This is a genomic window from Nocardiopsis sp. iso_40, from assembly GCF_056173285.1.
Genome location: NZ_CM149666.1, coordinates 2,001,956 through 2,059,626 on the forward strand (window position 1 = coordinate 2,001,956; position 57,671 = coordinate 2,059,626).

The window sequence follows — 57,671 nt, forward strand, 5'->3', positions numbered from 1 at the left end:
CACCGCCAACATCCTGGCCAAGGCGGCCGCCGGTCTGGCCGACGACCTCCTGACCAACACCCTCCTCACCGCCCGCTGCCCGGTCGTGTTCGCCCCGGCGATGCACACCGAGATGTGGGAGCACCCGGCGACCCGGGCCAACGTGGCGACGCTGCGCTCGCGCGGAGCCCTGGTCCTGGATCCGGCCGTGGGCCGCCTCACCGGTGCCGACAGCGGGCGCGGGCGGCTGCCGGAGGCCGCGGCCCTGTTCGAGGCCGCCCGTCTCGTGCTCCGCCGCGGGTCCGTGGAACCCGACCTCACCGGTAAGCGCGTGCTGATCTCCGCCGGGGGCACCCGCGAGGCCATCGACCCGGTCCGCTTCATCGGCAACCACTCCTCGGGGCGGCAGGGGTACGCCCTGGCACGGACCGCCGCCGCCCGTGGCGCCGACGTGACCGTGGTCGCCGCCAACGTCAGCCTGCCCGACCCCGCAGGCGTACGCCTGGTGAGAGTGGGGTCGGCGGTGGAGTTGGCCGAGGCGGTGGAGGCCGAGCGGACCGGTGCCGACGCGGTGGTGATGACCGCCGCGGTCGCCGACTTCCGCCCGGTGAACAGCGTCGCCTCCAAGATCAAGAAGTCCGGTGCGGCGCCGGCCCCCATCGAACTGGCGGAGAACCCCGACATCCTGGCCGGGCTGGTCGCCTCCCGGGAGAGGGAGGGGCTCGCCCAGACCATCGTGGGCTTCGCCGCGGAGACCGACGACGTGATCTCCAACGGCCGGGCCAAACTGGCCCGGAAGGGCTGTGACCTGCTCGTGGTCAACCAGGTCGGTGGGGGGAGGGCCTTCGGTACCGACGACAACCAGGCGACCGTCCTGGGCGCCGACGGAACCGTCGTGGACGTCCCCACGGGCCCCAAGGAGGACCTCGCCGACCGGGTGTGGGACCTGGTGGCCGAACGGCTCCCGGACTGAGCACCGGCCGACGGCCCGCCCGGACCGGGCCAGTGCGGCGGGTACACGGCCCACGGTCGGCCTGAGGCGGAGGGGAGGTAAATCTCCTGCTCGCCACGCTGGATTCCTACCGCTGAGTACGACACACTTCCTTCGGGTGTCCGCGCACGGCTGACGAGGCCGAGCAGTGGGCGCCCACCCCCACCAGTCCGGTTACAGTGGACGAATAACCAACCGCGTCGGTCGGTATTGCCGCCCCGGCAGGAGCCGTGGAGGAGCGAAACCGCCCGACACATGTCAGCCAGCAGCCGCTGCAAGGAGTCACGCAACGTGTCCCGCCGCCTTTTCACCTCCGAGTCGGTCACCGAAGGCCATCCCGACAAGATGGCCGACCAGATCAGTGACGCGATCCTCGACGCGATGCTCACCAGCGACCCCAGCAGTCGGGTCGCGGTCGAGACGCTGATCACCACCGGTCAGGTCCACATCGCGGGTGAGGTCACCACTCAGACCTATGTCGACATCCCCGCCATCGTGCGCGAGAAGATCCTCGAGATCGGATACGACTCCTCCGCCAAGGGGTTCGACGGTGACTCCTGCGGGGTCAACGTCTCCATCGACGCACAGTCCCCGGACATCGCCCAGGGCGTCGACACCGCCTACGAGGCGCGTGTCGAGCACGAGGAGGACGTCCTCGACCGGCAGGGCGCTGGTGACCAGGGTCTGATGTTCGGCTACGCCAACCGTGAGACCCCCGAGCTCATGCCGCTGCCGATCAAGCTGGCGCACGCGCTCTCCGAGCGGCTCTCCGAGGTGCGCCGCAACGGCACGGTTCCCTACCTGCGGCCCGACGGCAAGACCCAGGTCACCGTCGAGTACGAGGGCCAGACCCCGGTCCGCCTGGACACCGTCGTGGTCTCCAGTCAGCACTCCGCGGACATCCACCTCGAGGAGATGCTGACCCCGGACATCCGGGAGCACGTCATCGAGCCGGTCGTGGCCGCCTACGGTCTGGAGTCGGACGACTACCGACTCCTGGTCAACCCGACCGGTCGCTTCGAGATCGGCGGTCCGATGGGCGACGCCGGTCTGACCGGCCGCAAGATCATCGTCGACACCTACGGCGGTTACGCCCGCCACGGCGGCGGCGCCTTCTCCGGCAAGGACCCGTCGAAGGTGGACCGCTCCGCGGCCTACGCCACCCGATGGGTCGCGAAGAACATCGTCGCCGCGGAGTTGGCCGAGCGTGCCGAGGTCCAGGTGGCCTACGCGATCGGCAAGGCGCACCCGGTGGGTGTGTTCATCGAGACCTTCGGCACCGAGAAGGTGGCTCCGGAGCTGATCGAGAAGGCGGTCAAGGAGGTCTTCGACCTGCGTCCCGCCGCCATCGTGCGCGACCTCGACCTGTTGCGCCCGATCTACTCCAAGACGGCCGCCTACGGCCACTTCGGCCGTGAGCTGCCGGAGTTCACCTGGGAGCGCACCGACCGCGCCGCTGCGCTGCGGTCGTTCGTGGGGCTCTGACCGGGGACGAATCCGTCCGGGGCGGGTGGCCGTGCGCGGCCGCCCGCCTTCGGTGTGTTCGGGGACTCCGCATGGCACGCGCCCAGTATGACTACTTTTTGTTATTAAATAAATACAGAAAGTCATTAGTTGTGCCGCCGTGCGGAGGGGGAGCACCATGGCCGTGTCAGCGGTGGTGTCGGCAGTTGGTTTGGCCGCGTTGATCGCGGCGCCCGGGCAGCCGGTGCAGGAGGACGAGGGGCCGGTTCCTGGAGCCGGAAACCTGTACGTCACCGTCCAGGAGCGGGCGGAGGAACCGCTCCGTGCCGGTGACCGGGTGGAGTACACGATCAGGGTGCGCAACGCCGGGTACGAGGCCGTGCCCGGGGCCCGGGTCGTGCAGTACCTGCCGCCCTCGATGCGCTACGTCTCGGGCGCCCCCGAGGGGGTCGAGGCGGGGCGGGCGGAGTGGGACCAGCCCCTGGAGCCGGGTGAGCGCGCCGTTCTCTCGGTGGCTGCCGAGATCACCGAGGCGCCCGAGCGGGGCCGACAGCCGGTCACCACCGTGTGTCTGCGTCCGGGGGCCGGGGCCGAACTCGCCTCCTGCGCCTCCTCCGTGCACCGGGTCCATCGCGTACTGCCGTTCGCCTGGGTTGCGGCTGTGCTGCTCCTCGTCCTCTCCGCCGCGGTCGCCGTCGGCGGTTTTCTGCGCTACCGGGGCACGAGAAAGCCGCGTCCGGTGGCGGAGGCGCCCGGTGGTCCCGGTCCGGATCCCGTGGTCGATGTCGGGGCTCTGTCGGAGCGGGCACCCGTCTATCATCTGGACGCGCACCGCTAGGCCGGGCCGATGGGCCGCATTCGAGAGGATGCGGCCCATCGGCGTGTATCGGCGGTTTACTACTTTTTTCCGGGACTTGCTGACGCTGCTTAGTCACTTTGAGTAGTGATCTGTGCACAATCCTCGTATGAACTATTGCTCCAAGTACACGCCCAAGGCACCCGAATCCACCGTCAGCGCCCGCAGCCTGATCCGCATGGCCGCTGTCTCCGCAAGCGCCGCGATCGTGGCCCCGTTCCTGTGGGGGATGGCCCCGGCACTCGCCGACGACACCCTCCGTGCCGAGCAGGCCGTCGAGTCGGTCACCCAGCCGGTCGTCCCGGCGGACACGGCCCCTGCTGGCCCGGTGCAGGTCGAGCTTCCCCAGGTCGTCGAGAACACGATGCCGGAGCAGCCGACGCGCCCGGTGGAGCCCGTTGAGGTTCCCCAGGAGCCCGCTCCGGCCCCTGCGGAGGATCTCGCCGAGAGCACCGGGGTCTCGGCTGAGAGCGAGCCCGGCAAGCTCGGCGGGGACAAGCCCGGCAAGTCCTATGGGTACGACGGCGACGACGGTCACGACGGCGACGACGGTCACGACGGTCACGACGGTCACGACGGTCACGATGGCCACGACGGCAAGGACGGGAAGGACGGGAAGGACGGGAAGGACGGGAAGGACGGGAAGGACGGGAAGGACGGGAAGGACGGCAAGGACGGCAAGGACGGCAAGGACGGCAAGGACGGCAAGGACGGCAAGGACGGCAAGGACGGCAAGGACGGCAAGGACGGCAAGGACGGCAAGGACGGCAAGGACGGCCACGATGGCCACGACGGTCACGACGGTCACGACGGCCACGACGGCCACGACGGCCACGACCATGACCGGCCCGAGCACCCCAAGCACGAGGCCCCCGAACACGATGCCGAGCCCGTCCTCGCGCAGACCGGTGCGTCCGCCGCGGTCCCGGCGGTGAGCGGCCTCCTGGCGGCCCTGACCGGTATCGGCGCCATGGTGATCGGTCGCCGCCGTCCCGCCACGGAGGAGGACGACAGCTAGCGCCCCCGGCCACGACCGGCCCGAGAGCGCGAAAGGGCCGCACCCCTGCTCGGGGGTGCGGCCCTCGGCCTTTCCTGCGGAGCGTCAGCTCATCTCGTCAAGAGCCTTCTCCGCCTCGGCCAACCAGGAGCGGCGGGCCTCCAGAGCGGCCTCATGCTCCTTGATCCGGCGGGCGTCGTCGGCGGCCCTGGCCTTCTCCAGCTTGGCCTCCAGCCCGGCGATCGCCGTCGACAGCTGGTCGACGGTGTCCTTGGCACGGGCACGTGCCTCGGGGCTGGTGCGCTCCCACTCCGCGTCCTCCGCCCGGCGCACACCGTCCTCGATCTGCCGGAACGCGCCCTCCAGCTGGTCCCGTACGTCCCGGGGCAGCTCACCGGCCTCCTCCCAGGCCTCCTGGAAGTCACGCAGGCGGGCGCGGGCACGGCGCGGGTCGGAGATACCCGGGATCTCGTCCCTGGCCTCCGCCAGGATGCGCTCCTTGGCCTCGGCGTTGACCCGCAGTTCGGCGTCGCGTTCGGCGAAGGTCGCGTTGCGCGCGTCGAAGAAGACGTCCTGGGCGGCCTTGAAACGGGCCCACAGCTTGTCCTCGCTGCTCCGGTCGGCGCGGCCGCTGGCCTTCCACCGCTGCATCAGGTCCCGGTAGGCCCGGGCGGTGGGCCCCCAGTCCGTGGAGTTCGAGAGGGCCTCGGCCTCGGAGACGATGCGCTCCTTCTCGGCGCGCACGCCCTCGCGCTGCTGGTCCAGATTGGCGAAGTAGGTCTTGCGCCGCTTGGAGAAGGAGTTGCGGGCCGCGGACATGCGCTTCCACAGGGCCTGCTCGGTGGGGCGGTCGGCCCGGGGGGCCTTCTTCCACTCCTCGATGAGCTGGAGCATGCGCTCGCCGCCGGACTTCCAGTGCGTGGTCTCCACCGCGACGCGTTCGGCCTCGGCGACGATCCGCTCCTTGATCTCACGGGCCTGGCTGCGGGCCTGCTCCTGGGCCTGCTTCTGCTCGACCTTGCGCTCCTCGGCGCGGTCGGCCAGCTTGTCCAGTCGCCGGGACAGTGAGTCCAGGTCACCCACCGCGTTCGCGTCCTTGACCGCCGTGCGCAGCTTGTCGATGTTGGCCATCGCCGCGGTGGCGGACAGGTCCGTGCTGCGGAGCCGTTTCTCCAGCAACTCCACCTCGGTGACCAGGGAGTCGTACTTGCGTCGGAAGAAGGCCAGGGCCTCCTCTGGTGCGCCCGCCTGCCAGGATCCGACGACCCGTTCGCCTTCGCCTGTGCGCACATAGACCGTGCCGTCTTCGTCTACGCGGCCCCAAGGGTCCGTGGTCACCGTGTCCTCCTGCTGTCATGAACCCGGCCGGTCGGGGTCGGGTTCGGGTCGTCGCGGCGGCATCCGTGCCTGTTCGTGATGGGAACCACCGTGCACCAGCACGATATCCATACGTTTCGGCGGACAACGACGCGCCGTGTCTCACATCAACGCAGATCGAGAGGTCTGCTCCCGCTGTCGTGCCGTCGGCCGGGTTCGGCACCCGCCCCGAAAAGGGAGGCACAGGTCGAAGACCTCGGTGTACACGACGACGGTGACCAATATGGCACTACCACGCGCTTTGGCAAAGAGCCCGGGCGCGCGCGGTGATCGAATGGTGATCAAACGCGTTCGCCGAGAAGCCACCGGTTCGCCCGTCCCGATCCGGCTCGGTAGGCTCTGCGGCCGGGGGCACGTGGCCCGGCCGTCTTCGGGCGCCCCCCGTGGCCAGTGAAAACCACCAGGACAGGATGACCTCCGCCGTGCTCATCGCCGCACTTCCCACCGGGCCCCTCTCCGCGAACTGCTACGTGCTCGCACCGGCCCCGGGCGGCGACTGCGTCATCGTGGACCCGGGCCAGGACGCCGCCCCCCAGGTGGCCGGGGCCCTGGCCGAACACGGGCTCACCCCGACCGCCGTCCTGCTGACCCACGGACACTTCGACCACGTCTGGTCGGCCGCCGAACTCGGTGACCGCCATGGCATCCCGGTGCACCTGCACGGTGCGGACCGCGGTCTGCTCACCGAGCCCGCCGCCGGAGTCGATGCGGGTTTCGCCGCCCAACTGCAGATGCTCCTGGGCCCCGGCCCCCACCCAGAGCCGACCCACCTGGTCGAGGTCGGGGACGGTGCGGTGCTCACCCTGGCGGGGATGGAGTTCACCGTCGAGCACACCCCGGGGCACACCCCGGGTTCGGTCGTCTACGTCACGTACACCGAGGACGGGGTGCCGGTGATGTTCGCCGGCGACCTGGTCTTCGCCGGGTCCGTCGGCCGCACGGACTTCCCGGGCGGTGACGGCGCCGCAATGACGGACAGCCTCGCCAGGGCGGTCCTGGCCCGCCGCGACGACACCCAGGTCCTGCCCGGGCACGGTCCCGCCACCACGGTGGGGCGTGAGCGCGCCACCAACCCGTACCTGCGCGGCGTCGCGGGCTGACCTCCCGGCCCGCCCCCGCCGTTTCGACCAGGAGGCCAGGTGGTGCCGTTGGCGGTAGGATTCCAGATGTTCAAGGGGCAATGCCATGCCTTCAGGCCATGCCTTCAGCCGGGCCCGGTCACGGGCTTCCCGGCATCCTCGCTCAGCCGTGTAGTTAGTGGACTTGGTAACTCATGCATCGTTACAGGACTCATTCGTGTGGTCAGCTCCGTAAGGAGCACGTCGGGCAGCAAGCGCGCCTCTCTGGCTGGGTGCACAACCGCCGCGACCTCGGCGGCCTGCTCTTCGTCGACCTGCGCGACCACTACGGCGTCACGCAGCTCATGGCCCGCCCCGAGTCCCCGGTGTTCGAGGAGCTCAGCCGGATCTCCAAGGAGTCGGTGATCCAGGTCACGGGGCTGGTCAGCGCACGCAGCGCCGAGAACGTCAACCCGAACCTGCCCACCGGTGAGATCGAGATCGAGGCGGCGCAGGTGGAGGTCCTCGGCACCACCGAGGAGCTCCCCCTGACGGTCTTCCCCGAGGACAACACCTCCGAGGAGCGCCGCCTCACCTACCGCTTCCTGGACCTGCGCCGGGAGCGGATGCACCGCAACGTCATGCTGCGCTCGCAGGTGGTGGCCTACATCCGCCAGAAGATGACGGAACTGGGCTTCAACGAGTTCCAGACCCCGATCCTGACCAGCTCCAGCCCCGAGGGCGCCCGCGACTTCCTCGTGCCCTCGCGCCTGCACCCGGGGGAGTTCTTCGCCCTGCCCCAGGCGCCGCAGCAGTTCAAGCAGCTCCTGATGATCGCCGGGTTCGACCGCTACTTCCAGATCGCCCCCTGCTTCCGTGACGAGGACAGCCGCGCCGACCGCTCACCCGGCGAGTTCTACCAGCTCGACGTGGAGATGAGCTTCGTCGAGCAGGAGGACGTCTTCGAGGTCATCGAGAAGGTCATGACCGAGGTCTTCCGGGAGTTCTCCACGGACTGGGAGATCACCTCCCCCTATCCGCGCATCGCCTACCGCGACGCCCTTGAGTGGTACGGCACCGACAAGCCCGACCTGCGTGCGCCGATGAAGATGCTCGACGTCACCGAGCTCTTCGGCAAGACCGACTTCCGCGCCTTCGAGGGCAAGAGGGTCCGTGCCCTGGCCGTGCCCCAGGTGGGCGACAAGCCCCGCAAGTTCTTCGACGGCATCGGCGACTTCGCGGTCGAGAACGGTGCCAAGGGCCTGGCCTGGCTGAAGGTCGGCGAGAACGGCGAGCTGACCGGCCCCATCGCCAAGTTCGTCACCGAGATCACCGACGAGCTGCTCCAGACCCTCGGTGCCGGCCCCGGGTACGGCCTGTTCTTCTGCGCCAGCGAGGACGACGCCGAGATCAACCGGATCATGGCCCCGGTCCGTGTGGAGGCGAGCAAGCGCGCCGGCCTCTTCGAGGAGAAGGTCTACCGTTTCTGCTGGATCGTGGACTTCCCGATGTTCGAGCGCTCCGACGAGGGCCACATCGAGTTCAGCCACAACCCGTTCTCCATGCCCCAGGGCGGAATGGACGCGCTCGAGAACAAGGACCCGCTGGACATCCTCGCCTGGCAGTACGACATCGTCTGCAACGGTGTGGAACTGTCCTCCGGGGCGATCCGGAACCACTCGCCCGAGATCATGTACCGGGCCTTCGACATCGCGGGTTACGACAAGGAGGCGGTCGAGGCCGAGTTCGGCGGCATGCTCAGGGCGCTGAAGTTCGGCGCCCCGCCGCACGGCGGCATCGCCCCCGGCATCGACCGGATCGTGATGCTCCTCGCCGACGAGCCCAACATCCGGGAGACCATCGCCTTCCCGCTCAACCAGAACGCGCAGGACCTGATGATGGGTGCCCCCGCGGCCGTCTCCGACCAGCAGTTGAAGGACGTGCACATCCGCCCGGTGGTTCCGCCGAAGGAGCAGAAGAAGTAGACGCGCGAGGGCGGGGCGTCGGGGTCCGGGTCCGCCCGGGAACCCGGCACCCCGCCCCCCTGCGCCGGGAGCGTTCTCCACGGGGCGGCACACGGCTCTGCCGGGTGCCGCCCCGCCGTCGTTCCGGGGCGGGGTTCAGCGCTTGGTCGCTCCGCACTGTTGGCAGCAGATGTCCTCGTCGTCGGGGTTGCTGTGGGTGCAGAGCCGACAGGTCCAGTTCCACGTGGTGCCGTGAAGGAGCCGTCCCGTCACGGAGCGGGCGCGTGCAGGGTGCATGGTGAGTCCTCGGGGGTGTCGGACGAGTTCTCGGCTGAACAGTTCGGTGCCCGTAATAACCGCACTTCGAACTTGCCACATTCGGTCAGAATGCGAAGAAAAGGTGATTAACAGGTCAAATAGTCCGCCCGTAAAGGGGAAGTCGATGGCACTCGGATGCGGTCGGGCCCGTCATCCCCTACCGTTGGGGGCGAATCACCCTCCCACGCCGCGAATCGCACGTGTTCTGGAGTGAACACGGTGCACCAGCGGGACCGCCCCCATTCGGGGCGATGTGGGAGCGGAGTGCATTTCTGCGCCGCCGAGTCACACGAGCGTAACGATTCACGCCTCGGGGTCGGTAGGGTGCGGCCACCGGAGCGGAAGCAGCCGTTACCCCGTCACGTTGATGGACCATGAGGGTCCGTGCCCGACGAGGCGGTGCAGCCGACGGGCGGGGCGCCGATGCGCCCGCCCCGGTTCCCACCCGGGCCGGGGCCGCCGCCGGACACTACAATGAGCCGAATCGGTACGTTCCAGGGGTGACCGCGCCGGAGCGCGGGTGTGACGTCCGAGCCGACATGAGGATGAGTCATACGTGAACGGAAAACGCGCTTCAGGCGGTGGCTCCGAGAACGCTCTCGCGGAGGCGTTCCGCCACGCACCCGAGCCCATGGCGGTCACCGGGGCCGACGGCGCGATCCAGCACGCCAACCACGCGCTCACCGCACTGTTCGGCGCAGACGAGGCGGAACTCACCGGCAGGCCCTGGTTCGAGCTCCTGGAACCCCATGACGTCGAGCACGGGGCGCGGACACACCGGGAGGCGCTCTCCGGTAACTGGGGCCGCCGCTCCCGCCTGCGCCTGGCGGTCACCGACAAGTCCTCCCGGATGGCGGAGATCGGGCTGCGCCTCCTCACCGACGGCCACGGGTCCGCCTCCGGCGCGGTCGTGCTCTTCCACACGCTGTCCACCGAGGAGGCCGACCTGCGCGTGGTCGGGGACCTGCGCACCGACAACTCCGACTCCGTCCTGTGGAGCCTGGACCTCAGCAACGGCCGTCTCCGGGAACTCTTCGGCCCGACCCCGCTGGGCGGCCTCCTGGCCGGGGACGACCGCGAGCTCGAACACATCCTCGAACGCGTCCACCCGGACGACACGGCCCGCGTGCGCGACGCCATCGCGGTCTCCTTCTCCGGACGCGACTACGAGCAGCGCTTCCGGATCTTCGACCGCCTCGGCGACGAACGCTCCCTGCACGTGCGCGCCCGGTACGTACCCGGACAACCCGACCGTCTCGTGGGGATCGTCGACGACGTCACCGAGCACGTCCAGTTGGTGCGCAGGCTCGCCGACCGCCGCCGCACCGAGGCCGAACACGGGCGCCTGGTCACCGAACTGTCCTCCAAACTCGTCTCGGCCACCACCGTCGACAAGGTCATGGACCTGCTCAGTGAGGAGTTCCTGCCGATCTTCGGCGGTACCGGCGCCGCGGCCCTCTACGTCGAGGAGGGGCTGCTGCGCACCTCGCCCAGCGCCCGCGAGCGCGGCTACGTGGAGCACATCGACGGCCGTCGCGCCGACGACACCGACTTCCCGATGGGCGCGGTCATCCAGGACCGCCAGCCCCGCTTCTTCGAGAGCCGGGCCGAGATCGTCAGCCGGTTCCCCGCCGCGGTCGAACTGATGCGCTCGGTCCGCGGCCAGGCCTGGGCCACCGTGCCGATCTTCGGGGACGGCAAGATCGCCCTCGGGGTGTGGCAGATGGTCTGGGACCGGCCCCACCACGCCAGCCGCGACGAACGCGCACTCATGCTCACCTTCGCCGGCCTGGCCGGTCAGGCGCTCCAGCGGATCAAGGCCCAGCAGGCCGAGCTCGAACTGGCCGATGCCGTCCAGCGCCGGATGCTGCCCCGACAGGTGGCGAGCTTTCCCGACATGGACATCGCCACCAAGTACCTGCCCTCCCGTGCGGAGTGGCGGATCTGCGGCGACTTCTACGACGTCATCGAGCTCCCCGACAACAAGGTGGGGCTCCTCGTCGGGGACGTGCAGGGCCACGGGGTGGAGGCGGCCGCGGCCATGGGCCAGATCCGCGTGGCCTTCCGCGCCTACGCGACCAACCAGTCCGACCCCGGCGTGGTCCTGGGCGAAACCAACCGGCTGCTCACCGAGACGGGTGAGATCGTCTTCGCCACCTGCGGCTACCTCGTGGTGGACCGGGGGAGCGGTGTCATGCAGGCGGCCTGGGCGGGCCAGCCCCCCGCCGTGCTCGCGTCCAGGGGGACCTACGAGCTGTGGTCCCCCGAGACCGGCCCGCCCCTGGGCGTGCTCGCGGACACCGAGTACACCGTGACCACCCGGGTCCTGGCCCCGGGCACCACACTGCTGCTGTGCTCCGACGGGCTCGTGGAGAGCTCCGAGGTCACCATGCAGGACGGGCTGGCCCAGGTCGGGGAGGCGCTCGCCGAACACGGGGAGAACCCCAGGGCCGCGGCCCAGGTCCTGGCCGAGATGGCGCCCGCGGGCCGGGGCGACGACATCGCGCTCCTGGTCACCCGGATGATCCCGCGCGCCACACCGCCCCCCGAGCAGGCGGAGAGCCCGGAGAACCTGCCCGTCAACGCGGGCTGAGGAACACCCGAAGCGGCCGGGAGCGTCCCCGGCCTCACCTACCCTGGGTGGGTGTCCGAAACACTGTTCGACGATGCCGGGGCCGAGGCCGCCAAGGGCCAGGAACCGCTGGCCGTACGCATGCGGCCGCGCTCCCTCGACGAGGTCGTGGGCCAACGCCACCTCCTGGGCGAGGGCAGCCCGCTGCGCCGCCTGGTCGAGGACGACGCGCCCATGTCCGTGTTCCTGTGGGGGCCGCCGGGGACCGGGAAGACCACCCTGGCCAGCGTGGTCAGCCGGGTCACCCAGCGCCGGTTCGTGGAGCTCTCCGCGGTCAACGCCGGGGTCAGGGACGTGCGGGCCGTGGTCGACGAGGCGAAACGCCGCATGGGTATGCACGGCACCCGCACCCTGCTCTTCGTCGACGAGGTGCACCGCTTCAACAAGACCCAACAGGACGCCCTGCTGCCCGCGGTGGAGAACCGCTGGGTCAGCTTCATCGGCGCCACCACCGAGAACCCCTTCTTCTCCGTGGTCAGCCCACTGCTCTCCCGCTCCCTGCTGCTGTCCCTGGAGTCCCTCGACGACTCCGACGTCCGGGCCCTGGTCGAGCGGGCGCTGGCCGACGAGCGCGGGCTGGACGGCCGCTACACCCTCACGGAGGAGGGCGGCGACCACCTCATCCGCCTGGCCGGGGGAGACGGGCGCCGTTCCCTGACCTACCTGGAGGCCGCCGCGCTGGTCTCCGGCCCGGTGGGCGCCGAACCCGTGGAGATCACCGCCGACCACGTCGAACGTGCCGTCGACCGCCACGCCGTGCGCTACGACCGCTCCGGCGACCAGCACTACGACGTCATCAGCGCCTTCATCAAGAGCATGCGCGGATCCGACCCCGACGCCGCCCTGCACTACCTGGCACGCATGGTCGAGGCGGGAGAGGACCCCCGCTTCATCGCCCGGCGCCTGGTCGTGCACGCCAGCGAGGACGTGGGGATGGCCGACCCCACGGCCCTGCAGACCGCGGTCGCGGCGGCCCAGGCGGTGGAGCTCATCGGCATGCCCGAGGCACGCATCAACCTGGCGCAGGCGGTCATCCACATCAGCCTGGCCCCCAAGTCCAACGCGGTCATCACCGCCATCGACGAGGCGATGGCGGACGTGCGCGCGGGACGGGCCGGTCCGGTCCCGCCGCACCTGCGCGACGGCCACTACAAGGGCGCCGCCGATCTCGGACACGGCAAGGGCTACCGCTACGCCCACGACTACCCGGGCGGGGTCGCTCCGCAGCAGCACGCCCCCGAGGGGCTCACCGAGCGCGAGTACTACCGCCCCACCCAGCACGGGACCGAACGGCGGTTCACCGAGGTCCTCCAGCGGATCAGGAGCGTCCTCAAGGGCGGCGGTTAGGGGACCGGCGGGCGCCCCGGGGCCGGGGGAACACGCGCGGCCCGCCGGGGCCCCGGCGGGCCGCGCTCCGGGCCGCGGTTCAGTCGGAGAACAGCTCGACGACCTCCACCACCTCGCGGGGCCCCTCACCCCCCTGGTCCTCGGCGAAGGTGATCTCCACGATCATCACCGGTCCCCAGGAGAGGTAGTCGATGAAGTCGCTCCCGCTCAGCTCCCAGGTACCGCGCGCCTCCTCGTCGAGGAAGACGTGCTCGGGCGCGGCACAGAACCTGGCGCACAGCACCTCGGCGTCGGTCCGGATGACGGCCTGACCCGGTTCCCCGGCCTCCTCCCACTGTTCGGCCCAGGCCTCGTGGCTCGGAATCCCCTGGTTGCGCGGGATCTCGTCGTCCCGGGTGACCGGGGTGTACACCCACACCCGTTCCCCGTCCCCGTCCTCCGGCTCCTCCTGTTCGGCGGGGTCGAAGCGGACGACCAGGGTGCGCGGGTCCTCCTCTTCCTCCGAGGCGGTCTCCTCCGGCTCCTCCGGGACCTCCTCCGCCACCGGACCGGCCTCGGCGCCGCCGCCGACCACCTGGGCGATCCCCCAGGAGCCGCCGCCGATGAGCACGCCGGCCACCGCCACCACACCCGTCAGGAAGAGGGCTCGGGAGGGACGGTGGTTGGACATCCGCCCCTCCAAACGGATCACCTCGGGGACGCGCGGGGCGGGCTCCACGGCGTGCCACTCGCGTTCGAGGATCCGTCCGATCTCCTCGCGGTCCCCGGGTGCGGGGACCGCCCCCTCCTCGGTGTTCTCGGCCTGCCAGACCGCGATGACCGCGCCGATGACCTCCCGCAGGCTGGGCCGCTGGTCCGGGTTCGGGTCCAGGGCCCGGCCCACCACCGGACGCAGGCCCTTGGCCAGGCCGTCCAGGGAGAAGGAGCCGGAGGCCGCCCGCTGGGAGATCTCCTCTGGCTCGCCGGTGCCGAAGGGCAGCCGCCCGGTCCCGGCGAACGCCACGACGGCGCCCCAGGCGAAGACGTCCGCGGCCGGGGTCGCCACACCGCCCCGATAGCGCTCGGGGCTCAGCCACGTGGCCCCCGAACCGCGCAGCCGCTCGGAGTCCGCGGCGACGGCGCACTCCATGATGTGCGGACCGTGCGACTCCAGGAGGACCTCGCTGGGCCGCAGCGAACCGTGCGCCACTCCGCGTGCGTGCAGGGCCGACAACCCCTCCGCCAGCCCGATGGCCAGAGCGATCAGCTTCCCGGTGCCGAGGCCGCCCCGTCTGGTCACGTAGTGGGAGAGCCGTTGGCCGGCGAGGTAGGGCATGGCCAGCCACGGCGGGTTGGCGTCCGCGTCGAAGTTCAGGGGGGCGACCACCCGCTGGGGGTCGACGGAGGACAGGTTGCGCAGCCTCTGGGCGAGGGCGGGGTAGACGTCGGGTGACTCCAGTTCGGGGGACCGGAGTACCTTCACGGCGACCAGTCGGTCACCCGCGGTGGTGGAGGAGGTGTCCACCGCGGCGTAGACGGTACCGGTGGTGCCCTGCCCCAGGCGTCCCAGGGCGAGGTAGGGGCCGATCCGTGCCGGATCGTCGGGGTAGAGGGGGGCCAGGTCCGGTGGTACCAGTACGGAGATCTCTCGGGGAGAACGAGGGCTCATGCGTGTCCTGTCGGTGCTTCTGAGGCCAATGAGCGGCTGAGGTGTCCGGACATCGTAGTGAAGTTCCCGCTCTGTAGTGATTCTCCCGGAAGACGCCTGCTTCCGTCGATCCCCGAGGTCCCCACCGGCCAGGGAGTGCCCGAGCGCGCCCTGCACGTGACCGGGCTCACCGGCAGGCCGTACCGTGGCGTGCCCGCACGTCCGTGGGGAGGACGCGATAGGGTCAGCCGAAACCGACTGCCTCGGCCCCGCCGGCGGGGGCGGCGGACACGGCTCGGGAGACCCGACCCGGCGCAGTCGCTGGCCCCCCGTACCCGCCCCGCGGTGCCGGTGCGCGCCCCGCGCGTGCCGCGACCGTTCACACACCCTCGAAGCAACCCTCTATCTGCCCTACGGAGCCTTCATGCTGACCGGAGGAGAGGTCGCCGCGCTCGTCGCCGCGGTGGTCTGGGCGGTGCTGGCCACGTTCATGTGCGTGGCGCTCGTCAAACTGATCAAGCTCATCAACGAGACCACGAAGGTCGTCTCGGAACTGGGGGACCGCACCCCGCCGCTGCTGGACGACGTGGCCTCCACGGTGGAACGCACCAACACCTCGCTGGAGCGGGTCGAGGAGATCACCGCCAACGTGCAGGCCTCCTCGGAGGACGTCTCCACCATGACCGCGCTGACCCGGTCGGTGTTCACCGGCCCGCTGGTGAGGGTCGCCTCGTTCTCCTACGCGGTCCGCCAGGTCCTGGGGCGCCGCAAGGCCCTGGCCGTGATGCGCGGCCGCAGGCGGAGGGAGAACCGGTGATCGGCAGACTGTTCTACCTCGCCGCGGGCGCCGCGCTCGGCGGCTACGTGGTCCACCGCGTCAACCGGGCCCGCAACGCCCTGACCCCCGGCGGTATCGCGGACAGGGTCGAGGGACGGGTCAGCGAGTACCGGGGAGCCCTCCAGGAGCTCAACGAGGACCTCGCCGAGGCGGTGCGCCGGGAAGAGGCCGAGATGCTGCGCCGCTACGCGCCCGGGAACCGGCCCCTTCGCTCCGCCGACGCCTCACCGGGGGAACTCCCCGGACACGGGTAGCCGCTGAACGCCACGGCTGCGGGACGCAACAGGGCTGGTCAAAACTGTGACGTCACCAGGGCGAACCGGTTTCCTCCAGCGTGCGTCTGTACGGTTGACGAACCAGTCAATGATGGAGGAAAAGCCATGTACCCGCCCGAACAGCCCTACGGCCCAGTCCCCGGTGGCCAGGGCCCCTACCAGCAGGGCCCGCCCGGGTTCCCCGGTGCGCCGCAGCAGTCCGACAAGATGCCCGGGACCGCCATCACCGTCCGGGTGCTCATGTTCATCGGGGGTGTCACCGGCCTGATCTTCGGCGGGCTCCTCCTGGCGGTGGCGCTCCTGGCCGGTGGTGACAACGAGTTCTCCCAGGGCTTCGCCGAGGGCGTCCAGACATCGGGCACCTACGTCAGCCCCGGGGAGGTCGCCATCGTGATGGCGATCATGGGCGGCATCATGTTCCTGTACGGGTTCGTGTCCACCGCCCTGGCCTCGTTCCTGGGCCGGCGCAGCCCGGTGATCCTGTGGATGACCGTCGTCTTCCAGGCACTGGCCGCCCTCTCGCTGGTTTTCGGCGTCGCCACCGGCGGCTTCCTGGGGGTCCTCCCGCTGCTCTTCGCGGTCGGCATGATCGTCCTGATGGTGCTCCCCGTCACCCGCGCCTACTACGGCCCCCGGCCCGTCAACCCCTACACCGGGTACTGACGGGCCCGGGTGCCGGCGGGCCGACCTGAGCCCCCGGCGCTCCGGGGCGGCCCGGCCCCACGAGCGGGGCCGGGCCGCCGACAGCGGGTTTCGCCACGTCCCGGCCAGCACCTGCCCGCATCGGTAGGATTTCTCCGCCGTCCCCCAGTCTCCTCAGAGAGGACCACAGTGCATCCCTCGTCTTCCCCCGACCCCCACCAGCCCCCCGGCCAGGGCCAGCAGCCGCAGTACCCCCAGCAGGGCGGCTACGGCTACCCCCAGGGACCCGCGGCCGGTCAGCCCTACGGCGCTCCGGGCGGCCCGGTCCCGCCCCCGCCCCAGTACGGCGCGGCTCCGGGCACGCCCACCTCGCTCCCGGGCGCCGCCATTGCGGTCCGGGTCCTGATGTTCATCGGCGGCCCATTCGGCGTCATCTTCGGTCTGCTCATCGGCTTCGCCTTCCTGGTCGCGGGCGACGAGCTCGTGATGGAGCTCCAGAGCGCGGGCCTCAGCAGCGTCTTCGCCGCACTCGGGTTCCTCTTCGCCCTGATCCCGCTCGTTTACGGCATCGCCTCGATTACGCTCGCGGCCATGATGGGCCGCCGCAAGACCGGGCTCTACTGGGGTGTCGTCGCCTTCAACATCGTCGCTGCCCTGATCCTGGTGTTCCTGATCATCACGGGGGGCTTCCTGATGATCATTCCGCTCCTCTTCCACGGCACGATGATCGGCCTCATGTTCGTTCAGCAGGTGCGTGCCTACTACGCCACCGCCTAGAACGGCCCGCGGCTCCCGTCGGCCCGGCGGCGAGCGCGGTACCGGCAGCCAGGGCCCGGCGCTCACGCCGGGCCCTTCGGCGTTCCCGCGCCGGGGCCCGCGTTCGCCCGGGCCCCGGCCGCAGCGGCCTCCGCGCGGATCCGCCGGTAGTCGGCGGCGATAGCCTTGGAATGGCCGGACCACCGCCGTTGTCCTAAACGGTGCGGGTCCCGGCGGCCACAGCAAACCATGCGCGCAGGCGTGGCGGTTCCCTCTACGATGGGCCCCTATCGACCACGCGTGACCACGGTCCCACCCAGGGACAACCCCGCCGCCAGTCGGCGGAGCCAAGCACAGGAGGGCATCAATGGAGACGGCAGAGATCGCGCGCCGCTTCCTCAGTTTCTTCGAGAAGAACGGACACACCGTGGTGCCCTCGGCAAGCCTGATCGCCGAGGATCCCACCCTGCTGCTGGTTCCGGCAGGCATGGTCCCCTTCAAGCCCTACTTCCTGGGTCAGCGCACGCCCTCCTACAGCACCGCCACCAGCGTCCAGAAGTGCATCCGCACCAAGGACATCGAGGAGGTCGGCAAGACCTCCCGGCACGCCACCTTCTTCCAGATGCTGGGCAACTTCTCCTTCGGCGACTACTTCAAGGAGAAGGCGATCCCGCTGGCGTGGGAGCTCGTCACCAGCCCGGTCGACCAGGGCGGTTTCGGGATCGACCCGGAGAAGCTGTGGGTGACCGTCTACCTCGACGACGACGAGGCCGCCCGGATCTGGCGCGACGAGGTCGGTGTCCGCCCCGAGCGCATCCAGCGCATGGGCATGGACGAGAACTACTGGGACATGGGCGTGCCCGGCCCCTGCGGCCCCTGCTCCGAGATCTTCTACGACCGCGGCCCCGAGTACGGCGTCGAGGGCGGCCCGGAGGCGGACGAGAACCGCTACATCGAGATCTGGAACCTCGTCTTCATGCAGTACGAGCGGGGTGAGGGCAGTGGCAAGGACTACCCGATCCTCGGCGACCTGCCCAAGAAGAACATCGACACCGGTCTGGGCCTGGAGCGTCTGGCGGCGGTCCTGCAGGGCGTCGACAACATCTACGAGACCGACATCATGGGCCGGGTGCTCAACCGGGCCGCGGAGCTGACCGGCACCTCCTACGGCGACAACAACGAGCACGACGTGATGCTCCGCGTGGTCGCCGACCACGTGCGCAGCGCCGTCATGCTCGTCGGCGACGGCGTCAAGCCCGGCAACGAGAAGGCCGGGTACGTCCTGCGCCGCATCCTGCGCCGCTCCATCCGCAACCTGCGCCTGCTCTCGGGCACCGAGTCCTTCTTCCTGCACGAGCTGACCGAGGTCAGCATCGACGCGATGAAGGACATCTACCCCGACCTGCTGGACAAGGCCGAGGTCATCCACGGGGTCATCGACAACGAGGAGCGCAACTTCGCGGACACCCTGCGCGCGGGCACCACGCTCTTCGGGCGCGCCGCGGAGCGCACCCGCGCCGCGGGCGGCACCGTCTTCTCCGGCGCGGACGCCTTCCAGCTCCACGACACCTACGGCTTCCCCATCAACCTCACCCTGGAGATGGCCGCCGAACAGGGACTGAGCGTGGACGAGGGGTCCTTCCGCGAGCTCATGCAGCGCCAGAAGGACACGGCCAAGGCCGACGCCAAGGCCAAGAAGCTCGGCAACGCGGACATCTCCCTGTACGCCCAGATGCACGAGAAGGCCGGGAACACCGACTTCCTCGGCTACACCGACTCCGAGAGCGAGTCGCACGTCAAGGGCATCGTCGTGGACGGGGTCGGGGTCCCGGCCGCGCGCACCGGCGACAGGGTCGAAATCGTCCTGGACCGCACCCCGTTCTACGCCGAGAGCGGCGGTCAGCTCGCCGACACCGGCACCCTGTCGGTGGACGGGCGCGGCACGGTGGAGGTCGAGGACGTCCAGAAGCCGCTCCCGGGCCTGTTCGTGCACCGGGGCACCGTCCGTTCGGGCGAGATCGTCCTGGACGACACCGTGCACGCGGAGATCGACACCGGGCGCCGCCACGCGATCGAGCGGTCCCACTCGGCCACCCACCTCATCCACTCGGCGCTGCGCAACACGCTCGGCCCCTCGGCCGGACAGGCGGGTTCGGAGAACCGGCCCGGCCAGCTGCGGTTCGACTTCACCGCCGACAACGCGCTGGGCGGGGAGCGCCTGGCCGAGGTCGAGGAGGAGGTCAACACCGTCCTCGCCGGCGACATCGAGGTCCGGACCGAGGAAAAGGGCCTGGACGAGGCGCTGAAGATGGGCGCCCTGGCCATGTTCGGCGAGAAGTACGGCGACCGGGTGCGGGTCGTGGAGATGAGCGACTACTCGGTCGAGCTCTGCGGTGGCACGCACGTCGGGTCCACCAGCAGGCTGGGCATCGTCAAACTGCTGGGGGAGTCCTCCATCGGCTCGGGTGTGCGCCGCGTCGAGGCGGCCGTGGGCGTGGACGCGTTCAAGCGCCTGTCCAAGGAGTCGGCTCTGGTCGGCCAGCTCTCCGAGCAGCTCAAGACGCCGCGTGAGGAGCTGCCCGAGCGGATCGACTCGATGGTCTCCCGACTGCGCACCGCGGAGAAGGAGATCGAGAAGCTGCGCGCCGCGCAGGTGCTCCAGGCCGCCGGCGAGATCGCGGCGGGCGCGCGCCGCCACGGTTCGGCCCTGGTGGTGGCCACCGGGGCGCCGGAGGGCGCCAGCGGCGACGACCTGCGCAAGCTGGTGCTCGACGTACGCGGCCGCCTCGGGGAGGACGAGCCCGTGGTCGTGGCGATGACGGCGGTGCCCAAGGACCGCCCCGTCGTGGTGATCGCCGCGAACAAGGCCGCGCAGAAGGCCGGGATCAAGGCGGGCGAGCTCGTGGGGATCGCGGCCCGCGCCCTCGGCGGCGGTGGCGGCGGCAAGCCGGACATCGCCCAGGGCGGCGGCAGTGACGCGAGCAAGGTGGACGAGGCCCTGCGCGCCGTGGAGGCGCGCGTCGCCTCGGCCTAGCAGCGGGGTCGACCCCTCGGGGCGGCCGGTGAGACGACGGTGACGGGTGTGGGGCCGCGAGGCTCCACACCCGCTGTCGTCGGCCCAACCGCGGCCCGTCGCCGCGCCGCGGGGGCCGGTTCCGGCCGGATCGGGGCCGTGCCGCGGCCCGCCGTACCGGGCGGAGCCGTGCCACGGCGCCCGGGGGTGCCCCAACGTCCCACCGGAGTGGCCTACACTCTGACGGTACGTGCCCAGATCCGGGCCCCGTCGCGGCCCGCCCGACACGGAGCGCCGCGGCCCCCGGCGGAGCACACCCACGCAGGTGACGGACAGCGATTCTGCGCACCGTCATCGAATCGGGCATACTGTGGCGCGTCACGGCCGAGCACACGGCTCTCTGCACGGCCCAGCCCGCGATCCACGCTGATGAACAGGACCACCGTGTTGAGGATTTCCCAGCCGCGGTGCCGTGCCCGTACTGGCACAGCCCGCCCGCGAACCGTCCCCGGTCCGGGGGAGACGTCCTCTTGAGGAACGGTGTGCGCCTGGCCGTCGACCCAGGCAACGCCCGCATCGGGGTCGCGGCGAGCGACCCCGGCGGTATGCTCGCCAGCCCGGTGGAGACCGTCCCGCGCGGCAGGGGCGACATCCAGCGGATCGCCCTGCTGGTCCTGGAGCGCGAGGCGCGCGAGGTCGTCGTGGGCTACCCCGCCTCGCTGTCCGGCGGCGAGGGGCCGGCCGCCAGGTCCGCCCGGGAGTTCGCCGGTACGCTCGCCAAGCTCCTGCACCCCGTGCCCGTCCGGTTGGTAGACGAACGACTCACCACCGTGACCGCCCAGGGCCAGCTCCTCTCCGGTGCCTCCTTCGGCAAGAAGGGCGCCAAGGGCGGCAGGGCCCGCCGCTCGGTCATCGACCAGGCAGCCGCCACGGTCCTCCTCCAGAGCGCTTTGGACCAGGAACGGTCAACAGGCCATCCCCCGGGCGAGATCGTCCGCTCCAGCCAGGGAGACTCATGAACGACAGGGATGACTACCCCGACAATCCCTATCGTGGGCGTGCCGACCGCGAAGGCGGTTACGACTACGACCCGCTGTCCGACCCGCTGCCCGCGCAGCCGCCGCCGCGCGGGCGCCGCGCACGCCCGGAACCTCCGTCCGCCCCCTGGCCGGAGCAGCCGGGCCCCGGTGAGTTCGGACACACCGGACCCTCAACCGGGGAGTTCCGCACCCCCCGGTACGCCTCCCCGCCCTCCGGGGAGTTCGACCCGCAGGGTCGGCCCGGGCGCCGCCGCAGGGCCGAACCGCCCGTGGACGAGGCGCCGTGGACCGGCGAGCGGCCGACGGCGCCGCCCCGGAGGTCGGGCGCGGCCGAAGCGCTACGGGGCAGCCGCGCCGCCCGCGGCGGGGGACAGGACCCCCAGCGGTCCGGGGCGGCTTCCCCCTCGGACACCGGTAGCCATCAGCGCCCGGGCGGCGACCCGACCCAGGAGGCGCTCGCCGCCCTGGCCAACCTGGGCGGCGCCCCCAGCACCCCCACTGCCCCCGGCGACCCTGGTGACCCCGCGGCCTTCGGCGGCGCAGGCGGTCCCGGCGAGCGCGGGTACGGCCAGGCCGGGGAGCCCTCCCACGAGGAACCGCCCCGCAGGGCCCGGCGCGCCCGCGCCGAGGAACCGGCCGAGCCGCGCTCGTCCCTCTGGGACGACGACCCCGACGAACCGGTCCCCGCCTTCCTGGCCGACGAGCCCGAGGAGGAGCCCCGGGGCCGCCGCGCTCGTCGCAAACGGGCCAGGGGGGCCGAGGAGGAGCCCGCGCGCGACACCGGTTCCTTCGAGGCCCCGCCGGAGGAGGAACCCGCCGGTCGGCGCGGCGGCCGTCGCCGTGCCCGCCGCGCGGCCGCCGAGGAACCCGCCGACACCGGCGCGTTCCGCGCCTCGCCTCCGCCGGAGGAGGAACCCGCCGGTCGGCGCGGTGGCCGTCGCCGTGCCCGCCGCGCGGCCGCCGAGGAACCCGCCGACACCGGCTCATTCGCCGAGGCCCCCGCGGACCCGCCCGAGCCCGAGGAGGAGCCCGCGCGCGACACCGGTTCCTTCGAGGCCCCGCCGGAGGAGGAACCCGCCGGTCGGCGCGGCGGCCGCCGCCGCGCCCGCCGTTCCCGCCGCGGCGCACCCGACCCCGGGCCCCCGGTGGAGGACGAGGCCGAGGACGAGGAGGACCTCTACGAGGAGGAGCGGCTGGAGGACATCGCGGCCGCCTACGGGAACAGCCGCGCCAATCGCAAACGAGCCAGGAGGGCCAAGGCCGCACAGGCGGCCCGGCGCGCCGCGGGCAGACCCCGCAGGCGCAGGAGCAAGGGCCTGATGATCCTGCTCGCCCTGGTCCTGCTGCTCGTGGTGGCCGGCGGCGGCTACGGGGTCATGCGCACCTACGTGTTCCCGGCCGACCACTCGGGCGAGGGCGAGGGCGAGGTCGTCTTCACCATCGAGGAGGGCGAGAGCGGCACCGCCATCGCCCAGCGCCTGGTGGACCAGGACGTCGTCGCCAGCGTGCGGGCCTTCACCAACGCGCTCGACGCGATGCCCGAGGAGGAGCTGGGTGACGGCCTGGTGCCCGGCACCTACTCCCTGGCCGAGAACATGAGCGGCCAGAGCGCGGTGACGGCCCTGCTCGACCCGGCGAACAGGCTCGGCGGAGGGATCACCATCCGGGAGGGCCTGCGCTCCGAACAGGTTCTGGAGCACCTGGCCGACAACACGGGCCTGACCCTGGACGAACTCCAGGAGGCCTACGCCCAGACGGACGAGCTCGGCCTGCCCGAGTACGCGACGGAGGGCCCCGAGGGCTACCTGTTCCCGGCCACGTACGAGTTCGAGCCCGGAACCGAGGCCCTGTCGATGCTGCGCACCATGGTCACCCAGCACCGGCAGGTGGCAGCGGAGGTCGAGCTGGAGGGCAGGGCCGCCGCGCTCGGCTACGACGCCAACGAGATCATGGCGATCGCCTCCATCGTCCAGGCCGAGAGCGGCGGAACCGAGGACATGCCCAAGATCTCCCGGGTGGTCCACAACCGCCTGGACATCGACATGGCGCTCCAGATGGACAGCACGTGCTTCTACGCGATCGGGGAGTACGGCATCGCGCTCAACAGCGAGCAGCTGGCCGCCTGTGAGGCCGACACCAGCGGGTTCGACACCTATCACAAGCCCGGTCTCATCCCTGGGCCGTTCGTGGCCCCGGGGCAGGACGCCATCGAGGCGGCCCTGGAGCCGGCCGAGGGCGAGTGGCTGTACTTCGTGGCCACCGACCCGGAGAACGGCGTCACCGAGTTCGCCGAGACCCACGAGGAGTTCGAGGTCCTCAAGGAGCGCTTCGAGGAGACCTGGGGCGGTGGCGGGGACTGATGCGCGCCGCGGTCCTGGGCTCGCCGGTGGCCCACTCCCTCTCACCTGTCCTGCACTCCGCGGCCTACGCGGCCATGGGGCTGCGGGACTGGTCCTACGGGTTGTTCGAATGCGACGAGAAGGGGCTGGCGCCCTTCCTCGACGGGCTGGACCCGGCCGAGTGGGCCGGGCTCTCCCTGACCATGCCGCTCAAGCGCCGGGCCATGGAGCTGGCCGCCGAGGTCGAGGACCTGGCCGCGGCGGTCGGCGGGGCCAACACCCTCGTCCGGCGGGGCACGGGCTGGGCGGCCCGTAACACGGACGTGGCGGGGATCGCCGAGGCCCTGGCCGAGGCCGGGGCCGGCACCCCGCGCGACGCGGTCGTCCTGGGCGCGGGAGCCACCGCGGCCTCCGCCCTCGCGGCTCTGCGGGAACTGGGCACACCCGGACCGGTCACAGTCCTGGCCCGCGACACCGCGCGCACCGGCGAGGTCACCGCGGCGGCCGAGCGCCTGGGCCGTCCGGTACGGGTGGCGCCGCTGGCGGAGATCGCCCGGCACCTGGACGTGGACCTCGTACTCTCCACCCTGCCCTCGGGGGCGGCGGACGCGCACGCCGAGCAGCTCGCGGCCTCCCGGGCCGACCTGTTCGATGTGATCTACGACCCCTGGCCCACCGTGGCCGCCGGGGCGGTGGCGGCCCGCGGCGGACGCGTTGTCGGCGGTTTCCCGATGCTGCTGCACCAGGCCGTCGCCCAGGTGAGGCTGATGACCGGGACCGAGGACGTCCCGGTCGGGGCGATGCGGGCCGCAGGCGAGGCGGAGTTGGCCCGGCGCTCCGCGCCGGCTGGTTCCTGACCCGGAGGGCTCGGTGGTCAGCCGGTCGCCGGGCCCTGCTATATTGGACGTAATCGACTTGGTCCGGTGTGCTCCGCACACCGGCAGCCGCAAGCGGAGATGATCCTCCCACCTACCGGGCCCCGCCCGTGTGGGTCCCGGTCAGACGATGGGCGTACCGCGCCGTGTTCGCCGGCCTCCCCTGCAGGGGTGTCCGCGGAACGTGCGGGGTCTCCGTCGTGAACATCCGGTCGGATCACCCCGCTTGCACACGCTGGCGGGGTTTTCGCTTTTTGGTGAGATCCCAACGCGGGCGGGTGGCCTGAACAAGCACGGGCGACCCGGTCGAACAGGCCGACCACCACACGGTGGACGGCCGGTCCCAGGTAATCCGAGAAAGCTAGGGAGGGGTCTCATCAGCACAGAGCCCCGCATCAATGACCGTATCCGGGTGCCCGAGGTCCGACTTGTCGGACCCAACGGTGAGCAGGTCGGAATCGTCTCCGTGCAGGACGCCCTGCGTCTCGCCCAGGAGTCGGACCTCGACCTCGTCGAGGTCGCGCCGACCGCGCGCCCGCCGGTCGCGAAGCTGATGGACTACGGCAAGTTCAAGTACGAGTCCGCGGTCAAGGCCCGTGAGTCGCGCAAGAACCAGTCGAACACGATCATCAAGGAGATCAAGCTCCGCCCGAAGATCGATCCGCACGACTACGAGACCAAGAAGGGTCACGTCGTCCGGTTCCTCAAGAGCGGGGACAAGGTCAAGGTGACGATCATGTTCCGTGGTCGTGAGCAGTCCCGTCCCGAGCTCGGGCGCAGGCTGCTGGCGCGGTTGGCCCAGGACGTCCAGGATCTTGGCACGGTCGAGTCCCAGCCCAAGCAGGACGGCCGCAACATGGTCATGGTGATCGGTCCGCACAAGCGGCGTTCCGAGCACAAGGCCGAGGCCCGTGCCGCGGCGGGGGACAAGACCCGCCGCGAAGAGCGCGACCAGGCGTAGGCGCCAGGGGAAGTCCCCCACCGCCCGGCCGTCGCGAACGCGTAACCGGGCGGTGGGGTGGGCTGTGCGCGAACAGCCTGTGATGCACCGGTGTGCGACGCAGATCCCGCCGTAGCAGCGGAACAACCGCGTCACCCGTCAGCCGAGACGGGGGCGCGCCGACGGAGTAGGAGACGACGGCGACATGCCGAAGAACAAGTCCCACAGCGGAGCCAAGGACCGTTTCAAGGTCACCGGATCCGGCAAGATCATGCGCCGCCGTGCCAACAAGAACCACATCCTTGAGCACAAGACCTCCAAGCGCAAGCGCAAGCTGGGCAACGAGGCCGTGCTCTCCCCGGCTGACACCAAGGGCATCAAGAAGCTCCTGGGCAAGTAAACACCGGAGAACCTCCCGTCCTCCTCGGCAGTTGCCCGTGCGTCCGACCAGGTCGGCGCGCGCCAGGCGCTCGGAGGACGACCACCTGAAGCGAACACGGCCGCCGGGCCCGTCCTGGCCGGACCGGTCGGCGCGCCGTGCGCGCCGGAAGAACCAATGAGGGAGTCACTGTGGCACGCGTGAAGCGGGCTCTCAACGCCAAGAAGAAGCGCAAGGTCGTTCTCGACCGGGCCAGTGGTTACCGCGGGCAGCGCTCGCGTCTGTACCGCAAGGCCAAGGAGCAGATGCTCCACTCGATGACCTACTCCTACCGGGACCGCAAGGACCGCAAGGGGCAGTTCCGTCGTCTGTGGATCCAGCGGATCAACGCCGCCTCCCGCGCCCACGGCCTGACCTACAACCGTCTCATCCAGGGTCTGAAGCTGGCCGAGATCGAGGTCGACCGTCGCATGCTGGCCGAGCTGGCCGTCAACGACGAGGCCGCCTTCGCCGCGCTCGTGGAGAAGGCCAAGCAGGCCCTCCCCACCTCCGCCGCGGCCTAGCGGGCACAGAAGCAGACAGGTAGCGATGGCGAGCCACGAGTTCACGAGTGTCCGGTCACCCAGGATCAAGGGGGTTCGGCGGCTCGCCAAGCGCACCTTCCGCCAGCGTGAGCGGCGCTTCCTCGCGGAGGGCCCGCAGGCTGTACGGGAGGCACTGGCCGCCGTCAACGGCGGCGACGGGCGGTCCCCCTACGGTGGGGCCGCCCACGGTGTCGTCGAGGTCTACGCCACGGCGGAGGCCATGCGGCGCCACATCGACCTCATGGACGCCGCCCACACCGCGGGCGTGCCCACCCACCGGGTCAGTCTCGACGTCATGTCCGAACTGGCGCAGACCATCACCCCGCAGGGGGTCATCGCGGTCTGCGAGTTCGTCGACGTGCCCCTGGAGAGCGTCACCGACGTGCGGCTCGCCGTCGTCCTCTCCCACGTGCGCGACCCCGGCAACGCCGGAACGGTCCTGCGCACCGCCGACGCGGCCGGAGCCGACGTCGTCATCTTCACCGACGCCTCGGTCGACCCCTACAACGGCAAGTGTGTACGGGCCTCCGCCGGGAGCCTGTTCCACCTGCCCGTCGTGGTGGGGGTGCCGGCGGCCCGCGCGGTCGACTTCCTGCGCGGCACCGGGGCCCGGGCCTGGGCCGCCGACGGGGGCGGGGACCGGGACCTCCACCAGCTCGCCGACGACGGCGACCTGGACGGTCCGGTGGGCTGGGTCTTCGGCAACGAGGCCTGGGGCCTGCCCGAGGAGATCGTGCGGCTGACCGACGGCGCGGTCAGCGTTCCGATCTACGGCGGGGCCGAAAGCCTGAATCTGGCCACGGCCGCCGCGGTCTGCCTGTACACGACCGCGAGGCAGCAGCGCCGCCCCTGAGCCCGTCCGAGGCCGTTTCCGCATGTCGTGGGCACCCTGGAGGCGATCACTCTCAGTGATTATTTTGCTCTCGGTCCAGGTCGGGCGGTGGTGGGATGTGCACGCTCGGTAACAGGTTGTCTTAACCATCCGAAATGCACGTGCACGGGCTTCGAGTGTCGATAGGGTCGGACCCGTACCACCGCGGTTCATGCGGATCCGGCGTGGGCGCCCTCCCCGACCCGTGTCACGGGTAGGGCGGTGCGTACGGCCGTGGTGCCCCGGCAGACTCGGCGACAGGGTGTGAGCACACGGTGCTCCCGTACCGGACGCGGGCATACCGGGGCGGCGCCTTCGGTCCGATGACGGTGCGGTGGTGCCGGTCAGCCCGGCTCCGCCCGCGCCGCCGTATCCCGGGTCATCAGGCGTACCAGGTGGGAGTGCAGGGTAGGTCTGCGGTGGTGTTCGGGGGAGAGGTACGACGGACACCACCGGTCAGCGATCCCGACCCAGGAGTCCTGTGGTCGCGGACCTTCGGAGGGGAGCGGGGAGAGGCGTGGGCAGCGGCCGGCAGGTGGGCCAACCGGCGGAGGACTCCGACGGTGCGGCGGCGCAACCCTCACGAACCCCCGTTCCCGAGGTCGAACCCACCGCCGACGACTCCGCCGGACGGGACGGGACCACGGAACCGGAGAGCCGGTCCGGGGACCAGCGCGGCCCCGCACCCGCCCTCTGGGACGTCGACTCCGCCCTCGCCGGGGCGGTCGGCCCCTCCCTGCACGCCGACGACCTGCCCGACGGGGTGGTCGTCGCGGACGCCAGGGGCCGGGTCGTCCTCTTCAACGTCCAGGCCGCCCAGCTCACCGGGGTCCCGGCCGAGGCGGCGCTCGGCCGCGACTACCGTGCTGTCCTGCCCCTCAACGGACTCGACGGCAACGACTGGTGGGAGTCCAGCGACCCCTACGGCGGCGACCGGGACCGCACCCGCCAGCCCGAACGTGTGCTCTGCCTGCCGGACGAACGCGAGATCCTCGTCGCCGCCCGCTACGTGCGGGCCCGGCCCGGAGGCGCGCTCGTCCGTCTCGTCGTCACCCTCAGGGACGCCTCCGCACGGGCCGAGCGCTCCAGGGCCGACCTCGTCTCCGAGGTCGCCCACGAGCTGCGCTCCCCGCTGACCAGTGTGAAGGGCTTCACCTCCACCCTGCTCAACAAGTGGGAACGGCTCACCGACAAGCAGAAGCTGTTCATGCTGGAGACGGTCAACGCCGACGCCGACCGCGTCACCCGGCTCATCCACGACCTGCTGGACGTCTCCCGTATCGAGTCCGGGCGGCTGGAGGTGCGCCGCCAGGTCGTCGACCTGCCCGCCATGGTGCGCCGCGTCGTCGCCAGCCGCGTCGCCTCCGGCGAGGCCGAGGAGCGCTTCCGGGTCGAAGCCCACGGCGAACTCCCCCAGATGTGGCTGGACGCCGACAAACTCGAACAGATCCTCGCCAACCTCGTGGAAAACGGGGTGCGGCACGGCGCTGGTACTGTCAGTATCGTGATCGAGCCGTGTGAGGGAGGAGCAGCGGTGTCGGTGCGCGACGAAGGCCAGGGCATAGCACCCGAGACCATTCCGCGCGTCTTCCGCCAGTTCTGGCGCAGCAAGCGCCGTGGCGGAACCGGCCTCGGACTGTTCATCGTCAAGGGCCTCGTCGAGGCCCACGGCGGCACGATCACCGTCGGACGCGCCCCCAACGGCGGCGCCGAGTTCCGATTTACCATGCCCGCCGGGACCCCCGAGTTCGTCTGAGCCCTCAGAACCCTCGGCCTCCCCGGCGGGCTGCACGCGGCATGTCCCGGACCCCGCGACGGACCCTTCCCGGGCTGCCCGAAAACCGCCTGTGCTTTTCCTGTCGGCTTCGTCCGCCCTGTGGCGGACCGTGACTGCCGTCCCGCGCCCCTGACCGGGGAGTGGTGGCGGCGAGGCAACCAACCATGTCTGCACCGAACAATTCCTTCGATCCGGTCGAGGTGACCCCCCTGCACCCCGACGAGGTCGCCCGCATGCGCGAGGAGGCGCTGGCTGCCATCGAGGCCGCCGCCGACCTCGCCGAACTCAAGGAGGTCCGGCTCGCGCACGCCTCGGACCGCTCCCCGCTGGCCCTGGCCAACCGGGAGATCGGCGCGCTGCCCCCGGCCGCCAAGGCCGACGCCGGCAAGCGTGTCGGCGGCGCCCGGCGCGACGTCGGGCAGGCGCTCAAGGCCCGCCAGGCGGTCCTGGAGGCCGAGCGCGACGAGCGCGTCCTGGTGGAGGAGCGCGTCGACGTCACCCTCCCCTGGGACCGCGCTCCCCGCGGCGCCCGCCACCCCCTGACCACGATCGCCGAACGCATGGCCGACGTGTTCGTCGGGATGGGATTCGAGGTGGCGGAGGGCCCCGAGGTCGAGGCGGAGTGGTTCAACTTCGACGCGCTCAACTTCCAGCCCGACCACCCGGCCCGCACCATGCAGGACACCTTCTTCGTGGAGGGCCCCGAGGGCGGGGAGTCCGGCCTGGTCATGCGTACCCACACCTCTCCGGTGCAGGTCCGCGCACTGCTCTCGCGGGAGCTCCCGGTGTACGTGGTCGCGCCCGGCAAGACCTTCCGCACCGACGAGCTCGACGCCACCCACACCCCGGTCTTCCACCAGCTGGAGGGCCTGGTCGTGGACAGGGGCATCACCATGGCCCACCTGCGCGGCGCCATCGACACCTTCGTCGAGTCCTTCTTCGGCGAGGCCCTGCGGACCCGGTTCCGGGCCTCCTACTTCCCGTTCACCGAGCCCTCCGCCGAGGTGGACATGGAGTGCTTCGTGTGCCACGGCAGGTCGGTGGGCAACCCCGACGAGCCGTGCCGCACCTGCTCCAGCGAGGGCTGGATCGAGATCGGCGGCTGCGGTGTGGTCAACCCGCGCGTGCTGACCGCCGCGGGCGTGGACACCGAGGTCTACAGCGGCTGGGCCTTCGGCCTGGGAATCGAACGAACACTGATGTTCGCGCACGGCGTGCGCGACATGCGCGACATGGTCGAGGGTGACGTGCGCTTCACCTCGGCCTTCGGGAGTGAGATCTGATGCGTGTTCCCATGACCTGGCTGCGCGAGTACGTCGAGCTCCCCGCCGACGTCACCGCCCGCGAACTGGCCTCCCGACTGACCCTGGCGGGCCTGGAGGTCGAGACCGTCGACGAGCTCGGCGCCGACCTGACCGGGCCCGTCGTCTTCGGCCGTGTGCTGGAGATCGAGGAGCTCACGGGGTTCAAGAAGCCCATCCGCTACTGCAGGGTCGACGTCGGACAGGCCAACGGCACCGGCGAACCGCAGGAGATCGTCTGCGGAGCCCGCAACTTCGCCGAGGGCGACCTGGTCGTCGTCTCCCTGCCCGGGGCCGAACTGCCCGGCGGGTTCCGGATCGGCGCCCGCAAGACCTACGGCAGGATGTCGGCCGGCATGATCTGCTCGGCCACCGAGCTCGGCCTGTGGGAGGACCACACCGGCATCGTCGTCCTGCCCGAGGGCTTCGGTGAGGTCGGCGCGGACGCGATCGGGGCGCTCGGCCTGCGCGAGGACGTGCTCGACATCGCGGTCACCCCCGACCGCGGCTACGCGCTGTCCATGCGCGGTGTGGCCCGAGACACCGCTGCCCTGTACCAGGTCGACTTCCGCGACCCCGCCGAGGTCGACGTCGCCGAACCGGCCGGCCCCGGCCACCCCGCCGCCATCGCCGACCCCGCCCTGGCGGACCGGATCGTGCTGCGCGGCGCCACCGGGTTCGACCCCGAGGCGCCCACCCCGCTGTGGATGAAGCGCCGCCTGCACCAGAGCGGGGTGCGCCCCGTCTCCCTGGCCGTCGACGTCACCAACTACGTGATGCTCGAACTCGGCCAGCCGCTGCACGCCTGGGACCGCGACCGCCTCACCGGAACCCTCACCGTGCGCGCCGCCGAGGCGGGCGAGAAGCTGGAGACCCTGGACCACGTCCAGCGCTCCCTGGACCCCGACGACATCGTCATCGCCGACGGGACCGGATCCCAGGCGGTCGCCGGTGTGATGGGCGGCCTGGACACCGAGATCGGCCTGTCCTCCAACGCGGTGCTGGTGGAGGCGGCGCACTTCGATCCCCGGCACATCGCCCGGGCCTCGCGCCGCCACCAGCTCTCCTCGGAGGCCTCCCGCCGTTTCGAGCGGGGGATCGACTCCCGGGTGCAGTTGGCGGCCGCCACCCGCGCGGTGGAGCTGCTCGCCGAACTGGGCGGGGCGGACGTCGAGACGGCCTACACCGACGTCAGCCTTCCGGTGGAGCCGACCAGGATCACGATCCGCACCGGCCACGCCGGTGCCGTCGCCGGGGTCGACTACCCCGAGGGCACCACCGAGCGGTGGCTGCGCGCCGTCGGCTGCTCCTTCGAGGCCGAGGGCGACGTTCTGACGGTGACCCCGCCGTCCTGGCGGCCGGACCTGACCGACCCCAACGACCTCGCCGAGGAGGTCATCCGGCTGGAGGGGTACGAGAACATCCCCTCGATCGGGTTCAAGGGCTTCGGCCGCGGCCTGACCGGGAGCCAGCGCCTGCGCCGGGCCGTGGGCCGGGCCCTGGCCGCGAGCGGCCACAACGAGGTGCTCACCTACCCCTTCCTCGGTGAGCGCGACCTCGACGGGCTCCAGTTGGCGGCCGACGACCCGCGCCGGGTCAGCATGCGCCTGGCCAACCCGCTCAACGACGAGGAGCCGCTGCTGCGCACCACGCTGCTGCCGGGGATGTTCCAGGCCCTGGCGCGCAACGTCGGCCGCGGCCTCAACGACGTCGCCCTCTTCGAGATGGGGCTGGTCTACCTGCCCGGGGCCGGGGCCGGTCGTGCCCCGCTGCTGCCGGTGGACCGCGGCCCCAGCGCCGAGGAACTGGAGCTGGTCGACGCCGCCCTGCCGCAGCAGCCGCGCCGTGTGGGCGTGGTGCTCTCCGGTGCCGCCGAGCACGCGGGCTGGTGGGGCCCGGGCCGGGAGGCCGGGTGGGCCGACGCGATCCAGGCCGTCCGCGACGTCGCCCGGGTGGCCGGGGTGGACCTGGAGGTCGAGGCCGCCCAGTACGCCCCCTGGCATCCGGGCCGCTGCGCGGCGCTGTTCGTGCGGGTGGAGGGCGAGCGCGTCCTGGTCGGGCACGCCGGCGAACTGCACCCGCGCACGGTCAAGGCCTTCGGGCTGCCCGAGCGCAGCGCCGCCGCGGAGTTCGACCTCGACCTGGTCGAGCGGGCACGCACCAAGGTCACCGCCCCCGAGGTGTCCGCCTACCCGGTGGCCACCCAGGACGTGGCCCTGGTCGTCGACGCCTCGGTTCCGGTCGGCGAGGTCAGCGCGGCCCTGGCCGAGGGCGCGGGCGAGCTGCTGGAGAGCGTGCGGCTGTTCGACGTCTACACCGGCGAGCAGGTCGGGGAGGGACGCAAGTCCGTCGCCTTCGCCCTGCGGTTCCGCGCCGCCGACCGGACCCTGATGGCGGAGGAGGCCGGTGCCGCCCGTGACGCCGCCGTGGCCCTGGCCACCGAACGGACGGGCGCGGTCCTGCGCGGCTAGTCCCGGGAAACACACCGTTCACACGGTGGCGGGGCGGGTTTCTCCTTCAGGGGCAGGCCCGCCCCGCCCCGTGTGTCGGGAGGATGTCCCGGCAGCCGCCCACACCGGCTCGGAAGCCTCCGCAGAGCCCGGTGTGTTGCGAAACAGCTGGTCTCTGGCCCCGGATTCCAAGAAAATTATCGGGCTGTCTTTCCAGCGCAGCAGGGGTTTTGGTGCGAAGGGCCGAGGGTAGCCGGAATGAAGTTTGGGTTTCGGGGCATGAAAGCTCGTTTTGGCTCTTGCTGCGGAGCGTCCCTAGAACTTAGCCTGCAGTTAGCTGCCACAACCTGGGCGCCCGGGTGAGGGTCAGATCCGTTTTCCGCTGCGCGCTCTCGCGCATGTCACGGCTCGGAGGTCGCCATATGACCGAAACGGTTGTCTCGTCCGCGCTCACTCCCAAGGAACACCGGGAGCCCAGCCGTCTTTGGCATACCTTCTGCGATATGAACACCGTGGCCAAGGGCCCGGAGTTCGTGGTGGCCCGCGCCGAGGGCGCGTGGCTCTGGGACCAGTTCGGTGACCGCTACCTCGACGGCACGGCCAGCCTCTGGTACTGCAACGTCGGCCACGGCCGCGCCGAGATCGCGGACGCGGTCCACCGTCAGATGAGCACCCTGGACGCCTACACCGTCTACGGGGACTTCGCGAACGTACCCGCCATGGAGCTCAGCGAGCGCCTGGCCGCGCACGCGCCGGTCCAGGACCCGCGTGTCATCCTCACCTGCGGGGGCGGCGAGTCGATCGACACGGCCGCCAAGCTCGCCCGCAGCTACTGGGTCACCCAGGGGCAGCCCGGGCGCCAGCACCTGATCAGCCGGACCGGGGGCTACCACGGCCTCAACGGGTTCGGGACCAGCATCATCGGGATGGAGCGCTTCCGTACCGGCTACGGCAAGCTCATCGAGGACACTTCCGTGGTGCCGCACGACTCCGCCGCCGCGCTGGAGGCGGAGATCCTGCGGGTCGGCGCGGACCGGGTCGCCGCCTTCTTCGCCGAGCCGGTGATCGGTGCGGGCGGCGTGTTCCTTCCGCCGGAGAACTACTTCACGGACGTGGCGCGCATCTGTCAGAAGTACGGCGTGCTGTTCATCGTGGACAGTGTGATCTGCGGTTTCGCCCGGATGGGGAACTGGTTCGGGATCGAGCGGTTCGGGGTGAACCCGGACATGATCGTCTTCGCCAAGGGCGTTTCCAGCGGATACCTGCCGCTGGGCGGCGTCGTGGTCAGCGGCCGGGTGGCCGACCCGTTCTGGAACGAGGCGGGCAACCCGTTCCTGCACGGGACAACCTACGCGGGACACCCGACGGCCTGTGCGGCGGCCATGGCCAACCTGGACATCCTGGAGCGCGAGGACCTGTTCACCGTTTCCCGCGAGGTGGAGACCCACCTGGACTCGGCGCTGCAGGGCCTGGCCGGCCACCCGCTGGTCGCCGAGGTCCGTTCCGGGGTGGGGGTGATGGGTGCGGTGGAGCTCACCGAGGAGGCCCTCACGGAACGGGGGATCGCCACGGCCGAGGTCTTCGCGGAGGCCCGGACGCGCGGGGTCATCGTCCGGCCCGTTCCCAAGGCCCTGCTGGTCTCGCCGCCCCTGATCGTCACCTGGGAGCAGATCGACCATCTGGTGTCCACCCTGTCGGCGGCCCTGGACGCCGTGATGGCCCGTCACTGAGGACCGGGAGCCCGGAAGCCGTCCGGGCTCCCCGTCCGAGAAACCCTTGTGGGTCCCACCGTTGCCGTGTGCGGCGGTGGGTTTTTTCGTTCCCCGGGGAAACCTCTGTCAAAAATCGCTACCTTAGAGTAATATTTACTGGGAAGATATTTCTTCGGGGGTGGGATGCCTCCCCCGAGGGCACGACAGGGGGCAGGGTATGACCACACGGCCGGGCGGGACCGACGAGCGCTCAGACGAGGGCTCCGGGCCCAGCGACGACGACCTGATCACGGCCTGGGGCCTGGTGCACGAGGCGATGAACGAGATACAGCCCCGGCTCCTGTACGGGATCACCCCCGACGGCAAGGACATGGCGGGCCCCTGGTTCGAGGTCCTCATCCGCCTCCAGCGCACCCCGGACCACCAGCTGCCGATGAGCCGCCTGGCCCGGGAGGTCAGCCTCAGCACGGGAGGGTTCACCAAGCTGGCGGACCGCCTGGAGAAGGAGGGCTACCTGGAGCGGCACAACTGTGCCAACGACCGCCGCGTCGTCTACGCCACCCTCACCGAGAAGGGGATCGATTTCATCGGCACGGCCCGGGACCGACACGTCGAACGGCTGCGAGAGCACGTTCTCGCCCCTCTCGGAGAGGGAGGGGTTCGACAACTCGCCACCATCGCGCGTACGCTCCGTGACAGCTCTCGCGGCTGACCGGAGCTCCAGGATGGAACTGTGCGTAGTCGAATCCCTACCTCCCGGGGGCGATGATCCTCGCGAATGCGTAGAAAACATCCCACGTGCCTTCGTTCCCATGTAGGTTGGCCAGAGTTCGAGGGCCCAACGCGGGGTGGGTCGGAGCATGAGGTTCCGGGGGGAATGATGAGGCTGTTCACCACTGCTGCCCAGATGAGGCCGATTCCCCGATCCTCGCGTTTCGCCAACGGCGGGGTCTCCTTCTGGTTCCGCGAGGGAGGCCTCCCCGAGCGCAGAGCTCCCCTTCCCGGGGGTGCCGACTACGACGTCTGTGTCGTCGGCGCCGGTTACACCGGCCTCTGGACCGCCTACTACCTCAAGAAGGACCAGCCGGACCTGAGGGTGGCCGTCCTCGAGCGGGAGTTCGCCGGCTTCGGCGCCTCCGGTCGTAACGGAGGGTGGTTGTCGGCTGACTTCTCGGGCTCCCGGGAGGACTACGCACGGTCACACGGCAAGGCGGCCATGGTCGCCCTGCAGCGCGCGCTGATGGCCACCGTGGACGAGGTGGTCACGGTGGCCGGGGCCGAGGGGATCGACGCCGACATCGTCAAGGGCGGTATGCGCCTGGTCGCCGCGAACGCAGCCCAGCACGAGCGGCTCGAACGGCAGATCGAGTACCTCCAGGAGTGGGGGTACTGGCCCGACGACATCCACATGGTGGGCCCCGACCACGAGCCCCGGCTCTCCGTGAACGGGGCCGTGGCCTCCGGGTACTCGCCGCACGCCGCGCGCGTCCACCCGGCCAAACTGGTCACCGGCCTGGCCGGGGTGGTCGAGGCGATGGGTGTGGAGATCTTCGAGGACACCGCCGTGACCGAGATCCGGCCCCGGTCGGGCTCCGAACGCCCGGCCGTGGTCACCGAACACGGCACGGTCCACGCCGACCACGTGGTCCGGGCCACCGAGGGCTTCACCTCTACCCTGCGCGGCCAGCGCCGCCGGTGGCGCCCCATGTACTCCTCGATGATCGTCACCGAGCCGATCTCCGCCGAACTGTGGGAGGGCATCGGCTGGGAGGGGCGCGAGGTCCTGGGCGACACCGCGCACTCCTACATCTACGCCCAGCGCACCGCGGACGACCGCATCGCCATCGGCGGCCGGAGCGGACCCCAGCGCATCGGCTTCTCCGAGGACAACGAGGGCGCCACCCAGCCCCAGGCCATCGCCGAACTCTGGCGGTCCCTGACCCGGATGTTCCCCGACCTCGTGGACGTGCCGATCGAGCACGCCTGGTCCGGGGTGCTCGGGGTCCCCAGGGACTGGTCCCCGACCGTGAACCTGGACACCGAGTCCGGCCTGGGCTGGGCCGGCGGTTACGCCGGCAGCGGGGTCGCCACCAGCAACCTGGCCGGGCGCACCCTGCGCGACCTCGTCCTGGGCCGCAGTACCGACCTGACCCGGTTGCCGTGGGTCGGGCACGAGGTGCGCGGCTGGGAGCCCGAACCGCTGCGCTGGATGGGCACGCAGGTCGTGCGCGGCCTCTACCGCACGGCCGACCGCCGCGAGTCCAGGACCGAGGGCAAGGGGCACACCTCCCGCCTGGCCGACCTGGCCACCCGGATGCCGGGCAACTGACACCGGCGGGCGCTTCCTCCGCTTCCCGCCGTGCTCCGGTCGACCACCCCGTGGGCGCCCGCCGCCGTACCCGGGCGTCGCCGTTCGGACCGTGGGATCGGTCGCTCCTGCTTGCATAAACTTGCAGAGCCATGCATGATGGTTCAGTCCAAGCGGGAAGAGAGGATCTCACCATGGGATACACAGCGGCCATCGCCGGAGCCAGCGGCTACGCCGGAGGCGAGCTGCTGCGCCTGCTCATCGGGCACCCGGAGATCGAGATCGGCGCCGTCACCGCCGGAGGCAACGCGGGGACGCCCCTCATCCAGCACCAGCCGCACCTGCTGCCGCTGGCCGACCGGATCCTCGCCCCCACCGACGTCGAGGAACTCCGCGGACACGACGTCGTCTTCCTCGCCCTTCCGCACGGACAGTCCGCCGACATCGCCCAGCAGCTGGGCGAGGACGTCCTCGTCGTCGACTGCGGCGCCGACTTCCGGCTCAACGACGCCGCCGCCTGGGAACGCTTCTACGGCACACCCCACGCCGGGACCTGGCCCTACGGCCTCCCCGAACTCCCCGGGCAACGGGAGCGCCTCGCCGGCGCCCGCCGGATCGCCGTCCCCGGCTGCCACGTCACCGTCGCCACCCTCGGCCTCCTCCCCGGACTGGCCCAGCAGCTCGTCGAGACCGACCTCACCGTGGTCGCCGTCACCGGGACCTCCGGCGCGGGCAAGGCCCCCAAACCGAACCTGGTCGGCAGCGAGGTCATGGGCGCGCTCAGCCCCTACGGGGTCGGCGGAGCGCACCGGCACAACCCGGAGATCGTCCAGAACCTCACCGCCGTCACCGGTGAACCGGTCCGGCTCTCCTTCACCCCGGTCCTGGCCCCCCTGCCCCGCGGTATCCTCGCCACCTGCACCGCACCCCTCAAACCGGGGACCAGCGCCGACCAGGTCCGCGCGGCCTACGAGACCGCCTACGCCGACGAACCCTTCGTCCACCTCCTCCCCGAGCGCACCTGGCCCAGCACCGCCATGACGGTCGCCGCCAACACCACCCTCGTGCAGGTCACCGTGGACGCCGACGCGGGTCGCATGGTCGCCGTCGCCGCCTTGGACAACCTCACCAAGGGCACCGCGGGCGGCGCGATCCAGAGCACCAACATCGCCCTGGGCCTGCCCGAGGACACCGGCCTCCCGCTCGCCGCGGTCGCGCCCTAGAGAAAGCTGACAGGGGAGAGGCTCCGACGTGAGTGTCACCGCACCACAAGGGTTCCGCGCCGCGGGCGTGAGTGCCGGAATCAGGGCCGACCGCGCCCGAGACGTGGCCGTCGTCGTCAACGACGGCCCCCTCCGCACGGCCGGAGCGGTCTTCACCGACCACCCCGACCGGGCCGCACCGGTCCTGTGGTCCCAACAGGTCGTCTCGGGCGGACGCGTACGCGCGGCCGTCCTCAACTCCGGCTGCGCCAACGCGGGCACCGGACCACTCGGCTTCCAGGCGGCCCACGCCGAGGCCGAACACGCGGCCGACCTGCTGGCCGACTCCGCGGCCGAGATCGTGCTGTGCTCCGCCGGCCCCGTCGGCGCGAACCTGCCGACGGACGCACTGAACACCGGGGTGAGCGCCGCGCTCGCCGAGGCGGGCCGGGGCGGCGGGCTCCCCGCCGCCGACGCCATCCGGACCGGGGACACCGTCGCCAAGTTCGCCTTCCGGCGCGGCGAGGACGTCACCGTCGGCGGCATGGCCAAGGGCCCGGACGCCTCCCTCGGCGCACTCCTGTGCGTCCTGACCACCGACGCCGCCCTGAGCAGCGAACAGTGCCAGCGCCTGGTCGCGGACGCGGCCGCCAGGACCTTCGCTCCGCTGACCGGCACCAACGACACCGTCCTTCTCATGGCCAGCGGCGCGGCCCAGGCCGACCGGGGGGAGGGGGCCGCCCCGGACGAGGAGGCCGTCGCCGACCTGCTCGCCCGGGTGTGCGAGGAACTCGCCGCCCAACTGGAGGCGGACACCCCCGAGACGGAGGGCGTCCCCGCCCCCGAAGACCAGAGGCCACCCGAGGACAAGCAGGCAACTTCATGAACTCCCGTCTCCCCGACGATCCCACCCAGGACCAGGCCCAGGCCATGGGCAAGGCGGCCAACCTCATCGAGGCGCTGCCCTGGCTCTCCCGTTTCCACGGCCGCACGGTCGTCGTCAAGTACGGCGGCAACGCCATGGTCAGCGAGGAACTGCGGGTCCGCTTCGCGGAGTCGATCGTCTTCCTCCACTACGCGGGCCTGCGCCCCGTCGTCGTCCACGGCGGCGGACCGCAGATCAGCGCCATGCTGGACCGCTCCGGAGTGGAGTCGACCTTCACCGCCGGCCTGCGGGTGACCACCGACGAGGCCATGGACATCGTCCGGATGGTCCTCACCGGCCAGGTCAACCGCGAGATCGTGGGACTGGTCAACCAGCACGGCCCCTTCGCGGTCGGCATGTCCGGTGAGGACGCCAACCTCCTCCACGCCGAACGCAAGCGCGTGCAGGTCGACGGCGAGACCGTCGACATCGGACGGGTCGGCGAGGTCAGCGGGGTCGACCCGGGCGCGGTCTCCGCGCTCATCGCCGACGGCCGCATCCCGGTCATCTCCAGCGTCGCCCGCGCCGACGACGGCGGCGTCTACAACATCAACGCCGACACCGCCGCGTCCGCGCTCGCGGTCGCCCTGGGCGCGAGCAAACTCATCATGCTCACCGACGTCGAGGGCCTGTTCGCCGACTACCCGGCCAACACCGAACTCATCAGCCGTCTGAACGCGGACGAGCTGCGCGCCCTCCTGCCCTCCCTGTCCGCGGGCATGCTCCCCAAGATGGAAGCCTGCCTGAACGCGGTCGAGGGCGGGGTCCCCCAGGCCCACATCATCGACGGCCGTGTCCCGCACTCCCTGCTCCTCGAGGTCTTCACCGACCAGGGCGTGGGCACCATGGTCGCCGACGAGGAACTGGAGGCCGAACTCCTCGCCGGGAACGGCCACTACCCGCGCCCCTGGCGCCCCGCACACACCAGCACCGCAGCACAAACAGGAGGCTCCCGATGACCAGCAGCGAACTGAGGGAGCGCTTCGCCGCCTCACTCATGCCCAACTACGGTGTCCCGCCCATCGCCCTCAGCCTCGGACGGGGCTGCGAGGTCTACGACGCCGACGGCCGCCAGTACCTCGACCTCATCGCGGGCATCGCCGTCTCCAGTCTCGGACACGGACACCCCGCCCTGGTCAAGGCGGTCGCCCACCAGGCGGCCACGCTCGCCCACACCAGCAACCTCTTCGTGCACGAACGCGAGGTCGAGCTGGCCGAGCGCCTCGTGGAGCTGGTGGGCGGCGACGCCAAGGTCTTCTTCGCCAACTCCGGCACCGAGGCCAACGAGGCCGCACTCAAACTGGCCAAGCGCGCAGCCGGGCCCGGCCGCCACTACTTCGTCGCCGCGGACAAGGGCTTCCACGGCCGCTCCGCCGGGTCCCTGGCCCTGACCGGCAAGGACTCCATCCGCGAACCCTTCGGCCCGTTCGGCATGGACGTGCGCTTCGTGCCCCACGGCGACCTCGACGCCCTCACCGAGGCGGTCGACGACAACTGCGTCGCGGTGTTCGTCGAACCGACCCAGGGCGAGGCCGGGGTCGTCCCCGCACCCGAGGGCTACCTCGCCGGGGTCCGCGCCCTGTGCGACCGGACCGGCGCCGCCTTCGTCCTGGACGAGATCCAGAGCGGCATCGGCCGTACCGGCCAGTGGTTCGCCCACCAGGCGGAGGGGATCCGCCCCGACGTCCTCACCCTCGCCAAGGGCCTGGGCGGCGGCCTGCCGATCGGAGCCTGCGTCGGCTTCGGCCGGTTCGCCGACGCCTTCGACAAGGGCGACCACGGCTCGACCTTCGGCGGGAACCCCGTGGCCTGCGCCGCCGCCCTCGCCGTCATCGACACCATCGAGAGCGAGGGCCTGCTCGCCCACACCGAGGTGATGGGGGACCTGCTCGCCGAACAGATCGACGGCATCGACCACCCCCTCCTCGCCGGGCAGCGCGGCAGCGGGCTCTGGCGGGCCCTGAGGCTCACCGGGCCGCACGCCGCGCACGTCCAGGAACAGGCCGCCGTCCGCGGGTTCCTCGTCAACGCCGTCGCCCCCGACGTGATCCGCCTGGCCCCGCCCCTGGTCATCACGCCCGAGCAGATCGGTGTGTTCATCGAGGCCCTGCCGACCGTCCTGGACGCGGCCGAGGCCGCCGCGACGAAGGAGAACCACTCATGACCCGGCACTTCCTGCGTGACGACGACCTCACGCCCCAGGAGCAGGCCCACGTCCTCGACCTGGCCGACGAGATGAAGAAGGAACGCTTCGCGCACCGGCCGCTGGCCGGACCGCGCACGGTCGCCCTCCTCTTCGACAAGCCCTCCACCCGGACCCGCCTGTCGTTCTCCGTGGGCGTGGCCGACCTGGGCGGCAACCCGCTGGTCCTGGACTCCACCAGCACCCAGATGGGCAGGGGCGAACCCCTGGAGGACACCGCCAGGGTCCTGGAACGCCAGGTCGCAGCCGTCGTCTGGCGCACCTTCGCCCAGACCGGCATCGAGCACCTCGCCCGGCACATCAACGTCCCGGTGGTCAACGCGCTCACCGACGAGTTCCACCCGTGCCAGATCCTCGCCGACCTCCAGACGGTCCGCGAGCACAAGGGCTCCCTGGCCGGCCTCGCCCTCGCCTACCTGGGCGACGGCGCCAACAACATGTCCCACTCCTACCTGCTCGGCTGCGCCACCGCCGGGATGCACGTGCGGATCGGCGCACCGGAGAGCCACCACCCCGACCCCGTCGTCCTCGCCCGGGCGGCCGAGATCGCCCGGAGCACCGGCGGATCGGTCACCGTCACCACCGACCCCCGCGAGGCCGCCGGAGACGCCGACGTCGTGGCCACCGACACCTGGGTCTCCATGGGGCAGGAGGACGAGAAGCAGGACCGCGAGGCCCCCTTCCGCCCCTACACCGTCGACGAGGCGCTCATGGCCGCCGCCGACCCCGAGGCGATCGTGCTGCACTGCCTCCCCGCCTACCGCGGCAAGGAGATCACCGCGGGGGTCATCGACGGCCCCCGGAGCGTGGTCTGGGACGAGGCCGAGAACCGCCGCCACGCGCAGAAGGCCCTGCTCGCCTTCCTCCTCGAAAGCAGCGACGCACCCGACCCCGGACCGCGATGACCAACGACAACAGCGCCACGGCCCCGATGACCAAGGCCGCCCGGCACGCCCGCATCACCGACGTCCTCACCCGCGAGGACGTCCGGTCCCAGGGAGAACTGGCCAAACGCCTCTCCGAGGCCGGGGTCCAGGTCACCCAGGCCACGCTCTCCAGGGACCTGGACGAGCTGGGCGCGGTCAAACTCCGCACCGCGGACGGCCACCTCGCCTACGTGTTGCCGGGAGAGGGCGGGGAGCGCCTCCAGCGCACCCGCCCCGACACCCTCAGCCTCGAACAGGTCTCCGGCGCCCGCCTCACCCGGCTGGCCGAGGACCTGCTCGTCTCGGCGGAGGCCTCCGCCAACATGGTCATCGTCCGCACCCCTCCGGGAGCGGCGCAGTACCTGGCCTCGGCCATCGACCACACCGACTTCCACGCCATCCTGGGCACCATCGCCGGAGACGACACCATCCTGGTGATCTCCCGCGACCCCCGAGGCGGCGAGGACCTGGCCACGGCGCTCCTGCGGCTGGCCGACCGCAGCCCCTGACGGCCGGCGCGCCGTCCCGCACCACCCGAACTTTCCACGAAGGAGACCACGATGGCCGACCAGCCCGAGGCCCTGCGCCTGTGGGGCGGCCGCTTCGAGGGAGGACCGGACCAGGCCCTGGCCCGCCTCTCGCTGAGCACCCACTTCGACTGGCGCCTCGCCCGCCACGACATCGCCGGATCGCGGGCCCACGCCCGCGCCCTGCACCGCGCCGGACTGCTCACCGGGGACGAACTCGACAGCATGATCGCCGGCCTGGACCGGTTGGAGGCCGACGTGGCCTCGGGGGACTTCACCCCCGTGCTGGAGGACGAGGACGTGCACACCGCGTTGGAGCGCGGCCTTCTCGAACGGGTCGGCCCCGAGCTCGGCGGACGGCTGCGCGCCGGGCGCTCCCGCAACGACCAGATCGCCACCCTGGTCCGCATGTACCTGCGTGAGGAGGCCCGGTCCCTCGCTGACCAGCTCCTCGACCTCGTACAGGCCCTCGCCGACCAGGCGGGCGCCCACCCCGACGCCGCCATGCCGGGCCGCACCCACCTCCAGCACGCCCAGCCGGTCCTGCTCGCCCACCAGCTGATGGCACACGCCTGGCCGCTGCTGCGCGACGTGGAGCGGCTCCGCGACTGGGACCGCCGCGCCGCGGTCTCCCCCTACGGCTCCGGCGCCCTGGCCGGATCCTCCCTGGGGCTGGACCCGGAGGCGGTCGCCGCGGAGCTCGGTTTCCCGGCCTCCTCGGAGAACTCCATCGACGGCACCGCCGCCCGCGACGTGGTCGCCGAGTTCGCCTTCGTGACCGCCATGATCGGTGTGGACCTGTCCCGCCTGTCGGAGGAGGTCATCCTGTGGGCCACGAAGGAGTTCTCCTTCATCACCCTCGACGACGCCTTCTCCACCGGCTCCTCGATCATGCCGCAGAAGAAGAACCCCGACGTCGCCGAGCTCGCCCGGGGCAAGTCGGGCCGCCTGATCGGTGACCTCACCGGTCTGCTCACCACCCTCAAGGGGCTCCCGCTGGCCTACAACCGGGACCTGCAGGAGGACAAGGAACCGGTCTTCGATGCCGTGGACAGCCTGCACCTGCTGCTGCCCGCCATGACCGGCATGGTCGCCACCCTGACCTTCCACACCGACCGGATGGCCGAGCTGGCCCCGCAGGGCTTCTCCCTGGCCACCGACATCGCCGAGTGGCTGGTCCGTGAGCGCGTGCCCTTCCGTGAGGCCCACGAGATCGCAGGCAGCTGCGTACGCGTGTGCGAGGAGCGCGGCATCGACCTGCCCGACCTCACCGACGCCGACTTCGCGCGGATCTCCGAGCACCTCACCCCCCACATCCGGGAGGTCCTGGCCGTGGCGGGCTCCCTGGCCTCCCGGGCGGGCAGGGGCGGCACCGCCCCCGTCCGGGTCGCCGAGCAGCTCGACCGCCTCCGCTCCGAAGCCGCCGAACACCGCAGGGCCTTCACCGGGTAGCCCGACGAGCTCGGCACCGCCCCGCCCGGAGCCCGGGCGCCCCCCCGTGACCGGGGTGCCCGAACCGGGAGGGGCCGGGGCGCGTGCCCCCAGGGGCGCGCGCCCCCGTGCGTTCGGCGGAGACTTCCGGCGCCCCGGTCACCGGACGCGCACCCGTTCGGCGGGGAATGTGGAATTCCCCCTTCACGAGACGGGGGAGTGCGGTAGCGTCCAAAGCCTGCGGGCACCACACGTGTTCCCCTTTGCGCGTACCGTGACGACCCGCGCGGGAACCGGCACGCACCACGCGTGGCCTCCGGTGCCCGCGCCGAGTCCGTGGGAGGAGCGCAGTGGGTCAGTCAGGGGGCGCGGGGCGCGGGATCAGGACGCAGCTCAACCGGATCGTGCTGATCCCCAGCATCACCTTTCTCGCGCTGTTCGTCGTGCTCAGCGCGGCCACGCTCGCCCAAGCCGTGTCCCTGCGCTCGTCGGTCGTCGACGGCAGGGCCGGCACCGAGCTGGCCGGGGCGCTCACCGCGCTCCAGACCGAGCGCCGCCTGAGCGTCGAGTTCCTCGCCGACCCGGGTGACGCCAGCCGCCAGGCCCTCGTCGAGGCGGCGGCGGAGACCGACGGGGCGCTCGCCCGGGTCAGGGAGGCCCGCGGGGCCCTCGACGGGGACGGCGACGAGCCCGCCCCCCTCAGCCGGGCGTTCTTCGGCTCCCTCGGGGACGTGGAGGACCTGCGCACGGACAACCTCACCGAGCCCGGCCGGACCGAGGCCGTCCTGGACACCTACACCGTCGCGATCCACGAGGGTATTCGCCTCTACTCCGAGACCGTCCGGGGCTTGGACGACGGACCGGCCTCGGACGCGGCCTCCGCCGCCGGCAACCTGCTGTGGGCCCAGGAGAGCTTCGGCCACGCCGACGCCCTCGTCACCGCCGTCCTGTCCGAGCGCCGCCTCTCCAGGGCCGAGCAGGCCGACATCGCCTCCCTGACCGGAGAGGCGCGCCGCCGACTCGACTCGCGGAGCCCGGAGGGCGGGCGGGCCGAGGCGGACGCCGGCGGGACGGCGCCGCGGACCGGTGAACCCCCCGCCGCGGATCCGCTCACCGGGAGCGACGCCTGGCGGGAGGCCCTGGGGATCGCCGACACCATCACGCACCACGAGGCACCGGTCAACACCGACCCCCTCACCGGAGAGCAGACCCGGAGCCCGGCGCCGCCGGCCGGACTCGACGGCTGGCGCGACGCGGCGGACGAGGTCACCGCCGGGCTGGCCGAGGCCGCCGCAGGCCAGACGGCCGCCGTCGTGGACCTCACCGAGGCGGCCAGCTCCTGGATGTTCACCCTGGCGGTCGGGGGAGGGATCACCTCCGTGTTCGCCGGCACCGTCGCCTACGGGGTCGCCGCCCGTTCGGCCAGCCGACTCACCTACCGGCTCGCCAGGCTCAGGGCCGAGACGCTGGGTATCGCCCGCAACGACCTGCCGCGGATCGTGCGCCGCCTGGAGGCGGGGGAGAGCGTCGACCTGGACACCGAGATGAAACAGCTCGACCACGGCACCGACGAGGTCGGCCAGGTCGCCGACGCCTTCAACACCGCGCAGCGCACCGCGGTCGGCGCGGCGGTCAAACAGGCCGACATCCGGGCCGGGGTCAGCCGGGTCTTCCTGGGGATCGCGCACCGCAACCAGTCCCTCGTGCAGCGCCAGCTCCAGCTCCTGGACCGGGTCGAGCGCGAGGAGGAGGACCCGGACCTGCTGGAGAGCCTCTTCCAGCTCGACCACCTGGCGACCCGGGGGCGCCGCCACGCGGAGAACCTCATCATCCTGGGCGGGGCCCAGCCCGGACGGCGCTGGCGCCACCCCGTCCCGCTCGTCGACATCCTGCGGGGCGCCATCTCCGAGACCGACGAGTACGCCCGGGTCGAACTCGTCTCCGTCCCGGACCTGGCGCTGGCGGGAGCGGTCGTCGCCGACGTCATCCATCTCCTCGCCGAGCTGGTCGAGAACGCGACCGCCTACTCGCCGCCCCACACAGACGTCACCATCGCCGCCGAGAACGTCCCCAAGGGGGTGGTGGTCGAGATCGAGGACCGCGGCCTTGGAATGACCGAGCACGACCTCGCCGAAGCCAACACCACACTGTCCGAGGCGCCCGAGTTCGACGTCATGACCCCTGGCACCGACGGACGTCTCGGCCTGTTCGTGGTGGCCAGGCTGGCCCGCAAGCACGACATCGGAGTGCAGCTGCGCCCCTCCCCGTACGGGGGCACCCGGGCCGTGGTGCTCCTCCCCGGGACCCTGGTGGCCGCCATCAGCGGTCCTGGAGCGGAACGGCCCCGGGTCGCGGCGCTCGCCCGTTCCGGAGCGGGCGGTCCCGACTCCCCCGAAGCAGCAGGTCCCCGGGACTCCGCGGACCTTCTGGCCGCCGAGGCGAGGACCGCGCGGCCCGTGCTGAGGTCGGTCCCCGAGCACGGCGGTCCCCAGAACGGACCGCGCGAGCGCGCCCCGGGCGCTCCGGTGCTCCGCCAGGTGCCGGACCTGGACCACGAAGCCGAGGAACGGGTCCCGGAGGAGGCTCTGGCGCCACTGCCCAAACGGGGGGCCGACGACCTCAGGGTCGGCGCCGGGCCGGGCCGGGCCGGGCTGCCCAGACGTAGGAGGCAGACCAACCTCGCCCCCCAGCTTCGCGGCGGTTCCGACCACGGGGAGGAGGCCGCGCGCGAACCGGAGCCGGCGTCCCACCGGAGCCCCGAACAGGCGCGCCGGATGATGGACGCCTTCAGTGCGGGGACCCGGCGGGGTCGGACCGAGGAGAGCGGTCCGACCGGGTCCGGACACAGCAGTGATGACCAGGTCGGTGCAGGCACCGGCGACCATACGGGAGAGAGCGACTGAGATGGTGGGCAAGAGCAAGGCGGCGGACAACCTGGACTGGCTCCTGGACGACCTGGTCGACCGTGTCGTCGGGGCCAGCCACGCGATCGTGCTGTCGGCCGACGGCCTGTTGCTCGGGCGTTCCCGGGGGTTGGTCTCGGAGGACGCCGAGCACCTGTCCGCGTTGGCCTCGGCGTTCCAGAGCCTGGCCCGGGGGACGGGGCGGCACTTCGGCGGCGGGGACGTCCGCCAGACCGTGGTGGAGATGGAGCACTCGTACCTGTTCGTCACCGCGGCGGGGGCGGGGGCCTGTCTGGCGGTCCTGGCGACGGAGGACGCGGACGTGGGCCTGGTCGCCTACGAGATGAACCTGAGGGTCAAACGGGTCGGCCAGTTCCTGACCGCGGCACCCAGGCGCCCGGGCCAGCTCACGGCCATGGGAGGCGGAGGATCGTGAGTATCTTCGGTGAACAGCGCGGGTCACCGCTGTCGGGTGGGACCCCGGCGGTGCGGAGCGAGGAGGGGCCCGACCCCTCCCGCAGGCAGCCCCCGGTCTGGCACCGCGGGCGGGGGCACCCGACCTCCGAGGGGCCCTCCAACGGGGTCACCCCGGGCGACGCGCCCGCAGGACCGCTGGTGCGGCCCTACACCATGACCAAGGGGCGGACCCGGCCCGGTGCCGGGGGACGCGGGCTGGACCTGATCACGATCGTGGTGGCCGCCCGCGACCGCGCGGACCGCCCCCGGGACCCCGAACTCCAGGCGATCCTGACGCTGTGTCGCAGACCCATATCGGTCGCGGAGATCTCCGCGCGCCTCGACGTGCCCCTGACGGTGGTCAAGGTGCTCATCGGCGACCTCGTGGCCGAGGGCGACGTCCGCACCCGGGCAGCGATGCCCGTGGCCCAGCTTCCCGAGAAGAAAGTACTTCAGGCGGTACTCGATGGCATCCGCAGACTCTGAGATCCGGCCGGGCGCACAGGAGGCGATCCCGCAGGCAGTCAAGATCATCGTCGCCGGGGGGTTCGGCGCGGGCAAGACCACCATGGTGGCCTCCGTCAGCGAGATCACCCCGTTGAGTACGGAGGAGGTGATGACCGAGGCGAGCCAGGGGGTGGACGACCTGGGGGGCGTGGAGAACAAGACCACCACCACGGTCGCCCTGGACTTCGGCCGCATCACCATCAACGACGACATCGTGCTGTACCTGTTCGGGACGCCCGGGCAGGACCGTTTCTGGTTCATGTGGGACGAGCTGGCGGAGGGCGCCCTGGGAGCCGTGGTCCTGGCCGACACCCGGCGCCTGGACACCTGTTTCCACGCGGTGGACTACTTCGAACGGCGCGGGGTCCCGTTCGTCGTCGCGGTCAACCGCTTCGAGGGGTCCACCCCCTACGAGGCGGAGGAGGTGCGCGAGGCCCTCGACGTGCCGGCCGAGGTCCCGGTGCTGATGGCGGACGCACGGGAACGCGAATCCGCCAAGGAGGTCCTCGTCCGACTGGTCACCCACGTCATCCACAGTCGCAGCCCGGCTCTGAGCGGCTGACCGGGTGCCCCCCGTACCCCAGCACCGTGTCGGTCCGGTATACGTTCAGGAGATACGCCCGTCAATGTGGTGTTGAACGCTACAATGTCGCGGCAGTGACCACCGCTTCGGCGGTGCGCCCATCCACCTCTCGTCTGAATCCTGGTATGCGAAACTCTGACCGACTTCCCCCACGCGAACTGCCCAAGCGGCGTTCCGGACGCCACCGCAACCCGCTGTCCTTCGACAACTGGTTCGGTACCCCCGCCCTGATCATGGCGGTCCCGGGCACGGCTGAACAGGCCAGGGACGCCGAAGGTGAGTTGATCGGTGCCCGAATGGCCGACCTCGTCCGGGCCTACCGCCCCGAGGTCACCATCAGGTTCGGACACACCGAGGGCCGTGAACACAGCCTCAACGAGGCCCTGGGCGGGCTGGAGAAATCCGGCGACCGCCCCCTAGCCGGCGTCGTGGTTCCGCTGGTCACGGCTCCGCACGCGGGAACCAGTGCCGCTGTGGAGGCCGCGGTGGCCGAGGCCGGTGCCGACGTCCGCGTCACCGAGGGGCTGGGCCCGCACCCCATGCTCGCCGAGGTGCTGCACCTGCGTCTGGCCGAGGCCGGGTTCGTGCGGGCCGACCGTATGCGCCTGATCAGTGTCACGGCCCGGAACACCACCATGGCCGACGGAGTCGTCGTCGGTGCCGTCGGCGGAGAGGGCGCAGTGGGCGCCGCGGGCGTGACCGCGGTCCTGCTCGCGGCCCGGCTCGGTCTGACCGTGCTCCCCGCCGACCTGGAGAACGAGGCCGCGCTGGAGCAGGTCGTCTCCCAGCTCCGCCAGGGCGGTTGTCAGCGTCCGGTCATCGCGCCCAGCGTGCTGGGGCCGGAGATCCCCGCGGACCGACTCGCCGATCTCGCCGAGCGCTTCGGCGCCCGGGCGGGCACACCCCTGGGCGCGGACAGTCTCCTGGGCAAGATCGCCGCGCTGCGCTACGCCGAGGTGCTGAACTCGCTCGGCGTGGAACAGCCTCCGACCGCGGAGGAGCTTCCCGCACCGGTGGGCTCCCGACACCGTCCGGAGTCCTGATTCCGCGACACGCCCCGCCAGGATCCTGTTGCACAGGGCCGCCCGGACTCCGGGCGGCCCTGTTGCGTTGATTGGTGTGACCTGCTCTCTCCCCGGGCGAGACGCGCCCTAACACGGGCTGCGGTGGACGCTTCCGCAAAGAAGGATAACTAGTAGTGATTGTTTGACAACGTACGGCAATGGTTTTTCGATAGCCTCGGCAGGACCGAAAGCCGCCGCGGCACCTGTCCAGGACGCCTCGGCACCCGCACGGGCTGGAGGGGGCCATGCGCAGAACTCACGCGTCCACCCGGACGATCCGCGGGCAGCTCACCCGCATCGTGCTGATCCCGAGCCTGTGCTTTCTCGCGCTCTGGCTCATCGTCACCACACTCGGCACGGTCCAGGCGGCACAGCTGATGAGCGCCGTCAGCCAGGCCAAGGAGGGCACGCAGACCCTCTCCCGGGCGGCGACCGAGCTCCGTGCCGAACGCCGACTGTCCATGGTCCATCTGGGGATCCGGGACAGCGGTGACACCTCGACCCTCCAGGACGACCTGGACGAGCAACGGGAGAGTACGGACGGAGCCCTCGGTGAGGCCGTGACCCTGGCAGAGCGGCTGCGCGGCGGCCGGGACGACGAGGTGAACCGCAACGCCGCCGCGCTGGCCGAGAGCCCGGACGAGCTCGCCGCCCTGAGAACCGCCGTCGACGACGGTTCGGCCAACCGTGAGGAGACCCTCTTCCGCTACGGGGGGCTCCTCGACTCCCTCGCCGACACCGCCACGTCCCTGCTGCACACCACCGAGGGCGGGGAGAACCTCACCGACGCCGTCCTCACCAGGGAGCTCCTCGCCGCGCGGGAGGACTACGCGACCGCGGACGCCCTGCTCGCCGGGGTCATCCCCGCAGGACGCATGACCTACGAGGAGACGGCGCACTTCACCTTCCTCACCGCCTCCTACCGCGCCACCCTGGGCGCCGTCACCCACGCGATGCACCCGAGTATCAGGGCCCAGCACGAGGCTCTGCTGGAGGAGGAGGCCTGGACGACCGCCGAAGGGCTCAGCCGAAGGGTCGTCACCCGGCCCCCGGTCGCCGAGTCCGACGAGACGGTCCCCGGCCAGGAGCCCCTCGCGGAATGGAACTCGGAGATCGACGTCGAGGCGGACGAGTGGGACGCCTCCTCGCCCGCCGCCGCCCTCGCCCTGGGCGACATCGCCCAGGCCCAGACCGAACGCACCGTGGACCTGGCGTGGAGCGCCGCACTCCTCAGGGTCGCCCTCGGAGTGGCCGCGGCGGCCGTCACCCTGCTCGGCGGTGTGGTCGCCATCTCCCTGGTGAGCCGGTCCTCGCGACGCCTCACCGAACGCCTCGCCTGCCTGCGCGAACAGATCCTGGACCGGGACGCCGACCTGCCCGACATCATCGACCGCGCCCAACGGGGAAGCAAGGTCGACGTCGTGGACGAGCTCCCGCCCCTGGACGAGGAGGGAGACGACGAGATCGGACAGGTCGCCGAGGCGTTCGACAGCGCCCAGATCACCGCGGTGGAGGCCGCGGTCCGGCAGGCCGAGATCCGACGCGGCGCCAACCGCGCCTTCCTCGGGATCGCCTTCCGGAACCAGACCCTGGTCCAGCGCCAACTGAGGCTGCTCGACGAGATCGAGTACAACGAACAGGACCCCGAGGCACTGCGCCAGCTCTTCCGCCTGGACCACCTGGCCACCAGGGCCCGCCGCTACGCCGACAACCTCATCATCCTGGGCGGCGGCCAGTCGGCCCGGCGCTGGCGTCAGCCGCGGCCCCTGGTGGACGTGCTGCGCGCGGCCATCGCCGAGACCGAGGACTTCGACCGGGTCCGGCTGATGTCCGCCCCCCGGGTGCTCATGCACGGACAGGTCGTGGCGGACATCGTCCACCTCCTCGCGGAACTGGTGGAGAACGCCACCCAGTTCTCTCCCGCGGGCACCCCCGTCGACGTCAGGTGCAGCCCCGTCGGCGGCGGACTGGTGGTGGAGATCGAGGACCGCGGCCTGGGCATGTCCGAACAGGGGTACGCGGCCGCCGAGCGCACGCTCACCCGGCCGCCGGAGTTCGACGTCATGGCACTGCCCGACGACCCCCGGCTGGGGCTGTTCGTCGTGGCCCGCCTCGCCGAACGGCACGGTGTCCGCGTGTGGCTCAACCCCTCGCCCTACGGAGGCACCCTGGCCACCGCCCTGATCCCGGACAGCCTCCTGGAGCCCGCGGACGCCCCGCTCACGGTCACCAGCGCCCCCGTGGGCGCCCCAGCCTTCCCCGGCGCCCTGGGCGGTTCGGGGCCGCAGGGGCGGGTGCAGCCTCCGGCCCCCCAGGGCCCGTTCCCGGGTTCCGGACCCCGGGTGCCGTCCGGAGCCCAGGGGGCCAACGGCCTCCCCGGGCCCTGGAACCAGGCCGGCCCCTCGGGCCCGCAGGGCCCGTTCGGGCACCCGGGGGAGCAGGGGCACTCCGGGCTCCGCCACCGCAACGGCGTCCCCGGCCCGCAGGGACCCTTCGGGCACTCCGGCAGCCAGGGACCCCACGACCCGCCCTCACCGAACACCTCATCCTTCCCGACACCGCCAAGAGGAGGACCCAGTGAGCGTTGAGGGCCGCCACGCCCGTCGCCTGACGGACCGCGGCACGGACAGCCGCCCCCAGGGGTACGAGCCCAGACCCGCCGACCGGGGGGAGGACGCGCAGACCGAGCGGTTCCTGCGCCCCTACGCCGTTGACGCCGGGGCCGCGGAACTCCCCGGGCCGGCCACCACCGCGTCCGCCGACCTCGATCTGCTCACCCTGGTCATGGCGGCCCGCACCCCCGGACGCCACGAATGGCTGCGCCCCGAACGGGAGACCATCCTCAACCACGCGTTGAGGGCCCGGACCGTGGCCGAACTGGCCGCGGCTGTCGGTCTGCCCACCGGCCAGGTCCGCGCGATGGTCGCCGAGATGGTCTCCGACGGCTCCCTGCAGCGCTGCGGCCCCTCCCGCCCCCTGGGCCGGGAGGACATCCTGCACGCCGTCCTGGTCGGGCTGCGCTCCCTGTGAGAACCCCCCGGTCCCTGCCGCGCCCCGAACCGGCCCTGCCGCGGGCGGCCGCGTCCGGCTGTTGCTAGCGTGCGCCCATGCGCAGCACCGAACACATCGGCATCGTCGGAGCGGGAATCGTCGGGCTGGCCCTGGCCCGCCACATCACCCGCCACCGTCCCGGCACCCGGGTCACCGTCATCGAGAAGGAGAACCGGGTCGCCGCGCACCAGACCGGCCACAACAGCGGTGTCGTCCACGCCGGGCTCTACTACCGGCCCGGATCCCTCAAGGCCACCCTGTGCCGCCGGGGCGTCGGTCTGCTCAGGGACTACTGCGCCGAGCACGGCCTGCCCTACGAGGAGGCGGGCAAGCTGCTCGTCGCGGTGGGCGCCGAGGAGGAGGCGCGCCTGGACGACATCGAGCGCAGGGCCCGGGAGAACGGCGTCCCCGGTGTCATCCGTCTGGGCCCCGAGGGGATCCGCGAGATCGAACCCCACGCGGCCGGGGCCGCGGCCCTGCACTCGCCCACCACCGCCATCACGGACTTCGTCGCGGTCGCCGAGCAGCTCGCCGACGACGTACGCCGCTCCGGCGGCCGGGTCCTGCTCAACACCCCCGTCATCGACCTGAGACAGGACCACGACGGTGCGGAGGTCCTCGCCGGGGACCCGAAGGCGGAACGGGTCGTCCACCGGTTCGACCGACTGGTCCTGTGCGGCGGGCTGCAGAGCGACCGGCTCGCCCGGATGGCCGGAGGATCCGCGGACCCGCGGATCGTCCCCTTCCGCGGCCACTACCACGAGCTCGTCCCCGAACGCCGGGGCCTGGTACGCGGGCTCCTCTACCCGGTCCCCGACCCCCGGTACCCCTTCCTGGGCGTGCACCTGACCCGGCACGTCCACGGCGAGGTGATGGCCGGACCCAACGCCCTCCTGGCCACGGCACGCGAGGGCTACCGGGCCCGGGACCTGCAGGTCCGCGAACTCGCGCAGACCCTGGCCTGGCCCGGGTTCTGGCGGCTCGCCCGCAGGCACTGGGCCGTGGGCGCCCGGGAGACCCTGGTGTCGGCCTCCCGGGCGGTGTTCGCAGGCCAGGCCCGCCGCCTGCTCCCCGAGCTCACCGCCGAGGACCTGCGCCCCGCCCCCGCAGGGGTGCGCGCCCAGGCCCTGGGCCGGGACGGAGACCTGCTGGACGACTTCCACGTCGACACCCGCGGCCGTGTCGTGTGCGTGCGCAACGCCCCCTCGCCCGCGGCCACCTCGGCCCTGGCCATCGCCGAGTTCCTGTACGACGGGTTCGTCGGGAGGCACTGACCCGCGCCCGAAACGGTACGGGGTGTGTCGGAACGGAGTTATCCACAGGTTCGGCCACACCCTGGTACTGGCCGCCGTCCCGGCCGACCATGGAGGAACCGGTGGTCCGGGACGGTCCCGTGGTCATCGGCGGAGGTGACCATGACCCTGACCAGGTGGGCCCCGGTGGCCCTCGCCACCGTGCTCGCGATCGTTCTCACGGCGGCCGCGCCCGCCGTCGGCCCTCGAGGAGGACCCTTGGACGGATTCACGATCGGGCACCTGCCCGCCCGGATCGGGGCGGAGGCCTCGACCGCGGACTTCAACTACGAATGGGAGGGCGTCTCCTTCACCTCCCGGGCCTGGGAACAGGCCAAGGACGGTGGCGGGTTCCAGGTACTGCTCCAGGTCCTGGTTCTGCGCGGGGAGGAGCTCACCGACCTCTCGGCGGTCCGCGCCTTCCTCGCCCGCTACCACGAGCGCGACCCCGAGGCCTGGGAACTCGAGGACTTCGACAACAGCGGGACGCCCGGCCTGTACGGCGGGAACGAGGCCTTCTGGTCCCCGGACGAGGGGGTCGCGGTCGAGGTCCGCGACCCCTTCGGCCTGCTCGGGGAGGAGGAACTGCTCGCCACCGCCCGAGGCGTCGGCCGGCAGGACCCGGCCTAGTCGGAGCGGTGGCGGGTCGGGGCTCAGCAGCCTTCGAGGACCTCCCGCAGCGCGGTCTCCTCGTCCGGGTCCACGGTCAGGTCCCACACGTGCTTGACCTCGATCCAGGAGACCACGTAGTCGCAGTGCGCGGACTCCAGCGGGGGCAGCCAGTCCGCCGGGTCGGAGTCGCCCTTGGAACGGTTGCTCGACGCGCTCACCGCCCACAGCTGAGGCGCGTCGAGGTCGTTGGCGAACTTCTGCCGCTGTTCGGTCGACCACGCGTGGGCGCCCGACCGCCACCCCTCCTTCAGGGCCACCGTGTGGTCGATGTCGAGGTCCTGCGCTTCGGTGAAGGTCTCCCCGTCGAACTCGCTGTACCAGGACCCCGATACCGGCTGGCAGTCGTCGTCGGTCTCCACGTTCTCCCCGTCGCGGAGCAGGACCACCTGGCGGGTGGTGCAGTTGTCCTCGACGCCGGAGTCCCAGTGGGGGAAGAGCGCGCGGTCGTATCCGGGCGGGTCCTCCTCGGCCTCGATCCGGAGCTCTTCCATCTGCTCTCTGGCCTGCTCGACGTCGGAGGAGGCGGTACCGGAGGAGTCCTGGGGAGCGGTGGCGGAGTCGTCGGTCTCCAGGTCGATCACACCGAGCTGTTGCAGCACGAAGGCGGCGATCACCAGGGCGCCGACCACGCTTCCGGCGATCGCGGTCAGCTTGGACACGGGTTTGCCGTTCTTCGAGGAGGGACTTTGGGCCATCAGGGAACTCCAACACTGTCTTGCTTCCCGCGACGGGCGGGTCGTCCGGTCCGGGCCCTTCAAGCTTGGCCCATCACCGGAGCGGCGGGAAACAGGTACGGGGGGCGATTCCCCGCCGTTCAGCGCGGGTGTCTCCCACAGGTCCGGGCCGAGGAGGAGCAGGCCGGACAGGGCGCGGCTGCCGTCGCCCCGAGGTGCCCGGCCGGTATCAGTTCCCCGCCTCTCGTCCGGCCCGTCCGTCCGGTCCGGGCCAGTGCTCCAGGGCGCGCACGAAGCCCTCCACCAGTAGGTCGTAGCTCTCGTTGATGCCCTCGGGCATCCCGAACCCGCCCCGGGCCTCCAGGTCGATGAACCCGTGTACGGCGCTGCGCAGTGCACGGATCGTGTGGACCAGCTGTTCCTCGGGGATGTCGAACCCGCGCAGTACGGCCGCGATCACCTCGACGGGTCCGGCGAAGGCCGCGTACGCCTCGGTTTCCGAGGGGACGGGGGCCTGCTGGATCGAGGTGTAGCCGCCGGGGTGCTCGTGCGCGTACCTCCGGTAGGCCCGGAACAGCGCGCGCACGGCCTCGGGTCCGGACCTTCCGACCGCGGCGGCTTGGAGACGGCCGCTCAGTTCGGCCACGGCGAGGAGGGACACCTCCCGGCACAGCCCGGCCAGGCTGTCGACGTGCTTGTACAGGCTCGGGGTCGCGACTCCGAGCCGTTTGGCCACCGCGGCCAGGGAGAGGGCCTCGAACCCTCCCTCGTCACTGAGCGCGGCGGCCTCGGCGGCGACCAGTTCGGGGGTGAGACCGGCCCTAGGCACCGGCGTCCACCCTCTCGATGAGCTCGGTGATGACGGGCACCACGACGTCGGGGCGCTGCGACTGCGGGTAGTGGCCGCATTCGGGCGCCATCACGAGGCGGCCGCCGACGACGGAGGCCGCCCACCGGGCCTCGGCTCGGGGATCCTTCCAGTCGGGGTCCCGTTCTCCCATGACCACGACCGCCTCGGCGTTCGGATGTTCGGAGCCCTCGATCCACTCCACCGACCGCTTCGGGCCGTTGACGGTCGCCAGGACCGCGCGGTAGCGGTCCGCGGGGCGCAGCATCCGGCGGATTCTCCCCAGCTGCTCGCGGTGCCCCTCCGGGGTCCGCCCCGTGTGGAGCCTGTCGTAGAAGAGGGCCAGTGCATGGGGACCCCAGAGGCGGGTGAGGAGGAGCCTCTGCAGGGCTCTGGTCGCCCGGGTGGACCTGGGCGGCCGTAGGAAGGGGGCGAGCAGGGCGATTCCCGCCACCATGTCGGGACGGTCGAGGGCGGCGATGGTCACCGCTCCGGCCCCCAACGAGTTGCCGACCATCACTGCCGGCCCTCCGCCCAGCTGCTCGGCCAGGGCGATCGCGTCGGTCGCCGCCGCGTGGTCGGTGTGGTCGTCGAAGGCGGTGTCGCTGTCCCCGTGACCGCGTAGGTCCATAACGGCCACGCGGTGCCCCGCGGCGGCGAGCGCGGCGCCCACGAACCGGAAGGAGGACCGGTGGTCGAACATGCCGGGAACGCAGATCACGGTGGTTCCGGTGTGCTCGGCTCCGTACAGGTCGTAGGCGATCCGCCCCTCGGGGCGCTGGAGGTGGTGCATGGGTGCTCCCTGGTCCGCGGCACGAGTCGAGAGGCTCATGCCTATAGCCAGAAAGCTAATGGCATTAGCCAATCTGGTCAAGGTCCCGCCTCCCGGGTGTTCGGGGCGGTGCCGGCGGCAGTGTCGGCACCGGTGCTGCCGGTGGCCGCGTGAACTGGGGTGACGTCCAACCGATAGCGTGGCCGTGTGAGGGACGACCGGGTGCCCCGGCGGTGCACAGGATCTACACTGCGAGGCAGATCGGGCCGAAGGGCCCGCCTAGACAACAAGAGAGCTACACAGTGATCGACATCATCGACGAACTCCAGTGGCGCGGCCTGATCGCGCAGACGACCGACCTTGACGCACTCCGCAAGGCGCTGGCCGATGGTCCGATCACCCTCTATTGCGGGTTCGACCCGACGGCGGGAAGCCTGCACGTCGGCCACCTCACCCAGGCACTCACCCTGGCCCGTTTCCAGCAGGCCGGGCACCGCCCCATCGCCCTCGTCGGCGGCGGTACGGGACTCATCGGTGACCCCAAGCCCAACGCCGAGCGGCAGATGAACTCGGTGGAGACGGTGCGGGGCTGGGTCGGGAACCTGGCCGGGCAGCTCTCGGCCTTCCTGCGCTTCACCCCCGAGGGCGAACAGGCCGGGCCCACGGACGCGGTCCTGGCCAACAACGGTGACTGGCTGGGCGAGATCAACGCGATCGAGTTGCTCCGTGACGTCGGCAAGCACTTCAGCATCAACCAGATGCTGGCCCGCGAGACCGTCAGGAGCCGCCTCGACGGTGAGGGGATGAGCTACACCGAGTTCAGCTACGTGCTCCTGCAGTCCTACGACTTCGTCGAGCTCTACCGGCGTTACGGCTGCACGCTCCAGACCGGCGGTTCCGACCAGTGGGGCAACATCACCGCGGGT

The 57,671-nt window shown here is 71.6% G+C and carries 49 protein-coding genes (2 of these 49 running past the window's edge); 43 read left to right on the plus strand and 6 right to left on the minus strand.

The genetic code is table 11. From position 1 onward, the window contains the following. The 4 genes from coaBC to AC0VYD_RS08915 all read left to right on the plus strand — a co-directional run. A protein-coding gene (gene coaBC, locus AC0VYD_RS08900; protein WP_475480222.1) for a bifunctional phosphopantothenoylcysteine decarboxylase/phosphopantothenate--cysteine ligase CoaBC crosses the window boundary here: on the plus strand, positions 1-952 show its 3' portion. The gene continues 242 nt to the left of window position 1, outside the view; 952 of the gene's 1,194 nt are visible here — the last part of the coding sequence; the start codon falls outside the window, past its left edge; the stop codon is at positions 950-952. Between the two features lie 309 nt (positions 953-1,261). After that, positions 1,262-2,455 carry a methionine adenosyltransferase gene (gene metK / locus AC0VYD_RS08905; protein ID WP_191273764.1) on the plus strand — a complete coding sequence of 398 codons (1,194 nt, stop codon included), beginning with the start codon at positions 1,262-1,264 and terminating at the stop codon, positions 2,453-2,455. Between the two features lie 157 nt (positions 2,456-2,612). Next, complete coding sequence (locus AC0VYD_RS08910; protein WP_475479424.1) at positions 2,613-3,272, plus strand: hypothetical protein; 660 nt, start codon at positions 2,613-2,615, stop codon at positions 3,270-3,272. Positions 3,273-3,399: 127 nt separating this feature from the next. Next, positions 3,400-4,308 (plus strand): hypothetical protein, encoded by a 909-nt coding sequence (locus tag AC0VYD_RS08915; RefSeq protein WP_475479425.1) that lies wholly within the window; start codon positions 3,400-3,402, stop codon positions 4,306-4,308. A gap of 84 nt (positions 4,309-4,392) precedes the next feature. Here AC0VYD_RS08915 and AC0VYD_RS08920 read toward each other — a convergent pair whose 3' ends face one another. After that, on the minus strand, positions 4,393-5,625 hold the full coding sequence (locus AC0VYD_RS08920; protein ID WP_475479426.1) for a DUF349 domain-containing protein: 1,233 nt from the start codon (positions 5,623-5,625) through the stop codon (positions 4,393-4,395). 461 nt (positions 5,626-6,086) lie between these two features. On the opposite strand from AC0VYD_RS08920, the gene AC0VYD_RS08925 reads away from it, so the two are divergent. Together AC0VYD_RS08925 and aspS are read left to right on the plus strand one after the other, a co-directional pair. Then, entirely contained in the window at positions 6,087-6,764 is a 678-nt protein-coding gene (locus AC0VYD_RS08925; RefSeq protein WP_475480223.1) for an MBL fold metallo-hydrolase, read from the plus strand. Between the two features lie 173 nt (positions 6,765-6,937). Beyond that, a complete protein-coding gene (gene aspS, locus AC0VYD_RS08930; protein WP_475479427.1) occupies positions 6,938-8,707 on the plus strand; it encodes an aspartate--tRNA ligase in 1,770 nt (589 codons plus the stop codon). A gap of 135 nt (positions 8,708-8,842) precedes the next feature. Here the strand turns inward: aspS and AC0VYD_RS08935 are convergent, their stop codons facing one another. Continuing rightward, positions 8,843-8,983 (minus strand): hypothetical protein, encoded by a 141-nt coding sequence (locus tag AC0VYD_RS08935; protein WP_475479428.1) that lies wholly within the window; start codon positions 8,981-8,983, stop codon positions 8,843-8,845. A gap of 577 nt (positions 8,984-9,560) precedes the next feature. Between AC0VYD_RS08935 and AC0VYD_RS08940 the strand changes: the two genes are divergently transcribed. Then, entirely contained in the window at positions 9,561-11,597 is a 2,037-nt protein-coding gene (locus tag AC0VYD_RS08940) for a SpoIIE family protein phosphatase (protein WP_475479429.1), read from the plus strand. Between the two features lie 51 nt (positions 11,598-11,648). Next, complete coding sequence (locus tag AC0VYD_RS08945; RefSeq protein ID WP_475479430.1) at positions 11,649-12,983, plus strand: replication-associated recombination protein A; 1,335 nt, start codon at positions 11,649-11,651, stop codon at positions 12,981-12,983. A 79-nt stretch (positions 12,984-13,062) separates the two neighbouring features. Here the strand turns inward: AC0VYD_RS08945 and AC0VYD_RS08950 are convergent, their stop codons facing one another. Next, positions 13,063-14,631, minus strand: a complete 1,569-nt coding sequence (locus AC0VYD_RS08950) for a protein kinase (protein WP_475479431.1) — start codon at positions 14,629-14,631, stop codon at positions 13,063-13,065. A 403-nt stretch (positions 14,632-15,034) separates the two neighbouring features. Here AC0VYD_RS08950 and AC0VYD_RS08955 point away from each other — a divergent pair, with 403 nt between their 5' ends. From AC0VYD_RS08955 to AC0VYD_RS09120, 34 genes are all read left to right on the plus strand, one after another. After that, positions 15,035-15,427 carry a DUF948 domain-containing protein gene (locus tag AC0VYD_RS08955; RefSeq protein ID WP_191273577.1) on the plus strand — a complete coding sequence of 131 codons (393 nt, stop codon included), beginning with the start codon at positions 15,035-15,037 and terminating at the stop codon, positions 15,425-15,427. Beyond that, positions 15,424-15,702, plus strand: a complete 279-nt coding sequence (locus tag AC0VYD_RS08960) for a hypothetical protein (protein WP_475479432.1) — start codon at positions 15,424-15,426, stop codon at positions 15,700-15,702. The genes AC0VYD_RS08955 and AC0VYD_RS08960 overlap by 4 nt, the downstream gene beginning before the upstream one ends. 126 nt (positions 15,703-15,828) lie before the next feature. Then, positions 15,829-16,386 carry a hypothetical protein gene (locus AC0VYD_RS08965; RefSeq protein WP_475479433.1) on the plus strand — a complete coding sequence of 186 codons (558 nt, stop codon included), beginning with the start codon at positions 15,829-15,831 and terminating at the stop codon, positions 16,384-16,386. 168 nt (positions 16,387-16,554) lie between these two features. After that, positions 16,555-17,142 carry a hypothetical protein gene (locus AC0VYD_RS08970; RefSeq protein ID WP_473040561.1) on the plus strand — a complete coding sequence of 196 codons (588 nt, stop codon included), beginning with the start codon at positions 16,555-16,557 and terminating at the stop codon, positions 17,140-17,142. Positions 17,143-17,488: 346 nt separating this feature from the next. Further along, positions 17,489-20,155 carry an alanine--tRNA ligase gene (gene alaS / locus AC0VYD_RS08975; RefSeq protein ID WP_475479434.1) on the plus strand — a complete coding sequence of 889 codons (2,667 nt, stop codon included), beginning with the start codon at positions 17,489-17,491 and terminating at the stop codon, positions 20,153-20,155. A 509-nt stretch (positions 20,156-20,664) separates the two neighbouring features. Continuing rightward, positions 20,665-21,153: a Holliday junction resolvase RuvX gene (ruvX, locus tag AC0VYD_RS08980; protein WP_191273587.1), complete on the plus strand. Its 489-nt coding sequence runs from the start codon at positions 20,665-20,667 to the stop codon at positions 21,151-21,153. Beyond that, positions 21,150-23,534, plus strand: a complete 2,385-nt coding sequence (gene mltG / locus AC0VYD_RS08985; RefSeq protein WP_475479435.1) for an endolytic transglycosylase MltG — start codon at positions 21,150-21,152, stop codon at positions 23,532-23,534. The genes ruvX and mltG overlap by 4 nt, the downstream gene beginning before the upstream one ends. Next, the gene (locus AC0VYD_RS08990; RefSeq protein WP_475479436.1) at positions 23,534-24,370 is read left to right on the plus strand and encodes a shikimate dehydrogenase; all 837 of its coding nucleotides are present in this window, start codon (positions 23,534-23,536) and stop codon (positions 24,368-24,370) included. Before mltG ends, AC0VYD_RS08990 begins: the two co-directional genes overlap by 1 nt. Before the next feature lie 430 nt (positions 24,371-24,800). Beyond that, on the plus strand, positions 24,801-25,349 hold the full coding sequence (gene infC / locus AC0VYD_RS08995) for a translation initiation factor IF-3 (protein ID WP_229826313.1): 549 nt from the start codon (positions 24,801-24,803) through the stop codon (positions 25,347-25,349). Between the two features lie 184 nt (positions 25,350-25,533). Beyond that, entirely contained in the window at positions 25,534-25,728 is a 195-nt protein-coding gene (gene rpmI, locus AC0VYD_RS09000; RefSeq protein ID WP_191273593.1) for a 50S ribosomal protein L35, read from the plus strand. 170 nt (positions 25,729-25,898) lie between these two features. Further along, a complete protein-coding gene (rplT, locus tag AC0VYD_RS09005) occupies positions 25,899-26,270 on the plus strand; it encodes a 50S ribosomal protein L20 (protein ID WP_191273595.1) in 372 nt (123 codons plus the stop codon). 25 nt (positions 26,271-26,295) lie between these two features. After that, on the plus strand, positions 26,296-27,144 hold the full coding sequence (locus AC0VYD_RS09010) for a TrmH family RNA methyltransferase (RefSeq protein WP_475479437.1): 849 nt from the start codon (positions 26,296-26,298) through the stop codon (positions 27,142-27,144). 535 nt (positions 27,145-27,679) lie between these two features. Further along, on the plus strand, positions 27,680-28,918 hold the full coding sequence (locus AC0VYD_RS09015; RefSeq protein ID WP_475479438.1) for a sensor histidine kinase: 1,239 nt from the start codon (positions 27,680-27,682) through the stop codon (positions 28,916-28,918). 185 nt (positions 28,919-29,103) lie between these two features. Then, positions 29,104-30,222, plus strand: a complete 1,119-nt coding sequence (gene pheS, locus AC0VYD_RS09020; protein WP_191273601.1) for a phenylalanine--tRNA ligase subunit alpha — start codon at positions 29,104-29,106, stop codon at positions 30,220-30,222. Then, positions 30,222-32,711: a phenylalanine--tRNA ligase subunit beta gene (pheT, locus tag AC0VYD_RS09025; protein WP_475479439.1), complete on the plus strand. Its 2,490-nt coding sequence runs from the start codon at positions 30,222-30,224 to the stop codon at positions 32,709-32,711. Before pheS ends, pheT begins: the two co-directional genes overlap by 1 nt. 482 nt (positions 32,712-33,193) lie before the next feature. After that, a complete protein-coding gene (locus tag AC0VYD_RS09030; protein ID WP_475480224.1) occupies positions 33,194-34,420 on the plus strand; it encodes an aminotransferase family protein in 1,227 nt (408 codons plus the stop codon). A gap of 199 nt (positions 34,421-34,619) precedes the next feature. Continuing rightward, on the plus strand, positions 34,620-35,114 hold the full coding sequence (locus AC0VYD_RS09035) for a MarR family winged helix-turn-helix transcriptional regulator (RefSeq protein WP_475479440.1): 495 nt from the start codon (positions 34,620-34,622) through the stop codon (positions 35,112-35,114). Between the two features lie 195 nt (positions 35,115-35,309). Further along, complete coding sequence (locus AC0VYD_RS09040; protein WP_475479441.1) at positions 35,310-36,731, plus strand: NAD(P)/FAD-dependent oxidoreductase; 1,422 nt, start codon at positions 35,310-35,312, stop codon at positions 36,729-36,731. A gap of 173 nt (positions 36,732-36,904) precedes the next feature. Continuing rightward, a complete protein-coding gene (gene argC, locus AC0VYD_RS09045) occupies positions 36,905-37,933 on the plus strand; it encodes an N-acetyl-gamma-glutamyl-phosphate reductase (protein WP_475479442.1) in 1,029 nt (342 codons plus the stop codon). 28 nt (positions 37,934-37,961) lie between these two features. After that, positions 37,962-38,798, plus strand: coding sequence for a bifunctional ornithine acetyltransferase/N-acetylglutamate synthase (locus tag AC0VYD_RS09050; protein WP_475479443.1), 837 nt, complete (start codon positions 37,962-37,964; stop codon positions 38,796-38,798). Continuing rightward, a complete protein-coding gene (gene argB / locus AC0VYD_RS09055) occupies positions 38,795-39,796 on the plus strand; it encodes an acetylglutamate kinase (protein WP_475479444.1) in 1,002 nt (333 codons plus the stop codon). The genes AC0VYD_RS09050 and argB overlap by 4 nt, the downstream gene beginning before the upstream one ends. Further along, positions 39,793-41,001 carry an acetylornithine transaminase gene (locus tag AC0VYD_RS09060; protein WP_475479445.1) on the plus strand — a complete coding sequence of 403 codons (1,209 nt, stop codon included), beginning with the start codon at positions 39,793-39,795 and terminating at the stop codon, positions 40,999-41,001. Before argB ends, AC0VYD_RS09060 begins: the two co-directional genes overlap by 4 nt. After that, positions 40,998-41,945 (plus strand): ornithine carbamoyltransferase, encoded by a 948-nt coding sequence (argF, locus tag AC0VYD_RS09065; RefSeq protein ID WP_475479446.1) that lies wholly within the window; start codon positions 40,998-41,000, stop codon positions 41,943-41,945. Before AC0VYD_RS09060 ends, argF begins: the two co-directional genes overlap by 4 nt. Next, positions 41,942-42,475: an arginine repressor gene (locus AC0VYD_RS09070; RefSeq protein ID WP_191273637.1), complete on the plus strand. Its 534-nt coding sequence runs from the start codon at positions 41,942-41,944 to the stop codon at positions 42,473-42,475. Before argF ends, AC0VYD_RS09070 begins: the two co-directional genes overlap by 4 nt. A 51-nt stretch (positions 42,476-42,526) precedes the next feature. Then, positions 42,527-43,945, plus strand: a complete 1,419-nt coding sequence (gene argH / locus AC0VYD_RS09075; protein ID WP_475479447.1) for an argininosuccinate lyase — start codon at positions 42,527-42,529, stop codon at positions 43,943-43,945. 329 nt (positions 43,946-44,274) lie between these two features. After that, positions 44,275-46,827: a sensor histidine kinase gene (locus AC0VYD_RS09080; protein WP_475479448.1), complete on the plus strand. Its 2,553-nt coding sequence runs from the start codon at positions 44,275-44,277 to the stop codon at positions 46,825-46,827. Between the two features lies 1 nt (position 46,828). Beyond that, entirely contained in the window at positions 46,829-47,263 is a 435-nt protein-coding gene (locus AC0VYD_RS09085) for a roadblock/LC7 domain-containing protein (protein WP_191273643.1), read from the plus strand. Next, positions 47,260-47,769 carry a DUF742 domain-containing protein gene (locus AC0VYD_RS09090; RefSeq protein ID WP_475479449.1) on the plus strand — a complete coding sequence of 170 codons (510 nt, stop codon included), beginning with the start codon at positions 47,260-47,262 and terminating at the stop codon, positions 47,767-47,769. Before AC0VYD_RS09085 ends, AC0VYD_RS09090 begins: the two co-directional genes overlap by 4 nt. Further along, a complete protein-coding gene (locus AC0VYD_RS09095; protein WP_473040540.1) occupies positions 47,750-48,352 on the plus strand; it encodes an ATP/GTP-binding protein in 603 nt (200 codons plus the stop codon). Before AC0VYD_RS09090 ends, AC0VYD_RS09095 begins: the two co-directional genes overlap by 20 nt. Positions 48,353-48,498: 146 nt before the next feature. Continuing rightward, complete coding sequence (locus AC0VYD_RS09100; RefSeq protein WP_475479450.1) at positions 48,499-49,416, plus strand: sirohydrochlorin chelatase; 918 nt, start codon at positions 48,499-48,501, stop codon at positions 49,414-49,416. A 266-nt stretch (positions 49,417-49,682) separates the two neighbouring features. Continuing rightward, a complete protein-coding gene (locus tag AC0VYD_RS09105) occupies positions 49,683-52,025 on the plus strand; it encodes a sensor histidine kinase (RefSeq protein ID WP_475479451.1) in 2,343 nt (780 codons plus the stop codon). Continuing rightward, complete coding sequence (locus AC0VYD_RS09110; protein WP_475479452.1) at positions 52,015-52,467, plus strand: DUF742 domain-containing protein; 453 nt, start codon at positions 52,015-52,017, stop codon at positions 52,465-52,467. Before AC0VYD_RS09105 ends, AC0VYD_RS09110 begins: the two co-directional genes overlap by 11 nt. Positions 52,468-52,544: 77 nt before the next feature. Next, a complete protein-coding gene (gene lhgO / locus AC0VYD_RS09115) occupies positions 52,545-53,762 on the plus strand; it encodes an L-2-hydroxyglutarate oxidase (RefSeq protein WP_475479453.1) in 1,218 nt (405 codons plus the stop codon). A gap of 141 nt (positions 53,763-53,903) precedes the next feature. Beyond that, positions 53,904-54,410 carry a hypothetical protein gene (locus AC0VYD_RS09120; protein ID WP_475479454.1) on the plus strand — a complete coding sequence of 169 codons (507 nt, stop codon included), beginning with the start codon at positions 53,904-53,906 and terminating at the stop codon, positions 54,408-54,410. Positions 54,411-54,433: 23 nt separating this feature from the next. Here the strand turns inward: AC0VYD_RS09120 and AC0VYD_RS09125 are convergent, their stop codons facing one another. The 3 genes from AC0VYD_RS09125 to AC0VYD_RS09135 form a co-directional block, all read right to left on the minus strand. After that, entirely contained in the window at positions 54,434-55,147 is a 714-nt protein-coding gene (locus AC0VYD_RS09125) for a GmrSD restriction endonuclease domain-containing protein (protein WP_475479455.1), read from the minus strand. 208 nt (positions 55,148-55,355) lie between these two features. Then, entirely contained in the window at positions 55,356-55,955 is a 600-nt protein-coding gene (locus AC0VYD_RS09130) for a TetR/AcrR family transcriptional regulator (RefSeq protein ID WP_475479456.1), read from the minus strand. Then, positions 55,948-56,766 carry an alpha/beta fold hydrolase gene (locus tag AC0VYD_RS09135; protein ID WP_475479457.1) on the minus strand — a complete coding sequence of 273 codons (819 nt, stop codon included), beginning with the start codon at positions 56,764-56,766 and terminating at the stop codon, positions 55,948-55,950. The genes AC0VYD_RS09130 and AC0VYD_RS09135 overlap by 8 nt, the downstream gene beginning before the upstream one ends. A 281-nt stretch (positions 56,767-57,047) precedes the next feature. On the opposite strand from AC0VYD_RS09135, the gene tyrS reads away from it, so the two are divergent. Further along, a protein-coding gene (gene tyrS / locus AC0VYD_RS09140) for a tyrosine--tRNA ligase (protein WP_475479458.1) crosses the window boundary here: on the plus strand, positions 57,048-57,671 show its start. The gene runs 675 nt beyond the window's last position; the window shows 624 of its 1,299 coding nt (coding positions 1-624); it begins with the start codon at positions 57,048-57,050; the stop codon falls past the right edge of the window.

What these genes read in the sequence shown, in the direction of transcription:
- AC0VYD_RS08910 (WP_475479424.1), top strand. Translation starts at nt 2,613, where the DNA reads ATGGCCGTGTCAGCGGTGGTGTCGGCAGTTGGTTTGGCCGCGTTGATC.
- AC0VYD_RS08915 (WP_475479425.1), top strand. Translation starts at nt 3,400, where the DNA reads ATGAACTATTGCTCCAAGTACACGCCCAAGGCACCCGAATCCACCGTC.
- aspS (WP_475479427.1), top strand. Translation starts at nt 6,938, where the DNA reads ATGCATCGTTACAGGACTCATTCGTGTGGTCAGCTCCGTAAGGAGCAC.
- AC0VYD_RS08935 (WP_475479428.1), bottom strand. Translation starts at nt 8,983, where the DNA reads ATGCACCCTGCACGCGCCCGCTCCGTGACGGGACGGCTCCTTCACGGC.
- AC0VYD_RS08950 (WP_475479431.1), bottom strand. Translation starts at nt 14,631, where the DNA reads ATGAGCCCTCGTTCTCCCCGAGAGATCTCCGTACTGGTACCACCGGAC.
- AC0VYD_RS08955 (WP_191273577.1), top strand. Translation starts at nt 15,035, where the DNA reads ATGCTGACCGGAGGAGAGGTCGCCGCGCTCGTCGCCGCGGTGGTCTGG.
- AC0VYD_RS08965 (WP_475479433.1), top strand. Translation starts at nt 15,829, where the DNA reads ATGTACCCGCCCGAACAGCCCTACGGCCCAGTCCCCGGTGGCCAGGGC.
- alaS (WP_475479434.1), top strand. Translation starts at nt 17,489, where the DNA reads ATGGAGACGGCAGAGATCGCGCGCCGCTTCCTCAGTTTCTTCGAGAAG.
- mltG (WP_475479435.1), top strand. Translation starts at nt 21,150, where the DNA reads ATGAACGACAGGGATGACTACCCCGACAATCCCTATCGTGGGCGTGCC.
- AC0VYD_RS08990 (WP_475479436.1), top strand. Translation starts at nt 23,534, where the DNA reads ATGCGCGCCGCGGTCCTGGGCTCGCCGGTGGCCCACTCCCTCTCACCT.
- rpmI (WP_191273593.1), top strand. Translation starts at nt 25,534, where the DNA reads ATGCCGAAGAACAAGTCCCACAGCGGAGCCAAGGACCGTTTCAAGGTC.
- AC0VYD_RS09010 (WP_475479437.1), top strand. Translation starts at nt 26,296, where the DNA reads ATGGCGAGCCACGAGTTCACGAGTGTCCGGTCACCCAGGATCAAGGGG.
- pheS (WP_191273601.1), top strand. Translation starts at nt 29,104, where the DNA reads ATGTCTGCACCGAACAATTCCTTCGATCCGGTCGAGGTGACCCCCCTG.
- pheT (WP_475479439.1), top strand. Translation starts at nt 30,222, where the DNA reads ATGCGTGTTCCCATGACCTGGCTGCGCGAGTACGTCGAGCTCCCCGCC.
- AC0VYD_RS09030 (WP_475480224.1), top strand. Translation starts at nt 33,194, where the DNA reads ATGAACACCGTGGCCAAGGGCCCGGAGTTCGTGGTGGCCCGCGCCGAG.
- AC0VYD_RS09035 (WP_475479440.1), top strand. Translation starts at nt 34,620, where the DNA reads ATGACCACACGGCCGGGCGGGACCGACGAGCGCTCAGACGAGGGCTCC.
- AC0VYD_RS09040 (WP_475479441.1), top strand. Translation starts at nt 35,310, where the DNA reads ATGAGGCCGATTCCCCGATCCTCGCGTTTCGCCAACGGCGGGGTCTCC.
- argC (WP_475479442.1), top strand. Translation starts at nt 36,905, where the DNA reads ATGGGATACACAGCGGCCATCGCCGGAGCCAGCGGCTACGCCGGAGGC.
- argB (WP_475479444.1), top strand. Translation starts at nt 38,795, where the DNA reads ATGAACTCCCGTCTCCCCGACGATCCCACCCAGGACCAGGCCCAGGCC.
- AC0VYD_RS09060 (WP_475479445.1), top strand. Translation starts at nt 39,793, where the DNA reads ATGACCAGCAGCGAACTGAGGGAGCGCTTCGCCGCCTCACTCATGCCC.
- argF (WP_475479446.1), top strand. Translation starts at nt 40,998, where the DNA reads ATGACCCGGCACTTCCTGCGTGACGACGACCTCACGCCCCAGGAGCAG.
- AC0VYD_RS09070 (WP_191273637.1), top strand. Translation starts at nt 41,942, where the DNA reads ATGACCAACGACAACAGCGCCACGGCCCCGATGACCAAGGCCGCCCGG.
- argH (WP_475479447.1), top strand. Translation starts at nt 42,527, where the DNA reads ATGGCCGACCAGCCCGAGGCCCTGCGCCTGTGGGGCGGCCGCTTCGAG.
- AC0VYD_RS09085 (WP_191273643.1), top strand. Translation starts at nt 46,829, where the DNA reads ATGGTGGGCAAGAGCAAGGCGGCGGACAACCTGGACTGGCTCCTGGAC.
- AC0VYD_RS09095 (WP_473040540.1), top strand. Translation starts at nt 47,750, where the DNA reads ATGGCATCCGCAGACTCTGAGATCCGGCCGGGCGCACAGGAGGCGATC.
- AC0VYD_RS09100 (WP_475479450.1), top strand. Translation starts at nt 48,499, where the DNA reads ATGCGAAACTCTGACCGACTTCCCCCACGCGAACTGCCCAAGCGGCGT.
- AC0VYD_RS09105 (WP_475479451.1), top strand. Translation starts at nt 49,683, where the DNA reads ATGCGCAGAACTCACGCGTCCACCCGGACGATCCGCGGGCAGCTCACC.
- lhgO (WP_475479453.1), top strand. Translation starts at nt 52,545, where the DNA reads ATGCGCAGCACCGAACACATCGGCATCGTCGGAGCGGGAATCGTCGGG.
- AC0VYD_RS09120 (WP_475479454.1), top strand. Translation starts at nt 53,904, where the DNA reads ATGACCCTGACCAGGTGGGCCCCGGTGGCCCTCGCCACCGTGCTCGCG.
- AC0VYD_RS09125 (WP_475479455.1), bottom strand. Translation starts at nt 55,147, where the DNA reads ATGGCCCAAAGTCCCTCCTCGAAGAACGGCAAACCCGTGTCCAAGCTG.
- AC0VYD_RS09135 (WP_475479457.1), bottom strand. Translation starts at nt 56,766, where the DNA reads ATGCACCACCTCCAGCGCCCCGAGGGGCGGATCGCCTACGACCTGTAC.